Source organism: Clostridium amazonense (assembly GCF_056431285.1).
On sequence record NZ_JBWKMH010000010.1, the window covers coordinates 460,668 to 518,338 of the forward strand.

A 57,671-nucleotide genomic window follows, 5' to 3' on the forward strand; every position below is an offset into this window, starting at 1 on the left:
AATAGTTTATGATTATAAGGAAAATTTCAATGGTGATTTAAGTTTTATAGATTATTTAACAGAAATAATTAAGCACTTCAAATTCAATGTTTCAACTATAGATATAAATGAATATAAAAGCATTGATTTAAATGAATATTCCCACATACTTGCAGTTTTAAATTATGATTCTGATTTAAAACATGAGTTTATACAAAACATTAAGAGTTATTACGGAAAAATTTTTTGGATAGGTAGAAATATAGAACAAGTTATTTCTAATAACCCTAATTACAATTTTAAAATAAATAAAAATATTTATGATTTAAAAGAAATAAATATAAAGGGATATGATAATGAAATTTTTTATATGGATTCAAAAGAAAATATAACATCTATATATAGCAATAAATTAAATATACAGTCAAGTTTTTTTGATGGAAAAGAGTATATACCGTTTATAGTTACTGAAGGTAAATTTTGGTATGAAAGTGTTATTCCTAAAAATAAAATAATGATATATGAAACAATAAATGAGTTAATGAAATTTTTAGAGATAAATTATGACAAAGAAAACTCTATTATTATAAATATATCTGATGTTACAAAAAATACAGATAGTAATAATTTACTTGAATTAGCTAAAGTTTTAGAAGAAGAACAAGTGCCATATATTATATCTGTAAACACTTCAAATATCACAGAAAGTCTAAGAGGTGTTTTAAAATATGCTCAAAGTAAAGGAGCTAGTATATCACTAAGAAATAATAATGAAGATATTAAAGGTGAGGTTGTAGATTGTTTGAATAGTAATATATATCCATTATGTATTATAAATGATTCATTCTATTTAAACGGGAAAATAAAAAATAATTTTTCAACAATTTTTCAATCTGAAAGTGAAACAGACATATTTAGATTACCATATATAATAAAATATGCTGAAGATAAACATATATTTATTCCTAATAATTCACGCAATATAAATGCTGAAAGTAAGTATTGGCAAAAAGATATGGAAAAAGATTTGAGTGAATTAAATATTATAAAGGGATTTAATTACACTATAAATATTGCTTCTGAATTAAATAAGGATGAATTAAAAAAGGTAGTTACATATGCAAAAAATAGAAACTATAAGTTTATTGATATTAAAAAGTATGACAATTGGGTTAATTGGGATGACATAAGTATAAAATCTAAAAATGGAAAACTAGAAGTAAGTTATGATGAAAATATAATTGTAAATAATAATAAAGACTTATCTTATATACAAAAAATAAATAGAGCATTAATAGTTATAGTTGGAATGTTTACATTAATATTTTTGATAGTATTTTTATATTTCAAAAATATAAATAAAAGAAAGTTTTTAAGGTGATTTAAGTTATGAAAGAATTAAATTTTATAGATTATTTATTTTTATATTCATTGATATCTATATGGCTTGTATTATTAATAAATATAGTTTTAGCTACTAGTGGATATATATATTATTTGAAAATGAATAATACAAATATAAAGTTAATTGATGATGAAGAATGTCCTATAGTATCAATAATGGTTCCAGCACATAATGAAGGGAAAGTAATATATAAAACTGTAAGATCATTATTACTATTAAATTATCCTAATGATAAGTATGAGGTTATAGTGATAAATGATAATTCAAGTGATAATACTTATGATGAATTATTAAAAGTAAAAGAGGAATTCAAAGCAGAAAATTTAAAAATATTAAATACAGATAAAATAACTGGAGGTAAAGGAAAATCAAATGCATTAAACTTGGGTTATGAGCTTTCAAAAGGTGAATATATAGCTATATATGATGCTGACAATACTACAGAAAAAAATGCGTTAAGATATTTAATTACAACAATACTTAGTAGTGATAAATTAGGTGCTGTAATAGGAAAGTTTAGAACTAGAAATAGAGATAGGAACTTACTTACTAAATTTATAAATATAGAAACTTTGAGTTTTCAATGGATGTCACAAGCAGGAAGATGGCAACTTTTAAATTTATGTACTATTCCAGGAACAAATTTTGTTATAAAAAAAAGTGTACTAGAAGAACTTGGTGGGTGGGATACTAAGGCTATATCAGAAGATACGGAAATAAGTTTTAGATTGTATAAGCTAGGATATAAAATAGCGTTTATGCCTAAAGCTGTTACTTGGGAGCAAGAGCCTGAAACTGTAAAAGTATGGTTTAAACAAAGAACTAGATGGGCAAAGGGAAATATTTATGTTTTAAATAAATATATAATGAAAATTTTTACAGAAAAGCCTTCTAAGGTTGTATTTGATGTATTATATTTTTTTCTTGTATACATATTATTTTTATCATCTGTATTCATATCAGATTTTATTTTTTTAATAAGCATGTTTACTAATGTGAAAATACAGATAGCAGGAAATTTCAACATATTATGGATAATGGCATACATTCTTTTTATTTTAGAAGTAGCTGTAACATTATCTATGGAAAAGGGGCAAAGTTCAATTAAAAATATTTTGTTAATACCAATAATGTATTTTACTTATTGTCAAATGTGGCTTTTAGTGGCACTAAATAGTATTATTCAGTATTGGAAAGATAAGATTTTAAAAAGAGAAGTTAAATGGTATAAAACCGAGCGATTTTAAAATGAATTAAAGAATATTACATTAGGCGAGGTGAGTGATGTGAAAAAATTTTTAGCAGCCTTTATTATTTTAATAATTATGTTTACTAATATAACTTTAGCATCTAATTATGATGAAAAAATATTAGGAAAAAATTTTACATTTGGAGAAGATACAGAATGCAATGGTGTAATGGCAAGTAAAAGTATATTTTTTAAAATAGATAAAATGTGGAAGGTGGAAAATGGATATTTAAATTTAGTATTTACTCAAAGTGATTTAATAAATGAAGATGAATCAACAGTTACGGTGTATTTAAATAATATACCAATACATTCATTTAGACTTGTAGATGCAAATGAAACAGAACAAACTGTAAAAGTATTTTTAGATAAAAAACTTATAAATCAAGGATTTAATGAAATAAGGGTGAAAAGTTATAGACGAATAGGAGAAAAACCTTGTACAGATGATATGAATACTGCTAATTGGATTGTATTTAGTAAAGATTCTTTTGTTCATATAGATTTTAAAGAAATTGAAGATAATGTAGGTTTAAAGGAGTTTCCATATCCGTACATAAAAGAAAGTAATATAGATCAAAAGGTAACTATACTACTTCCAGATGATTTTAGTGATGAAGAACTTACAGCAGCTATGCTTATGTCTAGTTATGTAGGACAACTAAATAAGAACAATAAGTTTAATAATATAGTGAGTAGATATAGTGAATACAATGCTAAAAATAGTGAAAATTTAATATACATTGGGAATGTTAACAAATTACCTGAGGAAATAAAAAACTCATTAAGTGTTGATGAAATAACTAAAATAAGCAATAAAGCAATATTAAAGGAAGTTACATCACCATTTAATTCTAATAAGAGGTTAATTATAGCAACATCTAGTCAAGATAAATTAATAAATAAATGTATAAAATTTATTACAAATGGAAATTTAACAAAACAAGTTATAGGAAATAGTGTATTTATTGATGAAAATATGGATGTAAACAATATTGTAGAAGAACCTAAATATAATGTTTCATTTAAAGATTTAGGGTATGGTGATATAAAATTAGAAGGTCCTTTTACGCAACAAACAAATTATATGGTTAACCTTCAAAAAGGTAGAGTTATTACTAATGGAGCAAAAATTAATTTAAAAGTTAGATACTCTAAAAATTTAGATTTTGAAAAATCTCTTGTAACTATATATGTAAATGATATTCCAATAAAAAGTAAAAAGTTAACATTAGAAAATGCAGATGAAGATTTTTTACAAGCAGAAATTCCTGATGAGATAAGAGGATATAGTAATTATAATATTAAAGTAAAATTCAATTTAGAAATGAAAGATTTATATTGTAGCTTTTCTGAAAAGGATACACCGTGGGCATATATATTGGATGAAAGTAATATATACCTTCCATATCAAGATAGAGAAGATATTTTATTTGATACATATTCATATCCGTTTATAAAAGAGGGTGTATTTAACAATGTATCAGTGATTGTACCTAATGAAATGAATAATGTTTACTTAGATTTACTATCAAAACTGATATCAAATATTGGAAAAGAGTTAGAGAAAAACTCTGGAGAATTTGAAATTGTACGAAGAAAAAATTTTAAAAATGATTCTACAAAAAATTTAATTGTTTTAGGTACTCCAGATAATAATACATTGATAAAAGAGTATAATGATAAATTACACATAAAATTTAATAATGATTTTAATACTTTTCAATCAAATGATAAAGAACAAATATTAGATGAATATGGCAAGAATTTAGCAATTATTCAATTGCTAAAAAATATTAATGATAATAAAAATAGTGCTATGATTATAACAGGAACAAATGAAAATATAATATACAATATAGTAAATTCATTTATAAAAGTAGAAGACAAAGGACAATTAACTGGTGATGTTTTTTTGTTGGATATAGATGGAAATGTAAAAATGGATAAATATGAAAAAGACATAAAAGAAAATGAAACAAATAAAGTCGAAAAACATATGTCTAGTAATGTGAAAATCTTTATTGCATTTATTGTGATAATAATAATTATGTTAGGAACTGTATCATTATTTATGATTAAAAAATATAGAAAAAAATAGATTAAAACTTAAAATTAAAATTCCCAACTGAGACATGAATAACTTAAAGTATTGTACAAAAATTAACAATTAACGATGAACAATTAATAATGAAGGATAAAACTGAAAGCTCAGTTTTTTAAAATAGATTTTTAAAATAATTTGTAGAACAAATTAATTAACCATCATTGTTAATCGTTAACTGTTAATTGTTAATTGGTTCCAAGCATAATAATAGTAATAAACTGTAAGATTAGTAATATCATTTGATAAATCTATTATTTTAAATTTGAACTTGGAACCCTATATAAGAGGTGATAAAAATTAAAAACAAATACAAATTTTTAATTTTAATTATAGTTGTTTTAACCACTAGTATAATGTGTATAAAATTTCAAAAAAAAGATTTAAAAAGTGGTGTAAGTATTGAAAATACAAAAATTAAAAGTGGAAATTTAGCGGTAGACTATACTATAGAACAGACATTAGAGGATATAGAAAAGTTGGGACTGAATACAGTTAATGTACCAATACAAGTTGATATAGAAAATTTAAAATCTGATAAGTTCAGCATAAACCAAGAAAGCAAAAACAAAGCTATAAATTTAATAAAAAAATTAAAAAGAAAAAATATAAACATAATTTTAGAAGCTTATCCTTGGATAAATAATGGTGAAGATTACGAAACAGAATGGCAACCAGAAAATATAGATATTTTCTTTGAAAATTGGAAAAGTGTATTAAGTGAGATTGTAAATGATGTAGGTAACCATTTTAGTGTGTTTGCTGTTAATGTGGCATCTAATTTTGTTTTTATAGAAAAGTATGAAGATAAGTGGTGTGATGTTGTTGATTATGTAAGGAAAGAATTTGATGGATTTATAACATATAGAACTAGTTGGTGGTATACGGCTAAATGGGATTTGAGTACTTATGAAAAATATAATGAAAAAATTAATAATTTAGTATTTGGGAAAGTAGATTTTATAAGTGTATCAGCCTATTTTGAATTAAGTGATAAAAACATAAATACAAAAGATGACATAGTGGAAGATTTATTGAATACTAAAATACATAATAGAGAACAAAATGTAAAACAAGAATTATGCGATCTTCATAAAAAGTGGAATAAGCCAATATTTTTTGGTGAATTAGGTTTTCCAAGGTTAGATGGAGCATTGAAGGAACCATGGAATGTATTAGTTAGTAATATTCCTAATAATAGAGAACAAAGTGTAGGATTTGAAGCATACAAGGAAGTTTTTGAAAATGAAGATTGGAATATGGGGTTTTCAGTTTTTGCTATAGGCAATAGAGAAGGTGATAAACTTTATTATCCATCAATTGAAAGTGTCAGAATAATAAAGAGTTGGTATGAAGAATAAAAATTTTTTTAATTAATTCATAAAATCATGTATTTTATACAAAGAAATACATGATTTTTTATTAATAATAAATTTTGAAGGTAAAAGTTGAAGTATAAGTACTGATACTTCAATAAATTCAATGATATAGTTAAAAGTAAATATAAAGTATAAAAAAGTTATTTTAAATTGCTAAAGAAAGCAAAAAGTGTAAATTCATTTTTATGACGCAATTTGTTGAAATATAAAGTAATGTTTGTTATAATGAAATGTACAATTTAAATAAATGGAGGGTCATGGAATGACTACTAGAATAGCAATTTTAGGTGGTCCGAGATGTGGAAAAACTACACTTATGCAACATTTGTATGTAGAAATGAAAATCTTGGGTATAAATGTAGGGTGCGCAGCAGAATACAGTACAGACTACTTAAGAGAAAAAGGCATGATAGAAACTATTGCAGAACAATATGGAATATATTTAGGACAGGCAAAGTTAGAAGAAGAACTGGAAGAGTATGAATATGCTATAACAGATTATGCGACTTTTGTTCCATATATATATGCTAGATTTATGTTAGGTGATAAAAAGCGCACTGTAAAAGAAATGGAAATATTAAAAGATTTATATGGCTTAGCAATTAGAGATATAGCTAAGTATGATTACATATTTTATGTAGGTAGAGAATTTGGATATGAAAAAGATGGGGTAAGATGGCAAGATGAGGAAATGGCTAAAAAAGTTGATGAAGCTATAAAAAATTTCCTAGACAATGAGTCAGTGCCATATATAGAATTAACAGGATGCACTAAAGATAGAGCAAAAAATATTTTAAATATCATAGGTATGGATTCTACAGCTAATAGAGAAATAGCATCAGAATAGTGTATTGTGATTTTACATGGGGCGCCAAAGAGTAGCCCCTAATTTTTTTGCTAATAATAAGATATAATGCATATAATAACATTTAGATATAAATATATGACAGAATTTAATGTTAAAAATTTGATTAAGAAGAATATAAATTTTTTTAATATAAATTTTAAATTTTAATAAGAAACATGTGCAAGTTAAGATATAATCTTGTTTACCTAAAGTTAACATGATATTATAAAGAGTAGGCTCAAGATAAATTATGTTATTAGAGAATTATAGAAAGGTTGTAGTTAATTTTTTATAATAGTAATTAGACTATTTCTAATTAAACTAAAAAATAATTATTCTATAATTCTAAGTTTATAAAAATCAATAAAAATAATTTAATAAAGGAGAGATTGTTTTTGAGTGAATATATAAATGAGATAAAGAAAAGAAGAACCTTTGCTATAATTTCTCACCCAGATGCTGGTAAGACAACATTAACTGAAAAGTTGCTTTTATACGGAGGAGCTATAAGAATGGCTGGATCTGTAAAAGCAAGAAAAGCATCTAAGCATGCTGTTTCTGACTGGATGGAAATAGAAAAGAAAAGAGGAATATCTGTTACATCATCAGTAATGCAATTTGGATATAATGGATTTTGTATAAACATATTGGACACTCCAGGACACCAAGACTTTAGTGAAGATACATATAGAACACTTATGGCTGCAGATAGTGCGGTAATGGTATTAGATGGAGCGAAAGGTGTAGAGGATCAAACAAGAAAATTATTCCATGTTTGTAGTATGAGAGAAATACCTATTTTTACATTTGTAAATAAGATGGATAGAGAAACAAGAGATCCATTTGAATTAATGGAAGAATTAGAAAATGAATTAGGAATAAAATCTTATCCAATAAACTGGCCAATAGGTTCAGGTATGCATTTTAAAGGTGTATATGATAGAGAGAAGGAAGAAATAGAATTATTTGATGATGGAGACCATGGTCAAAGAGAAGTTACAACTACAAGAATTTCTATAAAAGATGAAGAAAAAATTATAGAAGAAATAGGCGAAGATTTATACGAAAAATTATTAGAAGATATAGAGCTATTAGACATAGCTGGAGATAAATTTGATTATGAAAAAGTTAAAAAAGGTGAATTAAGTCCAGTGTTCTTTGGTAGTGCATTAACTAATTTTGGTGTAGAACCATTTTTAGAGCATTTCTTAGCTTTGACTACATCACCACTTGGAAGAGAGTCAGATAAAGGATTAATTGATCCATTTAGCGAAGACTTTTCAGCGTTCGTATTTAAGATACAGGCAAATATGAATAAGGCTCATAGAGATAGAATTGCATTTATGAGAATTTGTTCAGGAAAATTCGAAAAAGGTATGGATGTATTTCATATGCAAGGAAATTCAAAAATGAAACTTGCACAGCCTCAACAATTTTTAGCTCAAGACAGAGAAATAATTGAAGATGCATATGCAGGAGATATTATTGGTGTATTTGATCCAGGTATATTTAGTATAGGAGATACTATTTGTACACCAAAAAATAAATTTAAATTTGAAGGTATACCAAGTTTTGCACCAGAACATTTTGCGAGAGTTAGAACAGTTGATACTATGAAAAGAAAGCAATTTATAAAAGGTGTGACACAAATTGCGCAAGAAGGTGCTATTCAAGTATTTAAAGAATTGCACATAGGTATAGAACAATTAATAGTTGGAGTTGTAGGTGTACTTCAGTTTGAAGTTCTAGAATTTAGATTAAAAAATGAATATAATGTAGATATAAAATTAGAAATGTTACCATATAGAAATATAAGATGGATAGAAAGTTCTGAAACAAAAGCAGAAGAATTAAGCTTAACTAGTGATACTAAAGTTGTTAAAGACTTAAAAGATAGAGATTTATTAATATTCCAAAATGATTGGGGTATTAGTTGGGCATTAGAACATAATAAAGGATTAGTTCTATCAGGTATAGCTAAAAACAATTAATATATAGTGATTTAAAGTAGAGAAATTTTACTTTAAATCACTATTTTTTGTACTACTAAATATATTATTTGAAATAAACATTTAGAATTGTATTGTAATAATTGTAATATTGTAGTAATATAATTATGAAATTATATTAAAGATAAAAATTGTAACGATACAATGAGGGGTGTAGATTTATGTTAGATAATGTACAAAATAAAGCAGCTAACAAAACAAGTGTTCTTTCTCTTGTTCAAGTAGCATTGATGGCGGCTATAGTATATGTAGCTACGGCTGTGATTCATGTTCCATCAGCTTTTGGGCAAGGTGTTCTTCATTTAGGTGATAGTGCTGTATTTATAGCGGCAATATTATTAGGTAAAAAGAAGGGCGCTACAGCTGCTGCTATTGGTATGTGTTTATTTGATTTATTATCAGGATATGGTGCTTGGGCTCCATTTACATTTGTAATAAAAGGAGCTATGGGATATATAGCTGCTATGATAGCCTATAGGGGTGAGTGTGAAGGTAAGAAGTTTTTAAATAATTTCTGTGCATTTCTTATAGCGGGAATAGTTATGATAATAGGATATTTTTTTGCTGGATGGATATTATATGACTTCCCTAATGCAGTTGGATCAATATTTAATAATGTGCTTCAGGTAGCACTAGGAATGTTAATAGCATTGCCACTATCAGAACTTTTAAAGAAAAGAATAAAGCTATAAATATTTTAATAGTGTGAGCGGAGGTTTTAGCCTCCGTATTTTTTATTTTATAAAAAGAAGTAGGGATATTATTTAAAGTAATAAGTAAATTGAGTATAGAAAAAATAAAAAAAGAGAGCTTAAATTAGCTCTCTTGTAACTTTCAAATTAATTATCTATTGAAGTTGTTTCTAGCATTTTTTCTAGCTTTTCTGCACTCAGGGCATCTTACTGGATCATTTTCAAATCCTTTTTCTTTGTAAAAAGCTTGCTCTCCTTCAGTAAATATAAATTCTTTTCCGCAATCTTTGCAAACGATAGTCTTATCTGCCATTTCATTTACCTCCTTTAAATCTAAGGACTAATTAAACATGGATTATCTTACTTTCCTCTTCATTAAAGGAGTTAATTTGGATAAAAGCCTTGTTCTAATTAATCTTTTTTAACTAGAGATATAAAAAATCTCTTTAATTTTATTATAACATAATTTGGGTATTATACAATATTGTATAATAAAATTAACGGATAATTCATTGAAATTTTAATAGTTATATAATTGAAAATATAAACTTATATTTAACAATATAAATTTGAGTAAAATAAATGAAGTTGCTAAATACAATAGTAATGAGAGATAATATTAAAATTTTATTATTTAGTTGAGGGAATGAGCAAGATGGATAATAAAAAAGTAAAAACTCTACTAAAAAAAGAAGAAGGGACTAAGTTAGATTTTAAAAGGAAAATTGATATATATACGGAAAGTGGTAAAAAAGAATTAGCAAAAGACGTTTGTGCTATTGCTAATTCTAGAGGTGGAAGAGGATATATAATTATAGGTGTTGAGGACAAAAGTAAAGAAATTGTAGGTATAGATGATGAAAGACTAACAGAAGAAAAGGTTCAACAAATAGTAAGTTCTAGATGTGAGCCACCTATACCAGTTTCTTTAGAATTTATTAATTATAAAAATAAAAAGGTTGGAATAATAACTATATATACATCTGATCAAAGTCCATATCAAATTAGAGAAAATGGGTCTTTTTATATAAGAAGAGGCTCAACAACAGATACCATGAGACGTGATGAAATTATAACTATGTTTAGTAACTCTTTAAGTTTAACTATAGAATCTATACCTATAATGAAGAGCTCAATTATAGCATTAGATATACCTATGATAGATATGTATTTTCAAAAAAAAGGATTCGAAATAGATGATGAAAATAGAGATGAACTTATGGAAAATGCAGGTATAGTGTATTTGGATAAAGAAAGTGGAAAAAAAGTTTTGACATTAGGAAGTGCTTTGATTTTTACAAAGTTCACATCTATTTATTTACCACATAATATGATAAAAATAATAAATAAAGTATCTAATAAGAGAGAAAATACAATAGTGATTAGTGGAAATATATTATATATGTTAGATGAAACAGAAGCTGTTATAAAAGAAATTTTGCCAGAGATGTATCCTAGAGAAGCAGTTATAGAAGCAATTAATAATGCTATTATGTATAGAGATTATAGTATGTACAATAAATTTATTGAAGTTATTATAGGGTATAAAAGTATTGTAATAATTAGTCCAGGATGTTTACTAAAAGCAATAGGATCAAATAAAGAAAATTACATTAGGAGAAATATGTGGATATATGAGAAGATAATAACTATAGATGAAAAGAAAAGATTTTTAAAAAAATTTTCTGGATTTACAATAATAAAGAAAAAGTTTAAGAGAAAAGGAGAAATACATTTTATAAATGATGAAGAAAGAAATATATTTAAAGTAGTTTTACCAGGTGTTAAAAATTTTAATAAATAAACCATTGTTAAAAAATTCTGAATATTATATAATTAATATAATTTAATAGTAATGGAAAATATTCCATAAGGCACAATGAAATCAAAAAAATAAGTTTGGGGGCGTGGAAAATGATAAATATATTCTGTAACGAAAAAGGTTCAGGTAAAACAAAAGCTCTGGTTGACTTAGCAAATGAAAAGGCTTTAAAAGCAAAAGGAAATCTAGTTTATGTAGATGATGATAAAAAAATGCTTTTTCAGCTAAATAAAAGTATAAGATTTATATGTGCAGAAGATTTTAAACTTAGAAATTCAAAAGAAATAGAAGGTTTTTTATGTGGAATAATTTCACAAGATTATGATGTAGAGTATGTAATGATAGACGGTATAATAAAAAACATGAAAAATGAAGAAATGGTAGAATTATTTAATAAAATAGAATACTTAGTTAATAATCACAGTATTGACTTTTATATAAATATAAGTGCAAAATGCAATGAACTTCCTGAAAAAATAAAAAAATATGTAGTATAAACAAAAAACTACTTGTATTTATCATTAATTAATAGTATTATAGATTATAAATTCAATAATACAAAGGCTATGAAGGAAAGAAGTATCTATAAAACTTATAAAGAGAGCTGATGGGTGGTGCAAATCAGTTAAGAATTTTAGAGAAATACATTCTGGAGCTTTAAGCTGAAATTATAAATAGAGTAGGCTGAAACGTAAATCTGACGTTATAAGATTAAAGTGGACTTTTATAATAAATATATTTAGTATTAAAAGTCAATTTGGGTGGTACCACGGAAAGTTTCGTCCCTAGTTTTTAACTAGGGACTTTTTTATATAGTTTTTTATATAAAAGTTCATAAGAATAATTAAGAAAAAATAAGCAAATAAAATAATTTGGCGTATAAGCCTTACAAAAGTGGAGGAGAATTTTATGACTACAAATGTATATGATGTTCTAAAAGAACGTGGATTTTTAAAACAATTAACTCATGAGGATGAAATAAGAGAAATATTAGGAAAAGAAAAGGTAACTTTTTATATAGGGTTTGATCCAACAGCAGAGAGTTTACATGTTGGACACTTTATAGCTATGATGTTTATGGCACATATGCAACAAGCAGGACATAGACCAATAGCTTTAGTTGGTGGTGGAACTGCGATGATAGGAGATCCATCAGGAAGAACTGACATGAGAAAAATGCTTACTAAAGAAGATATAGATAGAAATGTAGCTGGAATAAAAGCTCAATTATCAAGATTAATTGATTTTAGTGAAGGAAAAGCAATACTTGAAAATAATGCAAATTGGTTATTTGACTTAAATTATGTAGAATTTATAAGAGATATAGGTATTCATTTCTCTGTAAATAAAATGTTAACAGCAGAATGTTTTAAACAAAGAATGGAAAAAGGATTATCATTCTTAGAATTTAATTACATGTTAATGCAAGGATATGATTTCTTAGTTTTAAATCAAAAATATAACTGCACAATGGAACTTGGTGGAGATGATCAATGGTCTAATATATTAGCAGGTATGGATCTTATAAGAAGAAAAGAATCAAAATCTGCATATGGAATGACTTGTGCATTATTAACAAACAGTGAAGGTAAGAAAATGGGGAAAACTGCAAATGGAGCATTATGGTTAGATCCAAACAAAGTGTCACCATTTGATTTCTTCCAATATTGGAGAAATATAGATGATGCAGATGTTGAGAAATGCTTATCATTATTAACATTCTTACCAATGGATGAAGTAAGAAGACTTGGTGCATTAGAGGGTGCTGAAATAAATAAAGCAAAAACTATTTTAGCTTATGAAGTTACAAAACTTATTCATGGAGAAGAAGCAGCAAATAAAGCCAAAGAAGCAGCAGAAGCTTTATTTAGTGGCGGAGTTGATATGTCAAATGTTCCAACTGTAACAATAACAAAAGATATGGAAAATGCTAAAATATTAGATATATTAGTGGAAACAAAAATAGTGCCATCTAAAGCAGAGGGAAGAAGACTTATACAACAAGGTGGATTAACTATAAATGAAACTAAAATAGAAGATGTAAATGCAGAATTTGAAAACTCCTTTATAAATGAAGAAGGATACTCATTAATAAAAAGAGGTAAGAAAAAATTCTATAAGTTAGAAATTCAATAAGAATTATATATTTAATTAGCTATTTCAAATAAACTTAGTGTTGATTTGAAATAGCTTTTATATTTATGTTGAATAATTCTGAATAATTATATTTACTTTTTAAAAATAAGGTATATAATAAAGATAGAAATGAATATTTAGTAAATTTTATAAAAAAATGTTCATAGTGCTAGGGGTGCCCAGTGGCTGAGAGGAATATATAATTATATATTCTAACCCTTGAACCTGACATGGATAATACCAGCGTAGGGAAGCAAAAGTTCAGTTTAAATTAATACTTTTAAGTAAGAATTTTCTGATTATTAAGCTCGCTTACGTAGTGAGCTTTTTTTATTGCATAAAAATGAAATTATTCAAATATTAAATGAGAATAGTGTTATTCCAAGAAGCAGTAATTATTTAAAACGTTATTCATAAAAATTTCAAAGAAACTCTAATGAATTTGCTATTTAAAATTTGAATTTGGAATCCTATATGGGGAAACAAATTGAAAAATACAATTATTCTTATTTAAGTTGAGAAAGAGAAATTTAAAGTGTTGTACAAAAATTAACAATGAAGGATAAAACTGAAATCTCAGTTTTTAAAATTAGTTTATATAATAATTTGCAAAGCAAATGATTTAAATAACATATAAAAACTAGTTTTTATGTGTTTCTATTTTTAGATATTAGGAACAAAGTGAGTAATATACACCATAACTATTCACTTTTCACTCTTAGTTCTTAATTGGTTTTAAATGAAAAAATAGGAATAACATGTAATTTTACTAGTATCCTTTGATAAAGCTATTAATTTAAATTTGCAACCCTATAGGAGGTGAGAAAATGAAAGTTAATGGTAAAGTTTATGAATTTAAAGATGAGATTACAATTTTAAAACTTCTAGAACATTTAAATTTAAAACAAGATTTAGTTGTTGTTGAATTAAATTTTAAAATAGTACCTAAAGAAGAGTATAAAGAAATAATTTTAAATAATGATGATAATTTAGAAATAGTGTCTTTTGTTGGAGGTGGCTAAATGAAAATATTTTTAAATGAAGAATATTTAAATTGTGAACCTTGTGTTATAAGTGAGATTGTAAAAAAATATAAAATTGATTGTGATTTAAAAATCATAAATGGATTTGTTGTAAGTGATGATTATAAAATTAAGGAAAATGATAAAATTGTCCTTATAAAAAAAGGAATAATGCCTAGTTTGAATGAACTTGAACATCTTATGATGGCTAGACATAGTCCAGAAGTCTTTGAAAAACTTAAAAATGGTAAAGTTGGAATAATAGGACTTGGAGGATTAGGTTCAAATATTGCAATTTCATTAGTTAGGATGGGCGTAGGACAATTAAAATTACTAGATTATGATGTGGTTGAGCCAAGTAATTTAAATAGACAACAGTACTATTTTAAACAAATAGGAAAACTTAAAACTGAAGCTATGAAGGAAATTTTAGAAAATATAAATCCTTTTACAAAAATTCAAATGGTTAATGAATATTTAAAAGAAGGAAGAATAAAAGATATTTTTGCTGATGTAAATATTTTAATAGAAGCTGTGGATAATCCAAAAACTAAAGCAATAATTGTAAATGAATGTTTAAGTACAATGGAAAATATAAAAATAATAAGTTCATCAGGTATGGCAGGGTACTATTCTAGTAACAGCATAATTACAAAAAAAATTAATTCACGATTTTATATATGTGGTGACTTAGAAAATGAAGCAAAATTAGGGTGTGGGCTTATGGCTCCTAGAGTTAGCATATGTGCAAATCATCAAGCCAATATGGCTGTAAGACTTCTTCTAGGAATAGATGAAGTATAAAAATATAATGTATAAATGGGGGAATAAAAAGATGGAAAGATTTTTATTAGGAGATATGGAATTTAATTCAAGACTTATTATAGGAACAGGAAAGTATAGTAGCAACAAAATAATGCCAGATATAATAAAAGCTGCAGAACCAGCAATGGTGACATTAGCATTAAGAAGAGTAGATTTAGATAACAAGGAAGAAAATGTTTTAGAATATATAGATAAAAGTATAACATTGCTTCCAAATACCTCAGGAGCAAGAAATGCAGAGGAAGCTGTTAGAATAGCAAGAATATCTAGAGCTATGGGTTGTGGTGACTTTATAAAGCTTGAAATTATACCAGAAACAAAGTATTTAATGCCAGATAATTTTGAAAATATAAAGGCAACAGAAATATTAGCAAAAGAAGGCTTTAAGGTTATGCCATATATGAGTCCAGATTTAATTGCAGCTAAAAGAATGGCTGAGGCTGGAGCTGTTGCAATAATGCCATTAGGTGCACCAATAGGATCTAATAGAGGAATTAAAACAAAGGAATTAATAAGAATAATGATAGAGGAATTAAATGTTCCAGTTATAGTTGATGCAGGTATAGGAAGACCATCAGAGGCAGCAGAGGCAATGGAGATGGGAGCAGCAGCAGTTATGTTAAATACTGCAATAGCATCATCTAAAAATCCAATAGAAATGGCCAGAGCATTTAAACTTGCAGTAGAGGCAGGAAGAATTGCTTATGAAGCAAAACTAGGAACAGTTGATATTAAAGCCAATGCATCATCTCCATTAACAGGATTTTTAGGAGAGTGTTAAAATGAGTGTATTAGAAGAAATAAGAAAATATGAAGATTTTAATTATGAAAAGTTTTTTAATGAATTAAGTGATGATGATGTAATAAGAAGCATAAATAAGGAAAATTTAAATGAAATAGATTTATTAACATTATTAAGTCCTAGAGCAGAAAATTTTTTAGAGGTAATGGCTCAGAAAGCTCATATTATTACTAAAAAGCATTTTGGAAATACAATACTTTTATATACTCCAATTTACATAGCAAATCACTGTGTAAATAAATGTGCTTATTGTAGTTTTAATATAGAGAATGATATAAAAAGAAGAAAATTAAATTTAGATGAAATAGATAGGGAAGGAAAAGCTGTAAGTGAAAAAGGATTTAAGCATATTATTCTTTTAACAGGTGAGGATCCTGTAACCACTCCTGTAGAATATATAAAAGATGCTGTTAAGGTACTTAAAAAATATTTTACTTCTATAACTATAGAAATATATCCATTAAAGGAAGATGAATATAAGTATTTAGTTGAAAATGGTGTAGATAGTTTAACTGTATATCAAGAAGTATATAATAAAGAAAAATATAAAAAAGTGCATTTAAAGGGACCAAAAAGAAATTATGAGTTTAGATTAAATTCTCCAGAGAGTGGTTGTAAAGCCGGGATGAGAAGTGTAAACATTGGGGCTTTATTAGGCTTATATAATTGGAGGGAGGAGGCATTTATGACAGGTGTTCATGGAAAATATCTACAAGATAAATATCCATATGTAGATGTATCCTTTTCATTTCCAAGGATAAGACCACATGCAGGAGTGTTTAATGATTTAGTAGATGTAAGTGATAAAAATATAGTACAAGCTATTTTAGCATTTAGATTAATGTTTAGAAGTTCACATATAAATATATCAACTAGGGAATCAAAAGAATTTAGAGAGAATCTATTACCTTTAGGAGTAACTAAAATGTCAGCTTCAAGCTCTACAGAAGTAGGAAGTCACATAGATGAAAATAGTGCAAGTACAGCGCAATTTGAGATATCAGATGATAGAGATGAAATTGAGGTAAAAAAAGATTTATTAGAAAGAGGATATCAGCCAATATTTAAAGATTGGATAGATTTCTAAGATGGTATACTTAATTACAAATAGGAGTCTTTGTGAAGAACATAAATACTTAGAAATAGTAAAGAAATCTATTGAGTATGGAATTGATAGGATAATACTGAGAGAGAAAGATTTAGATGATAAGAGTTTATATAGTATAGGAAAAAAGATAAAAGGTTACATGGATGGTTCAAAGTGTAAGTTAATAGTTAATAGCAATTTTATGGTTGCAAAAGAACTGAATGCATATGGTATTCAATTAAGTTATAGTACATTTAAAGATAGTATGGAGATTATACCTAAGAGTATAAGGACTATTGGAGTGTCAATACATTCAATAGAAGAGGCTATAAGTGCTGAAAAATTAGGTGCAAGTTACTTGTTGTGTAGCAACATTTATGAAACTGAATGTAAAATGGGTTTACAAGGAAAAGGAACAGAATTTATAAGAAACTTGAAGTGTGAAGTAAATATACCTATTGTGGCGCTAGGCGGAATAAATTTAGACAATGTACAAGATGTTTGGAACGCTAAAGCAGATGGCGTAGCAGTAATGTCTTTAATTATGAAAACAAAAGATAAAAGGGAAATAAAAAATATTGTAAATAAGTTAAAAAATACAAGATGAGATTAAATAAAGCAAAGGTGTCAAAAATCCTTTGTTTTATTTTTTTATGAAAAAATATAAAATTAATACGATAATATAAATTATAAAGATATAAATTTATTTAATGATTTAAAGGTTGAAGACGTTATAATATAAAGAATTACACAAAAAATAATTTTAGGGGAGTGAGATGTATGAATACTTCAGATATATCTAGAATTCAAATATTGCAAAATCAAGATACAAGAGAATCTTTCAATAAGATGACCTTTAGAAAAGGGGAATCAGTAACTGCTAGAATACTAAACATAAATAAAGGTAGCGATGAGGTAATTGTAAGATTATTGGATGGAAGACAATTTCCAGCTAGAATAGATAATAGTATTGAAGGTAGTCTTGTAGATAATCAGCTTTTAAAGTTTGTAGTTAGTGATATAAAAGATGGAAAATTAATTTTAATGCTTAAAAATGACAGTGAAAATTCAGGAAAAGGAGAACTTCCAACTTCACAAAAAGATGTATTACTTCAAATAGCAAAGAATTTAGGTTTAAATGTTAGTAAAGGTGATGAAAGTATAATAAAAGAAATGCTTGATTTTAATATTGCATTGACTCAAGAAAATATTGATGAGGTTAAAAATTTATTAGAGTTTAAAGAGAGAATAAACACTAATCCGAAAGAAGAACAAAAATTTATTGATAAGTATTTGAGTGCCAAAAACATACCTCTAGATAGTGAACAAGGTAATAAAATAGAAAACACCTTAAAAAAATTTTTTTCAGAATTAAAAACTATGGATTCAAAAACAATTTTTATGCTCAAAGAAGAGAATATACCCTTAACTAAGGAGAATATTGAGAGTTTTAGCAAACTAAATAATGGAGAGACAAACATATTTAAGGATGTTAAAGATATTGAAAGTTTAATTAAAAAATTAGATGTAAATAATAAAGAAATTAACAGTGAAAATAGTGTCAATAAATTAGAACAAAATAATAAGGCAAAGGAAAATGTTCAAATAGAAGGTAATGAAAAAAAAGCACAAAATCAAGAAGTAAAAACAGAAGAGAATATTAATACTAAAGAAATTTTAAAAGAAAATGGAAAAGAAATAAAAGATAAATTTAAAGCACCACTTGATGAAGTAGTTAAAAATCAAATCAAAGAAAAGACAACAAATTTAAAAGAGAGTATACAAACATTAATAAAAGCTAGTAAGGAAAATCCAGAAACATTTGCAAAAGCAATGCAATTTATGGAAGGTAAAATGCAAGATTTTAAGATGTTTAATACACTTAGTAATGACTATTATTTTTTAAATGTACCAATGAACATTGAAAAACAAGAGTATGATTGCAAATTAGTTATAAAGGATGAGAGAGGAAAAGGAAAGAAATTAGACTCTACAAATATGAAAATTGCAACTAGTATAACAACTATAAATATGGGAGTGGTTGATGCTTATGTATCTGTAAATAATTATTATATAGATATAAATATAGAATCTAATAAAGAGTTTATGGACATCATAGAATTATACAAAGATGATTTAATAAAAGATTTAAATCTAAATTCATATTCTTTTAATGTACAAGTAAATGAAAAAATGGAAGAGTTTAATATGAGTAATTGCAGAGAGTTTTTTAATGATAAAAATTTAGGGATGTTAGACGTAATGGTTTAAAATATAAATTTATAGTATAATAAAATATATTACGTGCAATTTTAGAAAATATAATAAATATAAATATAGTAGGATGTGGTGACATGAAGGAAAAGAAAAAAGCTGCCGCATTACAATATGATTTTGGAAGTACAGCACCTAAAGTTACAGCAGTAGGTATGGGACATGTAGCAGATAAGATATTGGAAAATGCAGAAGAGGCTAATGTACCTATAGTAGAAAACAAAGAACTTGCAAATCTTTTAACAAATGTAGATGTTGGAGAAGAAATACCAACAGAGCTGTATGATGTAGTAGCTAAAATAATTGCATATGTAATGGATGTTGATAATAGAATTAAAAAGTAGGTGAAAATATTGGCATTATATGCTATATCAGATTTACATTTAGCTTTCAATAGTGAAAAACCTATGGATATATTTGGAGACAATTGGGCTAATCATGATGAGAAGATAAAAGAAAATTGGATGAAACTTATAAATGAAAATGATACTGTATTAATAGCTGGAGATATTTCTTGGTCAATGAAAGTTGAAGAAGGTAAGAATGATTTAGATTTTATTAATTCACTTCCAGGTAAAAAAATATTAGTTAGAGGAAATCATGATTATTGGTGGACTAGTATAACGAAGTTAAATGCAATGTATGAAGATATGCATTTCATACAGAATAATTACTTTGTATATGAAGATTATGCTATATGTGGTAGTAGAGGATGGATTACACCAAAGAGTTCAAAGTTTACAACTCATGATAAAAAAATATATGATAGAGAATTAATTAGATTAAGACTTTCCTTAGAAAGTGCAAAAAAGGATGGATATAGCAAAATAATAGTTATGTTACATTATCCACCAGTTAATGATAGTGAAGAGGAAAATGAAATTATAGAAATTATTGAAGAATTTAATGTTGAAAAAGTAATATATGGACATATTCATGGAGCAGGGTTACCATGGGCTTTTGAAGGTTGTAAAAATGATGTTGAGTATGTATTAACATCTTGTGATCATATAGATTTTAAACCTAAATTAATATTAGATAATGAAAAATAAGTTTATACAATGATAAAACTTTTAAAAATATAGTAATAATTATTATGTTTTTAAAAGTTTATTTTATTGCATGTAAATTGAAACTTTTTAAATTTATGGTTCTTTATAATTTAAGAAAAATGCTATAATATAGAAGTAGAAAATATAATAATTAAAATTAAGTAAGAGTTTAAAATTTTTAGTTCTCTATAGTTAATATAAGAAGTATAATATATAAATCAAATAAAAAGATGCAATATTAAAAAAATTAAGTTTAACAATTAGTAAATAATAATTAAATGAAAAACTTGTTTAAATATAATGGTATTTTAATAAACAATGTGTAATTAATTTAAAAAGTTTATATTTATTTGGGGAGTGAAGAGAAATGGCAGAATTAGTTCATTTAGGACTAGATGTTGGTTCTACGACGGTTAAGTTAGTAGCGTTAAATATAAATGGGAAAATAATTTATAGTAAATATATGAGACATTACTCTAATATAAAAGAAAGTATATATAATCTATTATTAGATGGATTAAATAATTTAGACGACAAACTATTCACTATAATGATGACAGGATCTGGGGGACTCACAATTTCTAAGTGGTTAAATATAGGATTTACACAAGAAGTTGTTGCTTGTAGGAAAGCAGTTGAGGAGTTGATTACTGAAACAGATGTAGCAATAGAATTAGGTGGAGAAGATGCAAAAATAACTTATTTTACTGGTGGGGTAGAGCAAAGGATGAATGGAACTTGTGCTGGAGGTACAGGTGCTTTTATAGATCAAATGGCAGCTTTATTAGAAACTGATGGAAATGGGTTAAATGAATTAGCAAAAAATTATAAAGTTATATACCCTATAGCAGCAAGATGCGGGGTATTTGCTAAAAGTGATATTCAACCCTTGTTAAATGAAGGTGCAAGAAAAGAAGATATTGCTGTATCAATTTTTCAATCAGTAGTAAATCAAACAATAAGTGGTCTTGCATGTGGAAGACCGATAAGAGGAAAAGTAGCATTTTTAGGTGGTCCATTATATTATTTATCAGAATTAAGAAAAAGGTTCATAGAAACATTGAAAATTAAAGAGGAAGATGTTATATTTCCAAATAATTCTCAAATTTTTGTTGCAATAGGAGCAGCACTATGTTCTAAATATGAAGAAAAATTAACACCTGAAAAGTTAACAGAGAAAATTAATAGTATAAAAAAATATGAGAATAATGAAATAAATAGGTTAAAACCTCTTTTCAAAAATGAGGAAGAATTAAAGGAATTTAAGAAAAGACATAATAGCAACTCTGTTAAAAGAAGCAATTTAGAAGAATACAAAGGAGGTACATACTTAGGATTAGATGCAGGATCAACAACTACAAAAGCAGTTTTAATAAATGAAGAAGGAGAAATTTTATATTCACATTATGGTAGTAATAATGGGAACCCTATAAAACAAATAAGAAAAATTTTAAATGAAATTTATAATATTATAGATAATGATATAACTATAAAAGGTAGTACTGTTACGGGGTATGGAGAAGGATTAATAAAGAAAGCATTTAAAGTTGATTATGGAGAAGTTGAAACAATTGCACATCAAAAAGCTGCTATGTTTTTTGAACCAAATGTAGACTTTATTTTAGACATAGGTGGTCAAGATATGAAGTGCATAACCATAAGTAATAAAGTTATAAATGAGATTAAATTAAATGAAGCATGTTCATCTGGATGTGGTTCTTTTATTGAATCTTTTAGCAAGTCGTTGGAACTACCTATAGATGATTTTATAAAAGAAGCGATAAATAGCAAAAGTCCTGTAGATTTAGGATCAAGATGTACTGTTTTTATGAATTCAAGGGTTAAAGAAGCGCAAAAAGAAGGAAGTTCAGTTGGGGATATAGCAGCAGGACTTTGTTATTCCGTTATTAAAAATGCACTTCATAAAGTTATAAGAATAAGAAATCCTAAGGAAATGGGAGAAAAAATATTAGTTCAAGGCGGAACTTTTTATAATGATGCTATATTACGAGCTTTTGAATTAATATCACAAAGAGAAGTTATAAGACCAGATATAGCAGGACTTATGGGGGCATTTGGAGCTGCGTTAATAGCAAAGGAAAGAGGTAGTGGAAAAGAAAAAAGTAGTTTAATTTCACAAAAAGAGTTAAATGAATTTAATGTAACTACTAACCTAAGAAGATGTGGAGGATGCAGTAACAATTGTCTTTTAACAATTAATAAATTTTCAAGTGGAGAAAGTTTTATCTCAGGAAATAGATGTGAAAAAGGTGAAGGTGGATTAAAAGAAGAAAAAGGACTACCAAATTTATTTCAATATAAATATGATAGAATATTTGACTATAAACCATTAGAAGATAATGAGGCTTATAGAGGGATAGTTGGAATTCCTAGAGTTTTAAATATGTATGAAAATTATCCATTTTGGCATACATTCTTTACAACACTGGGATTTAAAGTAGAACTATCAAATAGATCTTCAAAGGAAATTTATCAATTAGGTATGGAAACAATACCATCAGAGTCAGCTTGTTATCCAGCTAAAATGGCTCATGGGCATATTATTGATTTAATAGATAAGAAAGTAGACTTTATATTTTATCCTTGTGTTTTTTATGAGCATAAAGAACAAAAAGAAGCTAACAATCAATTTAATTGTCCTATGGTAATTTCATATCCAGAAGTAATAAAAAATAATGTAGATAGATTAATAGAAGGTAATATAAAATTTTTAAATCCATTTATTGCTTTTAAGGATATTAAAAAGTTAAAAGAGGGATTATTTAAATCTTTAAGTAGCTTTGATATACCTTTCAAAGAAATAAGTAATGCTGTAAATTTAGCATGGAGTGAAGATGAAAAATTTAAAGAAGATATAAGAAAAAAAGGTGAAGAAGCCTTAAAATATATAAAAGATTATAATAAAAAAGGAATTGTATTGTGTGGAAGACCATATCATATTGATCCAGAAATCAATCATGGAATTGATAAGCTTATATCGGGATATGGAATTGTAGTTCTTACAGAAGATTCAATTGCTCATTTAGGACAAGTTGAAAGACCTTTAAGAGTTGTAGATCAATGGATGTACCATTCAAGACTATATGCAGCAGCATCTTTTGTAAGCAATGAATCTAAAATTGAATTAGTCCAATTGAATTCTTTTGGCTGTGGATTAGATGCAGTTACTACTGATCAAGTTCAGGAAATATTAAAAAATAATGATAAAATATATACAAGTATAAAAATAGATGAAGTTAATAATTTAGGAGCAGTTCGTATAAGAATTAGATCATTAAAAGCTGCAATGGAAGAGCGAGAATTAAAGTCAATAGGCTGTTGTAAAAAAACAAAAGTAAAATCTAGACCTATATTTACGAAAGAAATGAGGAAAAGACATACACTTATTGCACCACAAATGTCACCAATGCATTTTGAATTATTACAGGTAGCTTTAAGTTCAAGTGGATATAACTTAGAAGTTCTTCCAGCGGTGGATGAAAGAGCTGTAGATGAAGGATTAAAATATGTAAATAATGATGCTTGTTATCCATCTATAATAGTTATAGGTCAAATAATAAATGCATTGAAATCAGGAAAGTATGATATAAACAATACATCAGTAGTAATTACTCAAACTGGAGGGGGATGTAGAGCTACAAATTATATAGGCTTTTTAAGAAAGGCATTAAAAGATTGTGGAATGGAAAATATACCAGTTATATCATTAAATGCTTGTGGACTTGAGAAAAATCCAGGATTTAAATACTCACTAAAAATGGCGAAAAAAGCAGTGATTGCCCTTATATATGGAGATCTGTTTATGAGATGTACTTTAAAAGTAAGACCTTATGAAAAAATAAAAGGAAGTACAAATGAATTATACAAAATGTGGAATAAAAAAATTAAAAAGCAAATAAAAGAGTATGATTTAAATGGATTAAAAGAAAATATAAAAAATGTTATAAAAGATTTTGATATGTTAGAGATAAATAATTATGATAAGCCTAAGGTTGGATTAGTAGGTGAAATTTTAGTAAAGTTTCATCCAACAGCCAATAATAGGGTAATAGAAATAGTAGAAAATGAAGGTGCTGAAGCAGTAATGCCAGACTTAACAGATTTTTTCTTGTATTGTGCATATAACTCTAAAATCAAATATCAAAATTTAATTGGAAATAAACTAAATGATATTTCAGGACAGGTTGTTATAAGCTTTATTGAATATTATAGAAAGATAATGAAGGAAGAGTTAAATAAGAGCAATAGATTTACAGCACCTAAAGACATTGAATATTTGGGAAAACTTGCAAGCAAAGTTTTATCACTTTGTAATCAAACAGGTGAAGGATGGTTTTTAACTGCTGAAATGCTGGAACTTATAGAGAGCGGAGTAAATAATATAATATGCATGCAACCATTTGCTTGCTTACCTAATCATGTTACTGGAAAAGGAATGATAAAAGCTATAAAAAGAAAATACGAGAGTAGTAATATAATTCCAATAGATTATGATCCTGGTGCAAGTGAAGCCAATCAAATTAATAGGATAAAACTGATGTTATCAGTGGCAAAAAGAAATATGAATAACATAGAAAAAATAACATTAGATGAGGTTGCTGCTAATTTAAATGAAACAAAAAGTTAAGGCTATATTTATAGTCTTAACTTTTTACTCACCAAATAATTTGGAAAAGAACCCTTTATTGGATTTAGTAGAATCCTCATTGCTATCTATATCATCTGTAGAGATTTCGGTACTTTCTTCTTTAGCTGCATTTTGCTGCTCTAAAGTTTCTTTTATGAGATCTCTCTGAGTTCTAGTAAGTTCCTTTAAGTTAGTAGATACACCAGGAGTTGTAATAACTCTTGAAAACCAAGAAAGTGCAGTATCATAATTTTCAAGACGACGATTTAATTCACCAATTAAATACATCAAAAGAAAAGTATTCATTTTATATACAGGCATTGATTCTTTTTCTAAAGCAACATTAAACCCCTCAAGGGATGATTTAAGAAAACTTTTTTCAAGTTCAGAACTGTTATTATCCTCAGATAAGCGATACATCCAAGCAATTTTTAAACAAATCATAGCTTTTGTACTAGATTTACTATTTATATAAGTTGCATTCAAAAGAGCTAACTTATATCTTTCAATAGCTATAGATAAATTATATTCTTTTGGATATGTTCTTGATTTGAATTTTGTTGAAATATTACTTATAACCGATTCTTTTTGTTTCTCCGAAATTTTGTTGAAATCTACCTTTAAAGCTGAATAGCCGCAATGCTCACAAACATAGACATCATAAAAGTAAGGATTTATTGTAGCATATCTTATGAAAAAGTCGGAATCTTTAGATATCATTCTATAAGAATTACTTTTTAAAGCTAGTTGTTTAAATGTAGTTTCACACACAGGACAAACAATAGTTTTTTCATATAGTAATGAAGAAGGTGATGTTTTTTTTGCATCTTCTATAGCTTTTTTTTCTTTTTCATAAAGAGATAAATCTTTTAAATCACTATCCTTAAAACCTACATGTTCAAGTCCAGAGAAAATTTTATTATCAGACATAGTCATTTACCACCTTAAAAATATTAAAAATAAATATTTATTTGATATTTTATACTAATAACATTATATTATATATATATGTATTAACTCAAATTAAATTATTTAATATATAAAGCTAAAATAGTAAAGGGTGAATTAGATGGCAGTAGTGGAGTGGAAAAAGTTTTTAATTCCATATGAACAAGCAGTTGAGGAATTAAAAGTTAAATTTAGAAGCATAAGAAGAGAGCTAAGAAGAAAAAACGAATACTCCCCAATAGAGTTTGTAACAGCAAGAGTAAAGGAAGTTTCTAGTATTTTAGAGAAAGCAAATAAATTTGATATCCCACTTGAAAGAATTGCATATGAAATGGAAGATATAGCTGGCGTTAGAATAATGTGTCAGTTTGTTGATGATATAGATACAGTTGTAGAACTTATTAGACAAAGAAAAGATATGCAGATAATATATGAAAAAGATTATATTACAAATGTTAAAAGTAGTGGGTATAGAAGTTATCATATAATAATAAAATATCCTGTAAATATGGTTGATGGACCAACAGAAATATTAGCAGAATTTCAAATAAGAACATTGGCAATGAATTTCTGGGCAACTGTAGAACATTCATTAAACTATAAATATAAACATGATATTCCTATAGATGTAAAAAGTAAGTTAAAGAACGCAGCAGATGCAGCATTTAAGCTAGATGAGCAAATGATGGATATAAAAGATGAAATAAAAGATGCACAAAAATTATTTGAAGTTAAATCTAGTTTAGTAACAGGGATAGTTGAAAACATACTAACATTATCATCATTAGGAAAGATATCTGAGGCATCTAGATTCTCTGAACAATTAAATAAACTATTAGAAGTAGGGGAAGCGTATGAATTAAATAGCTTATTACAAGAAACAAAGAAAGCTTTAGATAAATATAATAAGAATTAATAAAAAAAGATTAATAGAAATCTATTAATCTTTTTTTATTAAAATTAAATTAGTTAGCAACTATATTAACAAGTCTACCTTTTATAACGATAACTTTTCTTACAGTTTTTCCTTCAAGGTTAGATTTTATAGTTTCATTATTTAAAGAAGCTTCTTTAATGCCTTCTTCATCAAGTGATGTAGAAACATTTATTTTAGCTTTAATTTTTCCGTTAACTTGAATAGCAATTTCTACTTCATCTTTAATTAAGGCTTCTGGTGAGAATTCAGGCCATTTTTCATTAAATACTGAGTAGTTCATACCTAAACATTCCCATTGTTCTTCAGCAAAGTGAGGAGCAAATGGTGCAAGAAGCTTAATGTAGTCTACAAGAACTTCTTTCAAGAAATTTACATTTTTAACTTTTTCATTTAAGTACTTAGATAATGCATTAGTAAACTCCATCATTCTAGCGATTGCAGTATTAAATTGCATCTTATCTCCGTCTTCAGTAACATTTTTAATAGCGAAGTGTCTCCAGTAGTTTAATTCTTTTTCTGGTGCTTCTAGAACTTCTTTATTATTATCTTTGTTTTTTAACTCCGCGATACAATGTTCAAGAATTCTTTCAATTCTTTCAACAAATCTACCAATAGATTTTATTCCATCATCGCTCCAAGCACCACCATCAGTGTAACCGAATCCAAACATTAGATACATTCTAAATACGTCAGCACCAAAATCTTTTATATAATCATCAGGAGAAATAGTATTTCCTTTAGATTTACTCATTTTTAAACCATCTGGTCCTAGGATAAGTCCTTGATGAGTTAAAGATTTAAATGGTTCATCAAAGTTTACATATCCCATATCTCTTAAGGCTTTAGTTATAAATCTTGCATATAGTAAGTGCATACAAGCATGTTCTGGACCACCTACATATTTATCTACAGGAAGCATTTTGTTAGCTCTATCACTATCAAAACATATTTCACCATTTTTATTGTCAGTATATCTTAAATAGTAGAATGAAGAACATACAAAAGTATCTAATGTATCAACTTCTCTTTTTGCAGGACCACCACAACAAGGGCAAGTTGTATTTACAAAGCTTTCACATTTAGCTAATGGAGATTTTCCATCAGGTGTAAATTCAACATCATATGGAAGTTGTACTGGTAAATCTTTTTCAGGTACTGGAACTGTTCCACATTTATCACAATAAATTATTGGAATAGGGGCTCCCCAGTATCTTTGTCTAGAAACTAGCCAGTCTCTTAGTCTAAAGTTTACTTTCTTTTCACCTAATTTTAAAGAACTTAATTTATTAACAATTGCTTCTTTAGCTTCTTCTGATGATAAACCACTAAATTCAGCACTATTTATTAAAGTTCCCTTTTCAGTATATGGAAGCTCGCCACCTTCAATAACTCTTTCAATTGGAAGAGAATATTTTGTAGCAAAAGCAAAATCTCTTTCATCATGTGCTGGAACAGCCATAACAGCCCCAGTTCCATAACTGTTTAAAACATAGTCTCCAATCCAAATAGGTACTTTTTTACCGTTTATAGGGTTTATAGCATAAGAACCAGTAAATACACCAGTTTTTTCCCTAGTTATAGATTGTCTTTCTATATCAGATTGCTTTTTAGCAGCTTCTCTATAATCATCAACAGCTCCTTTGAATTCAGCAGTTGTAAGTTCATCTACTAAATCATTTTCTGGAGCTAAAACTACATAAGTAACTCCAAATAAAGTATCTACTCTTGTTGTAAATACATTAAATTCTATATCCTTACCATCAACTTTAAATAATGCTTCTGAACCAGTAGATTTTCCAATCCAGTGTTTTTGCATAGATTTAGTTTTTTCAGGCCAATCTAACTCATCTATTTTTTCAAGTAATTCATCTGCATAGTCAGTAATTTTTAAGAACCATTGAGTTAAGTTCTTTTTAGTAACTTCACTTTCACATCTTTCACAGAAGCCATCAACTACTTGTTCGTTAGCAAGAACTGTATTACAGCTAGGGCACCAATTAACAGGAGCATTTTTTCTGTAAGCAAGTCCTTTTTCATATAGCTTTAGGAATAACCATTGAGTCCATTTATAATAATCTGGTCTACAAGTTACAACTTCATTTTCCCAGTTAAACATAGCACCCATAGCTTTTAATTGCTTTTCCATAGTAACTATATTTTTTTCAGTAGAATCCATAGGATGAATTCCAGTTTTGATTGCAAAGTTTTCAGCAGGAAGTCCAAAGGCATCAAAACCCATTGGTTGGAATACGTTATATCCTTCCATTCTCTTTATTCTAGCCCATGTGTCAATGGGTCCATAGTTAAACCAGTGCCCAGCATGTAATTGGCTTCCAGAAGGGTATGAGAACATCTCTAAAACATAAAGTTTTTTGTCAAGATTATCATTGTCAAATTTATAAATTTGACTTTCTTCCCATTTTTGTTGCCATTTTTTATCAATTTCAGTATTATAATTTCCCATAAATAATCCTCCTTACATATGTATGGTTTCAACTTATATTTTTAACTTATACTTTTATGAATAAATTCAATAGTTATTCTAATGTTTGCTTTCATAATAAGATAACAATTAATAAGTTAAAGATAGTTTTCCCATTAATTATTTTTATTTTGAGAATATAAAAAAACTTTCATCTCTAAATAAAAAGAGACGAAAGTTATATTTCCGCGGTACCACTCTAATTAGGCAAAAGCCTCACTTGTGTATTATAACGATATAAGACCGTACTTGTTTCTAACAAGTAAGCTCATAGGCAAGTTCATACAAATTAGTTACTACATTTCAGCAAACTGTAGCTCTCTAAAAACTAATATAATACTAATACTCCTAATCAAAGCAATAATTATATTCAATTAATAATAAATTATAATATAATTATTGTGATTTTACAATAATTATATTCAATTATTTCAAATTTTTAATTACTTTCTTGCTTAAATAAGTAATTATTTGAGTAAGAGCATAATCATATATGAAAAATGCAACTTCATATACAATTATAGGTGTAATTAAAAGCACTATATTGTTATTATATGTTATAGAGACTTCAGTTGCAAATAGTGTTTTAAGTAAAAATAAATAAATTATAGCAGAAGTATTAAAGAATAAAAACTTAAGTAAAACTTGTAAATTTTTATTTTTCTTTCCTTCTATAAAATATTTTATGAAGCCATATGAACCAAAAAATAGTAAATACATAATACAAATAGATTTAGTTGGAATTATAAAATAAGATATTGAAGAAACTGCAATATAAACTATAATAGTAGGTTTTACACCTATTGTTAAAATAGAAAGTGGAATAATACTAGATGCAAGAAGTAGGATAAACATAGTATTAAAAGGAACTAAAACAGAAGCATATAAGATAACTAAGCTTAAAGCTACATAAATTCCACCTTTAGTTATATAAGTAGTTTTAGAGTTAATATTTAAATTTCCCATAAAATCACCTCCAACAGATGTTGTTATAATATTAAATTAAAATTATTATTTTTAATAATTTAGAAAAAAGATAAACTATTTAATATTAGTTTATCTTTCAATAATAATAGTATTAAGACTAGAAACAACTTATGCAATCTCCACCCATACATTCACAGCAAGTGTCAAGAGCCCATAGTTTACAAAGGGTATCACAACAACTATCGCCACCACGAGTAGTTGTGTTATAATTGCCTGCATATGCTCTTTGACGCATAGATAATTCATTTAATGTACGTCTATATTCAAAGTTGTTAGGGTCCATTCTACAAGCTTGAGAAATTAAATTATATGCATTATCAAACCAATTTTTCTTAACGTTGACCATTCCCATAAGGAAATACCATTCAGCAGTTCTATTACTAATAGAATTTAGCTTACTTTCAGCACCAGAAATATTGCCTATGTTTAAATCATTTCTAACTGATTGATATGTAGAAAAATCATTACCACTATAGTTTGGATTAGAATTAGTATTGCTACTATTATAAGAATTAGTGTTACCTTTAGTTAGGGCATCATAAGCCTCATTAATTTCTCTCATTTTTTCTTCAGCAAGTTCTCTTAAAGGATTATTATCATATTGATCAGGATGATATTGTTTAGCAAGTTTTCTATAAGCACTTTTTATCTCATCTTGAGAAGCACCTTCTTTAACCCCTAATACTTCATACGGATTTCTCATTTTTTTTACACTCCTTAAATTTAATACTTTCTATCTTTTCCATTAAACCTAGCTCTAGTATATTAGTTAAAAGGTCTTTATTCTTACATAAATCTAAAGCCATTAATGAATCATAAGAGCTTTGGGCACTCATAATTAAATTAAATTCAATTCTATCTCTAATTAAATTTATTAATTCTTCATAAGGAAGATTATCATTATTAAAGCATTTATTTATTGGATTAAACTTATTTTCTTCCATATCTTTCTTTAAATCATCATATGCGTCAATTAAATATATAAATCTTCCTAGATTATATCCTAAATTATATAAGTTATTTTTTAATTTGTCATCATCTACATATTCACATATAATGTATGCAGTTAAATCAGCAAATATATGTGAAATTTCATCAATAGAACTTAGGTTTTCATTATTTTCAATTTGATTTAATAAGTCAAGTTTTTCTTCCATATAATTGAGGATTTTTATATTAGTTGTGTCATCAGTTTTAGTGTATTTTTTTAAGAATATAGATAATATTTTATTTAATTTAGATTCATCATCTTGAACATTATCTAATAATTTAAAGTAAGTTAAAGATATATTGCAAAATGCAGCGTAGTTAAGGGCATCACAATTTACAATTTTAGTTCTTTTTTTTACTGGGTGAGCAATACATTTACTAACGACAAAATCTAAATTTTCATTATTTAAGCTATCGAGTAATATAGCTAAAAATGTCATATCATAATTAAGAGCAAATCGTGGAAGGTTACCAAATTCATTTTTTATAGCAAGGCATAGACCACAATAGTAAGCTTTGAATTTTTCATAATCTTTAACTTTAAGTTCCATTTTACATGGCATTACATATCCAAACATTTATAAACCTTTTAAAGATGATTTATCTTTTAATATTTCATATATAGTTTTTGAGGTTGTATCATTCATTGTATATCCAAGCAAGCCAACAACTTCAATAATTTCATCTTCATAAAGTGATTCTATTTCTATATAAGGAAATGGGCAAAAACTTGGATCATTTATATCAATTTCAATTAAAGTGTTTTTATATTGATAACTTTCTCTAAATTTTTTTATAGATTCAACTAATTCCAAGCCTAAAGAGTTAAAAATTTTTTTGCCTTCATCTCCATTACTAATTTCGACTTCACATTCATCCATGATTTTATATTTTTCTTGACTTAAAAGCTTTTTTGTAGTCATATAGTAAATATTTCTATTTGAAATATGATCAAAAACTTCACGTATTCTAGCATAACCTTTAGCATTTAACATACGTCTGTCAGAAAAATCAAAGATATTATTTACTTGACTTTCTTCTTTAACTTTTGATGCATTTAAATTTTTTAATTTATTCCTTATATCATCAACATTTATGTCTATAATTCTTGTTTCAATTTCGTGCATAAAAAAACCTCCTTAAGTTGCAGTAAGCAATATATATTAGTATTTTCCAAAGAAAAGTAGTTTATTATAATATTGCTATTTAAATTATACATTGAAATCTTAAAATTCAATAGTTAATTATAACATAATTTTAAACTTACAATGCATTTGAAATATTTAACTTATTAATATAAACATATATATTTAACATCTAAGGATAGTAAGTTTAGCATTATGTAAAGGTATAAAAAAATTTATCGATAATTATAAAAATAGTGTCTTAGTGGGAGGAAAAATATGGTATCAGTATTTAAAATAAAAAAACAGGTAGGTTTTATTAAGGCCAGTTTTGAAAAAAGGGATTTAGCTGAAATTGAAGGAATGTTTAATAACTCTAGTGAAGAGGATATAAAATTATTTTCAAAACTAGCTAAATTTATATTGAGAATATCATCTAAGGTAGAAAAACTTATAAAGGGTATTTTAGGTTTATCAACTAAAATAAGTAATTTTAATGTTCAATTATTACATTATTCAAGAGAATTAGAAAAGACATCAAATACACTTAAAGATTCATCACATAATCTAGTTTCAGTAATACAAGAAACTGGTGCTGGTGTAAACGAATTATCAAATGCCATTGAAAATAATGCTAAATCTTTAGAAAATATAATAAATAAAACTGATTGTTTAAAAGATATATTAAATTCAAGTAATACTGCTCTTGATGACATATTAAATTTAAACAAGGAAGTGTCTAATAATTCTTCAGTAATGGAGAAAAATATGAATGAGTTAAATGGCATAGTAAATGATATGAGAAGTATTTTAAATGGAATACATGATATAGCAGACAATACTAATTTATTAGCATTAAATGCTAGTATAGAAGCTGCAAGAGCAGGTGAAAATGGAAAAGGGTTTGCTGTAGTTGCTGAAGAGATAAGAAGTTTATCAGAAAATACAACGAATCAATTGGCAGTTATGCAAGAATTTGTTAATAAAATAGAATCATCTTCATTGAAAAACTATGAAAGTGTAAATTCTACTGTAGAGTTTATAAATAAATTAGAGACCCATACCGTGAACATAGCTAATTCATTTAATGAAAGTAATGATGCTGTTAAATCAGTTATAGAAAATGTAGAGGATGTTGCTAATAATATGGAAGAGGTTAGTTCGATAGGTGAACAGATAAATGAAGCGGTGACATCAATTATAAAAGATAGTGAGATTTTAGAGTCAATGTCAGAGAATGTTAGAGAAAAATCTGTAATGATAAAAAATATGGGAAATGAATTAGAAAGTATAGAAGAGTTAGTAGATTCTTTAGCTAAGTTAAGCGGTGAAATAGGTAGTGAAGAATATTTTATGATATCTAATGATGATTTTATATATAACATAGATATGGCTATATCAGCACATGAAGGGTGGACTGAAAAACTTAAAAATATGGGAGCTAACATGACTGTAGAGCCACTTCAAATGGATGGGACTAAATGTGGGTTTGGACATTTTTATAATTCAGTATTACCATCTAATAAGGATATATTAACTATTTGGAAAAATATTGATGGAATTCACAAAGAACTGCATAGTATAGGTCATAGTGTAGAAAAAGCTATAGAGAAAAATGATAAACAATTAGTAAATAGTGAAATATATAGAGCAGAAAATTTATCACATGAAATAATAGGAATGTTGCAAGAAATAAAAAATATAATTATAAATTTAAAAAAAGAAAATCAAACAGTTTTTTAAAAAAATAAAAGTGCTAATTTTTAGCACTTTTATTTTACATAATTAATAAAGTTCAAGACTCCAGTTTTCACCATTTTCTAATGTGCCTTCATCAATTACTTGACCAGTATGGTTTATTTGATTATTTGAAATTTTAAAGGTACCATACTTATCGCCTTTAATATTGATTTCATATGAATTGCAATCATTTTCATTTAAAGGCGTTATAGCAAAATGATTACTTTTTAAAACATCAGAGATTAATCCTTTAACTTCTTCATTATTATGATATTGTCCGTTATCTATAGAATACATTAATAGAACCTCCTTTAAGTATAGTTTTAATATTATGAATATTAATATAATTTAACTTATATACCTTAAAATCCTTTAATTATATATAAAAAACATTATAGTAATTTCTAATAATAACTATAGGGATTTTAATAAATAATTTCATACATGTATAGTTTTATTAAAAATGCTATATTTTATACAGTATAAGTTTAAAATATATAAATTAAAAAACTATGAAGAAAAATAAAAGTTATTTTTCTTCATAGTTCATTATATGTTTTAGAATCATATTGATACTTCCATCACCATTACGTTTAATTTCAAAACGCTCAAAATCATGATAAGCTTCTTCAGAAAGATATAAATCCATATCTTTGTCTATCTTCAATCTAATTCGTTTTAATTTTTTATCTACCCATTCTTTATCTATAGCTACATTATCTACAACACCATGTTCTTTAGCAAAGGTTTTAAAGTTTTCTTTAAGTTCTGTATTATCCTTAAAAACTTCATCAGAAAAAGCATTTATGTCAATGTTTTCTTCATTCTTTAGTGATTTTTTTATATGACTTCTAACTTTTTCTTGTTCAGATGCATTTTCTTTTAAATTGTTCTTAGTCCATTTTTCAGCAGCTTTAACAAAATTTTTAGTCATATCTCTTTCATTATCAATTATTCTACAACCTAGATAATTATCAATAAAATAATTTGAACCATAATCCTCAGCATTCTTATTTTTACTTTGTTTATCAATGACCATTAAATCATAGGCATTATCGCTATTTATTGCTTTTATAAAAGCACATTTTTGAATTCTAGAGCTAGAAGATGGAAGGCCGGTAAGTTGAGGTATTATATCTATACCAATTTTATCATCAACATACTCAATAGTATGCATGTAATTCTTAATATAATCCATTTTAAATATCCCTAAAAACAATCCATATTCAGTTGAAAAGCTTACAGTAAGTAAATCACATGATGGAATATTTCCTTTTGAACGCATTAGTATAAATAGCTGTTTAGCTAATTCTTTAGAAACATTTAAAATATTATTTTCACCACTCAAAAATTCTTGAGAAACTTCTTTAACAATATTTCTATCTTCAGTAAAAAATGCATATTTTAATTCTTCATCTTTTAAACAACGTTGAACATGTTTTGCTACAAATGTGTAAGTTTCTTCGTTTAAATCAAGGGCAAATGCATTTAAGATAGGTTCATCACTATTATTATCTAATACATGTATTACTGCATCTAGAATATTAATTTCCTTTATATATTCCAAAAAAATCACCTCATAAATAAAATATTATTTTAAGTTTAATATGTTTTTAAAATCACTTTTAAATTTTATATTAAAAAATTTAAAATGAATGTTTAATATTGATAATTGACAGTTAAGGTAAAAAGTATAAACTTAAATATTAACCATCACTTTTCACTCTTAGTTTTTAATTGGTTTCAACAATGATATCAGAATAAACTGTAAGATTAGTACTATTATTTGAGAAAGACATTACTTTAAATTTGAACTTGAAACTCTATATATTATATCAATAAAAACAAAACAAAGAAATATAAAAAAAAGTATACATATTACAAGTTATGCAATTAACATTTTTATAAAAATATCATACAAATGAAGTATAGAGTTTAGTTTAGGGGTGTGACATGAAAGAGTTTCTTGTATATGTATTCGGAATAAAGAGATTTATATCAATATTATTAACAATAACATTTTGTATATTAGCTGTAAAAGGAAAAGTAACTGGTGATCAATTTGTTACCATATTTGCAGTAATAATATCTTTTTACTTTGGACAATCCACTGCTCGTCAAGCTATCAATGAAAACAAATCAATGATAGATATAGAAGGTGTGAATAAGTTATCAGGAAATGATAAAGTAAAGAATGATGAAAAACAAGATGAGATAGATGGATAAAATTTAAGGATATAAAAAATAAACTCAAAATAATTTAAATTATTTTGAGTTTATTTTTTATATCTATATTAATTCATAGAGTTAGCAGAACCTAAAACTTCATCTATTTTAGCTTCAACTAAAGTTTCTATATTTTTTCTTGATTCACCAAGATATTTTCTTGGATCAAATTGACTTGGATTTTCAGCTAAGTATTTTCTTATACTTCCAGTCATAGCAAGTCTTATATCTGTATCCATGTTTATTTTACAAACTGCCATAGCAGAAGCTTTTCTTAACATTTCTGCAGGAACACCTTTAGCTCCGTTTATTTCTCCACCATTATCATTGCACATTTTTACAAAATTTTGATCAACTGAAGAAGCACCATGTAAAACTATTGGATAATTATGAAAACCAGCTTCTTCTAATTTTTTCGTAATTGTTTCTAATCTATCAAAGTCAAGTTTTGCTTCACCTTTAAATTTGTAAGCACCATGACTTGTTCCTATAGCTATAGCTAAAGAATCAACTCCAGTTCTTTTTACAAAATCAACTGCTTGATCTGGGTCAGTGTAAGTAGCTTCATGTGCAGCAACTTTTACTTCGTCTTCTACACCAGCAAGTTTTCCAAGTTCAGCTTCTACAACAACACCTCTTGCATGAGCATAATCTACAACTTCTTTAGTAAGTTTTACATTTTCTTCATATTCATAGTGAGAACCATCAAACATTACAGATGTAAAACCAACTTCAATACATTTTTTCACTAAATCTAAAGAATCACCATGATCTAGATGCAATGCTATATCAAGACCACTTTCTTTTGCTGCGGCTTCAGCTAATGCCTTTAAATAATCTGGTCTCATATATTTCATAGCTCCACTAGAAACTTGAAGTATAACTGCAGAGTTTTTAGTCTTACATCCATCAACAATTCCTTGAATTATTTCCATGTTATTAATGTTGAAAGCGCCTATAGCGTATTTTCCTTGAAATGCTTTATCAAACATTTTTTTTGTAGTAACTAATGCCATAATAAATCCACCTTTCACTTTAAAAAATATTTATAATATAATACAATTAAGTAGAATAAATATTCTAAAACATATAAATAGTATAACACATAAGGTTAATGTAGTACATTAAATTCGAATCTAAAATTTTAAAAAATATTTCTTAAAGTTATAGATTCTTCATCCTTCATAGACTTAATCAATCCTTTTATACTATGAACAGATGATAAAGAGTGTGTTTTATCTTTTTCATTAACATATTGAGTTAGTTTTAGTATTTCAACATACACATTGTCTAAATGTTGATGCTCTGAAAATAATGATATAAGCTTTATAGAATCTTCATAATCTGTAAGCAATTTCAAAGAATTGACGTAAGCATCATCCCATTTTTCAAAAGCTATAGTTTCTTCTGTTTCAGTAGTCAAATTTAGAAGATAATCACAAGTTTGTACTGTATAGTTAGTAGCAAAAAATATTCCTATTAGCATTATACCAAAAATTGTGAAAGGTAAAATCATTTTTTTCATATTTTCTTAGCTCCCTGTTAATAAAATTATTATTTATTTTTATTATTATTTTTATTTGAAGAAGAATTTTTAACAAAATTTATTAGACTATCCTTAAGTTCATTAGTGCTATTAGCATTAATAGAAGTAAAGGTGTTGTTCTCTTCATTTTTTAATTGAATAAACATTTCGTTTTTGTCATATACAATAGCGACGACAACATCACTAAAGTTTATAATATTTCTTTTATTTAATTGTGATTTAAGCCATTTTTCATCTTTTTTTAATTCTTTTAAATTATATTTATTTACTATTCCATCACTTATAACAACTAAAGGAAGAGGGTTATCAGCAAGTGTAATATTAAGTTGCTTAGCTGTTAAAGGTGATACAGTTTCCTTAGGCATTACAGAAATATTTCCATTAGTTTCTAAAATGGCGTAGTGAATTTCAGCTAAATTGAAATATCCATTTAGTCGTAATTCTTCCATTAAGTCATCTAAATTAAAACGCTGATTTCTAAGTTCATCCATATCAACTCTACCATCTTTAATTAAAATGCTAGGTTCACCATTGAAAAGTGTTCTAAATTTTTCGCTTTTAAGTTGGATAAAGGATGTTAAAACTTGAAGCATTACAATAGTTATTATCGGTACAATAGAATTAGTTAGTGGTATTCCATTGTTCTCCATAGGTAAAACACCAAGTTCAGAAATCATAAGAGCTGTTACTAAATCAAAAGGTTCAAGTTGACCTAGTTCTCTTTTTCCCATTATTCTCATCATGAATAAAAGAAAAAAATAAAGTATTAAAGTTCTAATTACTGAAATAAGCAAAAAAATCACCTCTTAAAATAAAAATAGAAATATAAAACATGTCTAAAACTTAGTCTGTGAATAAAACAAAAAAATATAACAAAAAGTTATAAATGTTATTAGAATTGCATAAAATTTATATTTAAAAGGTTGTTTTTATAAAATGCATTTTATAAGATACAAAAAATAGAAATTCTTATATAATAATATTAACTCAGAATTAGGGGGATATTTATTATGATTAAAATAAATGTAATATCTAACAATAAAACTATAGATATAGAAAAAAATACTACTGCATATGACCTTATAAAAAACAATGAATTAGAGCAAAATATACCTATCACATTATGTAGAATAAATGGTAAATTGTCAGAATTGGGCACAATAATCGATGAAAATAGTGAATTTGAAGTAGTAGATATAAAAGATAAATTTGGAATGGCAACTTACACAAGAACACTTCAATTTGTGCTTATTAAAGCGACTTTAGAATTATTTAAAGATGCTAAAATAACTATAGAACACTCTTTAAGTAAAGGATTATTTGGAGAGATAACTAAAGAACCTAAACTAGATATTGATGATATATATTTAATAAAGGAAAAGATGAATGAAATAATACAAAAGGATATAAGAATAAATAAGGTTTCAATTGATGTTAAAGAAGCTTTAAAGATATTTGAAAAGTATGGAATGGAGGACAAAATACGTCTTTTAAAATCAAGAAATTTAAGTAAAGTAAGTTTATATGAAATGGATGGTCAATATGACTATTTTTATGGTCCTATGGCATATTCTACAGGAGTTTTAAAAACTTTTGATTTAATATATTATGAACCAGGATTTATATTAAGATTTCCAACAATTGAAGAACCATTTAAAATTCCAAAATTTGAAAATCATAAAAAGCTTGCAAGTATATTTTATGAAGCTGAAAAATGGGGGGAATTGGTAGGCGTCAGTGATGTTGGTGCCTTGAATGAAAATGTAGAAATGGGCGAATTTGTAAACTTAATAAGAATTTGTGAAGCTTTACATGAAAAAAAAATTGCGTCTATAGCAGATGAAATTAGCTCCAATAAAAATGTGAATATTGTGTTAATTGCAGGGCCGTCATCTTCAGGTAAAACAACATTCTCTAAAAGATTAAGTATACAATTACAAGTTAATGGAGTTGTGCCAACACCTATATCGTTAGATGATTATTTTGTAAATCGAGAAAGAACACCACGAGATGAATTTGGAGAATACGACTTTGAATCTATATATGCACTAGATTTAGAACTATTTAATATTCATTTGAAAAAGTTATTAAGTGGAGAAGAAGTAGAAATTCCATCTTATAGTTTTAAATTAGGAAAAAGGGAATGGTTAGGAAGAAAAATGAAACTTCCAAAGAACGGAGTTTTAATTGTAGAAGGTATCCATGGTTTAAATGAAATGTTAACATCTTCAATTGAAAAAGAAAGAAAATTTAAAATTTATATTAGCCCATTGACACAACTTAACTTAGATGACCATAATAGAATAGCAACGACAGATATTAGAATAATAAGAAGAATTGTTAGGGATTATCTTTCAAGAGGATACGATGCGGAAAACACATTAAAAATGTGGCCATCTATAAGACGTGGAGAAGAAAAAAACATCTTTATATTTCAAGAAAATGTAGATGCAATGTTTAACTCAGCGCTTATGTATGAATTATGCATTTTGAAAAAGTTTGCATTAGAAGAACTTTTAAAAATAAATGAAAATAGCAAAGTATATGATGAAGCTAAAAGACTTATAAGTTTTCTAAATTTCTTTAAGGAAGTAGATATGAATTTAGTTCCAAGTAATTCAATAATTAGAGAATTTATAGGTGGAAGTTGTTTTTATGAGTATTAAATTTTAACTAAAAAACTCATAAATATGATAAATTGAATTATTAATCTTCAATTACTATCAATTTCCTTTGTAAAAAATAATTCTACGTATTACAATAGTCATTGCAATAGAGTTGTCTTAAACAAACTAGCATTAATATTTAGAGGCGTCAAAATATTACTAGTTTGATATATAAAACTGCAATTATTATAAAAACGATGTAGGAGGAAACATATGAAAAATTATAGTGCTTTTGATATTTTAGGACCTATAATGATAGGTCCATCTAGTTCACATACAGCAGGAGCAGCAAGACTTGCTAAAATAGCAGCAAAAATAGGTGGAGAAAAAATAAAAAAAGTAAGATTTTTACTACATGGTTCTTTTGCTAAAACTTACAAAGGTCACGGAACAGATAAAGCATTAGTTGCTGGAATTTTAGGTATGGATCCAATGGATGAAAGATTAAGAAATTCAATGGAAATAGCAAAAGAAAAAGGCTTAGAATATACTTTTGAAGAGGCTGATTTAGGTGATGATGTTCACCCAAATACAGTTAAATTTATCATAACACCAGAAAATGGAGAAGAAGTTACCGTAGTAGGTTCATCTATTGGTGGTGGAAATATAGAAATTTTTGAAGTTGAGGGACAAAAGTTAAGATTTACTGGAGAGTACCCAACATTAATTATAAATCATGTAGATGTTCCAGGAATCATCTACAGAGTTACAACAGTACTATACAAATCAGAAATTAATATAGCATCTATGAATGTATATAGAAAAGCTAAAGGTTCTGAGGCGGCTATGGTTGTAGAAGTTGAACAAGTTGTAGATAACGATGTATTAGATCAAATAAGACAACTTGAAAACATAAACAGTGTTGACCAAATAGTACCACCAAAGGAAGGAGAATAAACTATGTTTGCAAATACAGCAGTAGAAGTTATAGAAGTTTGTAAAAGAGAAAATATAAGTATAGCAGAATATACAATAAGAGAAGAGATGGAAACAACTGGACTTAGCCGTGAAGAGTTAATGGAGAAAATGTCTAGAAACTTAGAAGTAATGAAAAAAGCTGCTAAGGAAGCAATGGAAAGAGAAGTTATCTCTGTAAGTGGATTAATCGGTGGAGATGCAGTAAAATTAAAAAAATATTTAGAAGCTGGAAAAACACTATGTGGAGATGTTATGGTTAAAGCAATGGCAAGAGCTTTATCAACTTCAGAAATAAATGCAGCAATGGGAAGAATAGTTGCAGCACCTACAGCAGGTAGCTGTGGAATAGTACCAGGAGTTGTTTTAACTGCAGGTGAAAAATTAGAAAAAACTGATGAAGAATTAATCATGGCTTTATATTCAGCATCAGGAGTTGGAGTTTTAATAGCTAAAAATGCAACTCTTGCTGGTGCTGAAGGTGGATGCCAAGCTGAGTGTGGAAGTGCAGCAGCAATGGCAGCAGCAGCAGTAGTAGAAATGATGGGCGGAACAGCTGAAATGGCTTTTGATGCAGGTGCGATTGTTATAAAAAATGTAGAAGGATTAGTTTGTGATCCAATAGCAGGATTGGTTGAAATACCATGTGCTAAGAGAAATGTTGCAGGAGCAGTAAGTGCATTAACAACTGCTGAACTTGTAATGGCAGGAGTAGGAAGTAAAATTCCTTTCGATGATTGTATAGCAGCAATGTACAAAATAGGAAGAGAAATGCCAGCTGCATTAAGAGAAACTGCTTTAGGCGGACTTGCAGTAACTCCATGCGGATTAAAATTAAGAAAAAAAGCATTAAAAGAAGATTAATACATATTTATAAAATAAATTTTAAAATCCTTATTAGTATTTTACTAATAAGGATTTTTTGTTGTATAAAAACTATTAAATTTGTATGATTATAAATTATTGTCAAGATCTAACTATATATGAATAAAAACTTTAATATAAAGTAATTTGAAATAATGATTTAAATTTATAAAAGAATATTTGTAAATACAAGTTTTTTATAACAAAAAATAAATTTTGTGTCATTTTGTCAAAAATTGAATATTTTATTAATAGACCATGAGATATAGGAGGTAATGATGGAAGCTAAAAATAAAAATGTAGATAGCTACTTTAAAGTTTTAAAATTTAGTATACCTATTATAGTGTCTATAAGTTTGATGTTTATAGAAACAACATCTTTAATTATAAATATAATTTTATATTCATGTTCGATGATACCATTATCTATAATTTTAGGTAATCAAACATCTGATATAACCGAATATATTGGAGAAAAAAAGGGTGGTCTATTAGCGGCAACAGTTGGAAATTTACCAGAATTAATGATGGGGTTGTGGTCAATTAAATATGGAATGATAGCTATGGCACAAGCAGGTCTTATGGGAGCAGTTATAACCAATATGTTACTAGGGCTAGGACTTGCAATATTTTGTGGTGGAGTAAAATATAAGGAGCAAAAATTTAATAAAGCACTTGCTAGAACTAATTTTCAACTTTTGCTTTTGGCAATTGCATCTATAATTATAATAAGCTCTTTAGATGGAAATGTATTATTGGATAATAAAAAAGCAACTACTATAAGTGCAGTAGTATCTATAGTATTAATATTTATATATATATTAGGGCTTATATTTTCATTATACACACATAGAAACTTATTTATAGCATCTAATGATAAAGCAGAACATTATACTAATGAGAAGAAATTAAATAAACAAAGTATAATTATAATTTTAAAAATAATATTTGTATCAATAATATTATATTTTATAAGTGAGAAATTAATATATAATGTAAATAGAGTAGTTGAAACTTATAAAGTATCGGAAGAGTTTATAGGGATAATATTGATACCACTTTTAGGAAGCTTTGGAGAAAATGCTACAAGTATAGTTTGTGCACTGAATAATAAGGTAGATTGTAGTTTAGAAACAGCAATAGGATCAAGTATTCAAATCTCACTTTTTGTTACACCTCTCTTAATAATAATATCATTTTTTATGGGGCTTAATATGACTTTAGTCTTTAGTCATTTTCAGATAATAATGCTTATAATAGCATTAGCTATGTCATATTTTGTATTTCAAGATGGAAAAACCTATTGGCTAGAAGGTGGAATACTAACAGCTACTTATGTAATTATAACTATAGGATATTATTTTATAGGAATGTAATTAAATAAAATGTATAGGATTATAAAAATAATTGTTCTTTTTTTATTACTATATTCATAAAGTTAAGTATATAAGCTTATTTAAAATTAATAGATATCTGAAAAAAAGATAAGATGTCTTATGAAAATAGGGTGATGAGATGAGCCATAGAATAGTAATAGAAGAGTACTATAAGGATATAAATAATTTATCAATGCTGTTAAATGGTACTGTTAATTCATATAAGGTATTAGTTAGTACAGCAAATGATTTTAATAATATGGCATTAGCAAAAAAAAGTGATGTAAAAAATGCTATAAAAAGAGCAAATGAGTTAGGTGAAGTAGTAGATGATATGATAAGTGCTTTTAGTGATAGTATAAAGAGTTATAACAGATATATAAAAACTAAATCAGATGTTATAAATCAAATTTCCAATAGTAATTTTGTTAGGATTGAACTAGATAATGCATTAAAAAGAACTGAGTAATAAAATGCTAACTTAGAAATTTTGAATTAGAAGCATGGTTAAATAAACATGTTTTTAGGCACATGACAAAATGGGTATCTATTAAATGGATATATTATTTTTCTCATGTGCCTTAATTATGTAAATAAACTTGAGAATTGCTAATATAAAAGGTACAATTATAAAATAGATGTTTATGTTAAATTTATAGGAGGAAAGCTATGAAAAAAGTTAAGTTTATCTATAATCCTTATTCAGGGGAGAATTCAATAGTATCAGAACTTGATAAAGTTATACAAATTCATCAACAATATGGATATATAGTTGAACCATATAGAATACAAAGAGATGAATCTATATCAAATGCTTTTGATAGTATAGATAATGATTTTAAATATATATTAATAGCTGGTGGGGATGGAACTATTGACTCAGTAGTTAATGAAATGAAACATAAAAAGATTGATATACCAATAGGTGTATTACCTGTTGGTACAGCAAATGATTTTGCAAAAAACATAGTTGGAATGCCACAAGATATAGAGAAGGCATTAATTCAAATATTAGAAAGTCAAGAAAAATATTTGGATTTAGGTAAAATAAATGAAAAATATTTTGTTAATGTTGCAAGTGCAGGAGTATTTACAGATGTATCTCAAAAAATAGATGTTCATTTGAAAAATACAATGGGGAAAATGGCGTATTATATAAAAGGACTTGAAGAGATACCTAACATAAGAAAGTTAAAAGTAAAAGTAGAATCAAAAGATTTTAAATTTGATGGGAATATGTATCTTATGTTAATATTTAATGGAAAAACGGCTGGTAATTTAAAATTAGCACAATCATCAGAAGCTGATGACGGACTTTTAGATGTTATTATTGTAAAAAGTGATATTGTAAGAAATGCTCTTAATAATTTTATAGTTATGCTAAAGAAAAGAGACATATATGAAATGGATGGAGTTTTATGTTTTAAGACAGATAAAGTAACTATAGAGTGTGATGAAGATATTGTTACAGATATAGATGGAGAAAAAGGACCAGAATTTCCATTGAAAATAAGTTGTGCAAGAAAAGCTTTAAAAGTATTAGGATATTTATATGAAAGTTAATAGTGATATATTTTAAGTTTAAAGGAGGTTTTAACCTCCTTTTTTTATTGTGGAGGAGTTGAAGGTAAATTTAATTTATAACTTTTTACATATTTAGTTTATGATTTATGTGACTATATAATTTTAAATTATGTACTAAAAAAGATTGTTTCATATTTTTTAGTGATATATTAAAGAATATAATAAAATTTAAAACTGATAGGTTAATTTAAGTAGTTTAAGATGAAAATAGGAATTAGATAATGTGCATAACTTGCTTTATTAGTTAATATAATCTAGTGAAGGATAAAATATATATTAAGTAAATTGATGAATAACATTTATAAGTATTTGTTTAAAATTAAATAAAACTTTAAACGGAAATTTCAGTATGTTTAAACTTGGGGGGATAGGTTTGGATTATATATATTTATTAGGAATATTTCTGATGGTATTACTTTTGTATGAAGGAGTAACTACAGCCTTTAGTTATGCACCTAAAAAGATAAAACATATAACAATTGGTACATTAATTTTAGTTCTATTTAGGTACATTTCATTATTTATATTATTTATAAATAAAAAACCTTTGTATTTATATCTTTTAAAACCTATAATTTTTTTAGAAATAGTTTATTTGCCTATAATAGGATTTATAACTATATATATGCTATATAGAAATGAAAAGATAAAGCTGAATTATTTCTATTCTATAGTATTAATATTTAGTTTATTTTATATTTTTGTAACATTAAAGTCGCCTGTTAATACAATGCTGTCAGATATATATGGATATGTCATAATTTTAAGAGAAGATTATGGATTATACTTAATATTAGAAGTTGTAAATACAATATATTTAATATTAGCTATGAAGGCTTTAGGTTATAAGTACTCTAATAAACTAGGATTAGCACTTATGATACTTTCAGCAAGTTTAACAGTATTAACAATTCTAATAAGTTTATTGGGTGTGAATTTATTTGGAGTGAAAATTTTAGGTGAAATATTATGGATTCTAACATTAGTATATTCATTAAGACAATTTAAGAAGAAAAGTATAATCTTAACTAAATAGTTTAAAATTAAATTTAAATAAGAAATGTCATATAAAAGCAGTTGTTAAGCACTACTTTTATATGACTATTTTATTATCTTCTTCTACTATTTTTAGAAAAAGTCTTAGTAGAAGTTTTTTTATTATTTTTATTGTTACTAGATTTAGTTTTTTTAATAGATTCATTTTTAGATGTAGTATCCTTAGAAACATCTTTTACCTTTTTACCTTGATAACCTTTGTGTTTAATTGGTCTAGGTCCAATTAAACAATTTGGTGAAAAACCTATTAAATCTTCTCTTTTAGCACAAATCAGAGCATTTTTTACAAGTGTATGATTATCAGCATTGCTAAATTGTAATAGAGCTCTTTGCATGCTTTTTTCTTTTTGAGATTTAGGAACATAAACTTGTTCATTAGTTATTGGATTTATTCCAGTATAATAAATAGTTGTTGAAAGACTTCCAGGAGTAGGATAAAAATCTTGTACTTGTTCAGGCATATGTCCCATAGTTTTTATGTACTCAGCAAGTTCAACAGCTTCATTTAAACTACTACCAGGATGACTAGACATAAGATATGGAACTACAAATTGATTTTTCCCCAATTTCTTGTTTATATCAGCATATTTTTTCTTGAAATTGTCATAGACTTGTCTTTTAGGTTTTCCCATTTGTGCAAGAACTTTATCACTTACATGTTCAGGGGCTACTTTTAGCTGTCCGCTGATATGATGTTCACAAAGTTCATGGAAAAATTTTGGATTTTTATCTTCCATTAAATAGTCATAACGAATACCAGAACGAATAAATACTTTTTTTACTTTAGGTAAAGTTCTAACCTTTTTTAATAAGCTTAAGTATTCACTATGATCAACTATAAGATTTTTACATGGTGTAGGGAACATACACTGTCTATTTTTACAAACACCATGTTCAATTTGCTTTTTACAAGCTCTATGTCTAAAGTTTGCAGTAGGACCACCTATATCATGTATGTATCCTTTAAAATCTTTATCATTAGTTAAAATTTTAGCTTCTTCTATTATTGAATTTTGACTTCTATTTTGAATAACTCTTCCTTGGTGATAAGTTAATGCACAAAATGAACAACTTCCAAAACAACCTCTGTGGCTTGTAATTGAAAATTTGACTTCATTTATAGCTGGAATTCCGCCAAGTGCTTCGTAAATTGGATGATACGTTCTAGCATATGGTAAGTTATAAACTCTATCCATTTCAGCTTCTGATAATGGTTTTTGTGGTGGATTTTGAACTACATATTTATCGTTGCAAGGTTCTACTATTGTTTTACCCCAAACATAATCTTGTTCCTTTGAATAAAGTTTATAACTCTCAGCATAGGCTTTCTTATCATTTGAAACATCTTCAAATGATGGAAGTATTATGTAATCATTTAATTTAGAAATATCATTAGTAAGATAACAAGTACCTCTAACATGATGAAGTCTATCTATAGAACTGCCATAACTTAAAAATTTAGCAACCTCTATAATTGGATTTTCACCCATACCATAAATTAGAAGATCAGCTTTAGAATCTAATAAAATACTTTTTCTTACTTTGTCATCCCAATAATCGTAGTGAGAAAATCTTCTAAGACTAGCTTCAATACCTCCAATTATTATAGGTACATTTTTATAAGCTTCTCTTGCTCTATTGGAATATACAATTACAGCTCTATTTGGTCTATATCCTGATTTTCCACCAGGTGAGTAAAAATCATCACTTCTTTTTTTCTTAGCTGCAGTATAATGGTTAACCATTGAGTCAATATTTCCTGAGTTAATTAAAAAACCAAGACGAGGTTCACCAAGTTTTCTAAAATCATCGACAGAATGCCAGTTAGGTTGAGCTATAACACCAACAGTATATCCTTCTGATTCTAAAAGTCTACCAATTATGGCAGTACCAAAAGAAGGGTGATCTATATATGCATCTCCAGTTATAATTATAAAATCTAACTGATCTATATCACGTTTTTTCATATCATCTTTACTTATAGGTAAAAATTGATTATTTACTATCATAAAAAACCTCCAAATTTTAAATTTATAGGGTTCTAGGGTAATATTTTATATGCTTATAGGGAAACAAGCTCGAATTCAAAACTATTCTTTTAGCTGTAAATATATTGCTTTCAAAAGAAATGCTTGTTATAAAATGATTCCGAGCTAGTTTCACTCTTAAGGGTATCCAAGTTTTGGAACTAATAATTAATAAATTAATTTCTAATTCTTAAACATAAGACATCTATTCATCTTAACATAATGAAAAAGAAATATAAATAACAATAAATGTAATTATAAACACAAAAATAAAAAATCCATACTATTTAAAGTATGGACTTTTTATAAAAATATATATAGTTAAGGTTTATTTAACTGCTTCTTGAACATACTTGATTATTAAGTCTACAGTTGCTAATACTGAATCAGTATGTGTTCTTTCATATCCGTGAGATGCAAATATTCCAGCTCCAATTAAAGCTGTTTTAACATCGTATCCAGCTCTAAGTGCTGCAGAAGCATCAGAACCATAACTAGGATATGTGTCTATTCTATATTCTATATTATTAGCTTTACAAAGCTCTGTAAGTCTAACTCTTAAATCTAAATCATATGGACCAGAAGAATCTTTAGCTGCTATACAGCAAGCATATTCTGTTGAATTTTGATCAAGTCCAGGACATCCCATATCAACAGCTACAAACTCTTTTGTATTAACAGGAATACCAGAGCATGCACCATGTCCTATTTCTTCATAATTACTTATAAATACATTTATTGTATGAGGAAGTTCTATTTTGTTTTCTACTATATATTTTAGAGAATATAAAAGCATACCAACACTAGCTTTATCATCAAGGTGTCTTGATTTTATGAAACCACTTTCAGTAAATCTAGTTCTAGTATCAAAACAAATAAAATCTCCAACATTAATTCCTAAAGCTTCAACATCTTCTTTAGATGAAACTTTTTCATCTAAAACAACTTCATAATTTTCAGCTGTTCTTTTAAGGTCTCTTGCTTCAGCTCCACTTATGTGAACAGATGGTTTTATTGTTTGAATTGTTCCTTCAAAACTTTTGCCATTAACACATTCAACTATACAATTTTCTCCTTCAACTGAGTTCATCATAAAACCACCAAGTTGAGTAAGGGAAAGTCTACCAGTACCTTTTATTCCAGTTACCATTGCACCTAAAGTATCAACGTGTGCAGATAAAGTTTTTTGATATTCATCATTTTTACCTTTAATTGTAGCAACTAAAGCACCTTTGTTTGTGAAATGATATTCTATTCCTAGTTTATCTAATTCACTAGCAATGTAAGGCATTATTTTCTTTGAATAACCAGTTGGACTTGGTATTGTTAATATATTATTTAAATAGTTTTTTATGCAATCTATGTTATACATAATTCCACCTCTTATATGTAATGATTTTGAAAATACATAATAGAAATAAATTCTAAAATATTCATATATTTTCATCAATTTAAATATTAACATAATAAACAAATAAAATCTAGTAAAAAATTCACTAAATGAAAACAATTTCAATGAAGTTTGTAAAAATTTAATGTTCTATAAAATTTAGTTTTAATATTGAATCCTAAGTAATATAAATATAAAGACAAGCTAGAAGTATTAAGCATAATAATTTAATAAATTTTAAAATGATATATGGGGGAAAAACTTAATGAAAAAATTAAAAAAGATTGGATTTAAAATGTTAATTTTAGCTTTGGGAATTGTAATCATATCAATTACATTAGTTTATAAATATAGTACAAGGATATATCCTAAAATATACATAGAAAATATAAAAGTATCAAATTTAAAAATAGAGGAAGCCAAAGAAAAATTACATCATGAATTTGAAAAAAACATATCAAATAAAAAAATAGAAATAAGAGTTGAAGATAAGTTATTTAAAACAAGTTATGAGGAATTAGGAGTAAAGTTTGATACACAAAGAGCTATTGAAGATGCAATTAATATTGGGAAAAAAGAAAATTTTATAAAAAAACTTTACATGATTTTATTTCCTAAAAAAATAAATATAGAAATTAACTTAACGTATAACAATGAGGCAGTGGATGGAGTTATTTATTATATAGAAGGAGATGTAAATATAAAGCCAATAGAAAGTAAAATGACATTAGAAAGTAATGGATCATTTACAATAACAGATGAAGAAAATGGAGTTAGAATAAATAATGAAAGTTTAAAAAGTCAATTAGAAAAGTCAATAAATAAAAATATTAATGAAGAAATTATTAGAATTCAATGTGAGCTAGAACAATGGATACCAGAAAAAAGGAAGCAAAATTTAAGTAAGATAAATGGAGTAATATGTAGTTTTTCAACTAGTTTACAAAATTCTTCAGAACAAAGAAGAACAAATATAAAATTAGCGACAAAAGCAGTAGATAGTTATGTTGTTATGCCAAATGAAATATTTAGTTTTAATGATGTAGTTGGGGTTAGAACAGAAAGTAAGGGATATAAAAGGGCACATGTAATATTAGGAAATCAATATGTAGATGATGTAGGGGGAGGAATATGTCAAGTATCATCAACATTATATAATGCTATATTAAAGACTGATATAGAGGTTATAGAAAGAAAACCACATAGTAAAAAGATAAATTATGTTCCATTAGGTCAAGATGCTACGGTGAATTATGGTGCTATAGATTTTAAATTTAAAAATACATTAGAGGTACCTATATATATAAGAGGACAGGTTCAGGATAACTATGTAGGATTTCAAATATATTCAGATACATCGATAAATTTAAAAAGATATCAAATAGAAAGTGAAATAGAAGAAATTTTAAAGCCAAAAGATACAATTAAGTATAGTAGAGCTATAAGTAAAGGCCAAAGATTAGTAGAAAAAGAGGGTAAAATTGGATATGTAGTTAATACTTATAGAGTTTTATATAAGGATGGAAAAATGATAGAAAAAAAAATAGTAGCAAAGGATATATATAAAGCTGTAAATAATATTGTAATTGTAGGAATATAATAAAATTTTTTTAGATTATTTGTTAAAAGTTGAAATTATGATATAATTGAAAATATTAATAAAATATTAATAAAGTATTAACAAGATGATTTAAAAAGGAGTATTAGTTTTATGATTATAGTATGGATTGTTTCAGCTATTTTAGCATTATTAATAGGAATCATGATTTGGTGTAAAATATCTATTGAAATGGATAAGAAAAAGGGGATTCAATTTAAAAGTAAAGATTTGTTATATTTAGATGGTTATGAAGATTTAAGTGGGACAGATGATGTAACTATAACAGTATATTTTCATACTTTTTCTTTAGAATTTAAAAATAAAGGTAAAGTTGAAAAAATAAAGTTAAGAAGAATAAAAGATGTAAAGATATATCAGCAAGAAGAGTTATTAAGTGAAGTTAAATATCACAAAATAAAAACTACTCACAATTTTAATGATAAAAATATTGTTTCTAAGAAGTATATTGTAATAAAGGTTATGGAAGAGCAAGGAGATAGAACGTTAATTTTTGCATCAGGATTTCCAGAGTTAATTAAGGGAACTTTAGAAAAAGCTAAAGAAAGTGAAATAAATAATGATACACAAACAGTTGTATCTAAATAAATATATTAATATAGTGTTAATAAAGTTTTAAGATAATAAAAACAAATGTTTTTATTATCTTTTTTTTTTATACAATATGATAAAATTACAATAAATGGGTAAAAAAGGGGGATTACTTATGAATGATCAAAACCACTTAATAAAAGAAATTAATGAAAATGTAAGCAAAGTTATATTTGGAAAAGAAAAAGAAATTTTAAATATAATAAAAGGTGTAATTGCAGGTGGGCATATACTTATAGAGGACATACCAGGTGTAGGGAAAACAATGATTATAAAAGCATTAACTAAAACATTGGGATTATCTTATAGTAGAGTTCAATGTACACCAGATTTGTTACCTTCAGATATAATAGGGGTATCCATATATAATAATAAATTAGAAAAATTTGAATTCAAAAAGGGTTCAGTTTTTTCCAATGTACTTTTAGCAGATGAAATAAATAGAACCACACCTAAAACACAATCAGCATTATTAGAGGCCATGGAGGAAAATCAAGTTTCAGAAAGTGGGACAACTTATGAATTGGATAAACCATTTATAGTTATGGCAACACAGAATCCAATTGAGTATGAAGGGACATTTCAATTGCCAGAAGCACAATTGGATAGATTTATGATAAAAGTCAATATAGGTTATCCAAGTAGTGACTATGAATTTAACATATTAAAAGAATACAGAGAATTCTCACCAATTGATAAAATACAAAGTATATCAACTAAAGAAGAAATATTAGAACTTCAGAATAAAGTAAAAAAAGTAAAAATAAATGATGACTTAATAAAGTACATTATTAGAATAGTGGAAGCAACTAGAAACAATAAAGCATTAGCTTTAGGGGCAAGTGTAAGAGCATCATTGGCATTCCAAAAAATATCTCAAGCCACTGCATTTATAAAGGGTAGAGATTATGTTATTCCAGAAGATATAAAAGAAAATGCAAAGATAGTATTATGTCATAGAATTATATTAACACCTAAAAGTAAAGCGGAAAGATTAACAGAAGCAAATGTAGTTGATGATATATTGAAAATAATACCTGTTCCTAAGGTGAAACAAAATGATTAAGTTCAAATTAATATATATTTTTATGTTAATAGTATCTTTTATATATGCAAAGTTATCAGGTGGAAACTTTCCATACTATATTTTTTATATATTATTTTTAGTAGGAATTGTAGAAGTTATATATTTTTATATATGTACAAAATATGTATATTGTAACTTTAGAATATTAAAAAAAAGTTTTATAGTAGGAGATAATGAAGAAATTAAATTGATAGTTAAAAATGATAGTTTTATACCATTACCATATGTTAAAGTTAAAAGTTCCTTTTTTGAACATATGTGCAATGATTATAAAGGAAATGGATTTTATTTAAAACAAGATGGCAGTTACTTTGTGAGAAAACAAATTAGATTTATAAGAAGAGGAGTATATGGTTTAGGAAAAACAGATATAACAATTAATGATATTTTCAATATTAGTACAATAAGCATTAAGGGTGAACATGATGAAAATATAATGGTTTATCCCAAAATATATGAATTAGATGAAATAGATAAAAGTTATAGTAATATGTTAGAAGAAGTTATAGTTAAAAAAAAGTTTTTAAATAATAATAGTGATGTAAGAGATGTTAGAGAATATACAAATGGGGATAGCATAAAGAAAATTCATTGGAAGATAAGTGCTAAAGAAAATAAATTATATGTAAAAAATTATGAAAAATTATCAGGGGGAGATACTAATATTTTCCTTAACATGGAAAGTTTAGAAAAAATAAAAGATTATACTGCAAAAGAAGAAGAGTTAATGATAGATTTTACATTATCCTTTTTAAATCAAATATTAAAAAGAGAAATAAAAAGTAATATATATATAAATAATGATTATGAAAAGGTATTTAAAATAGAAAATCATGAAGATTTTCAAATTCTGGGAGAGTATTTCCTAAGAAATTATAGTAATAGTAATGAAAGTTTTTCAAAATTTATATTAAAGAAAATTAAAAATTTAAATAATTCATCAGATGTTGTAATAATAACTTTAACATTAATGAAAGAGGATATAAATAACATAATTTATTTAAGAAATATAGGATATAATTTAAAAATATTTTATTATGATAAAAATATTTATGAAAGTCAAATATTAAATGAATTAAAAGATATGAATATAGAAATTTATGAATTTAATAAGATAATTAAATTTTAAAAGCAGGTGTAGATCTTGAAAAAGTATATTTTAAATAATGATTATAAAGAGCAATTTAAAAATAAAATAGTGACTATAATTTTAGTATTTTTAAATATAATAGTTCCCTTAGAGATTATCATTAAAGCATACAATGTGGAAAAAATTAGTTGCAATTATAGTATTATATTTTCTAGTATTTTTAAATGGGTTATCTTAGCATTTTTTGTATATTTTTTAAACGAAATTGCAAAAAAAATTAAATGTAAATTAGGTATAATTTTAGCTATGCTAATAGCAGGTGCAATATATAGTTATAGAAACTATGAAGTTGTAATAGCTTTTATAACAAATGAAATAGTTAAAAAAACACCTAGGCTTTTCAACTTGATTTATAAAAATAAACCTATAGATTATATTGAATACAAAATAGTAATAGCAATATTTATAGTTGGTATAGTGTTAATATTATTATATTTAACAAATAAAATTAAAAAAATAATATTAGTTTTAAGTTTTTCTTTTATAATAGCATTTTGGTATCTATATACTAAAACAGTTATAATGTATTTAGATTTATATTTTTTCTTCTTTATTATATCCATATGTTTGATCAATTATATGGATATGGCTAAGAAATATAAAAAGGAAAAAATAGATATAAATTTAAGTATAAAAAATACTATGATTTTTACTACTGTAATATCAGTTGTGATGATATATTCAATATCAACATTACCTAAAGAATATGAAGCAATAAATACTGATATATATATTAGTAAAGTTAAAAATAAATTTGGAGTTAATAATATTGAAAATATCAAGGAAAATGCATTAAATGGAACATATAGTATAAAAAGTTCGGGATACACAAATTCAGATAAAGAGCTAGGTGGGCCGATACAGTTAAAAAATGATGATGTATTTAATGTGGATACGGATATTCCTTGCTATTTAAAGGGCAATATAAAATACACTTATGATGGAAAGCGATGGTTAAAATCAAAGAATATAGATGAATTAATTAGTATAAATGAAAATAAACAGTATGAAAATAATAGTTTGAACAAAGGTGATTATTTATCAGATTATAAGAATATCAAAAACATTAAAATATCACATAATAATAGTTTCAAAACAAATACTTTTTTTGTTCCAGAAAAAGCTATAAATATATTAGGAGCTACTGGAGATGTTTATCATAGCGAAGGTGACACTTATTTAAGTAATGAAAATATAAAAAAGCAATATACAATTATGTATAATGTACCAGAAAATATAAGAAATACAATAAAAACAGAGGGGTATGAAGGCTTATATAGTTATATAAAAAACAATAATAAAGGAAATGCATATAACTTTATAACAAGAAAGAGTAGTGATGAAGAAATAATTGCTTATGATGAAAAAGATGAAAATAAGATTAGATGTAATGCAATTGTACTAAGAGATTACGAAAAATATCTTCAGTTGCCAATTATTTTATCAGAAAATGTTTATGAGTTAGTAAATGATATTACACAATTTGAAAATACAACTATTGGAAAAGCTACTGCCATAAGTAAGTATTTAAAAAACAATTATCCGTATAGTTTAGATGTTTCCAAAATTCCAGAAGATGATGAATTCCTAAATTATTTTTTATTTAAAGAAAAAAAAGGGTATTGTACGTATTTTGCAACGGCTACATCAGTGATGTGTAGAATAGCGGGAATACCTTCAAGATATGTAGAAGGATTTAAAATTTCAAAAGATAAAAAAGATGGTATTGATCATTATACTGTTACAAATGGAGAAGCACATGCATGGTGTGAGATTTTAATAAACCCAGAAAAGGATATATGGATTCCACTAGATCCATCACCAACGCCGACTGAATGGAAAAAGGAAAATAAAATAGAAGAAGAAAAAAAGGAAGAAAGTAAGTACGAAGAAAACAATATTATATCACCAAGAAAAAATCATCAAAATATTAACCAATTTGAAGAAGATGATGATGACAGTTATTTTTATAATTTAAATTATGAGAAAATCTTTAAAAGAGTATCAATTATATTTACAATAGTTTTATATATAATAATCAAAGTGGTTTTATATTATGTAAGAAAAAATAAGATGTTAAAATCAGATAGTATAATACCGTTATATAATTATTATATAAATAGATTAGAAACATTAGGAATAACTAAAAATAGAAGTTCAACTGATTTGGAATTTTTAGATGAAATAAGGAATTCAGAACTTAAGAAAAGGCTTAAAGAATTAATAGAGCTAAGTTACAAAGAATATTATGGCCAAATAAACATAGGTAATATTGATAAAAAAAGTTATATAATATTTATAGAAAACTATGTAAGACAAAGACAGTCAATATTTAAGTATTTAATGAAAAAGTATTTAGTGACTTTATAATTATAGAAAATATTAAAAAGTGTTAAAAATGGCATTGATATTTTTCAATGCCATTTTTGTGAAGTTGGAGGTAAATATGAAATATAAATTAATATGCACAGATATGGATGGAACTTTATTAAATAATGAAAAAAAGGTAAGTAAAGCAACTTTAGAAAGTATAAAAAAAGCACATGAGAAAGGTGTTAAAATAGCTATAACAACTGGAAGAATTTTCGTTTCAGCTAAATATTACGGAGAACTTTTGAAAATACAAGCGCCAATAATAGCATCAAATGGTGCTTATATAAGAGAAGGTGACAATTTAATTTATAAATGTATATTAGGGATAGAAAATTGTAGAGAACTCTTAAAAATATTCAATTATTATGAGTTAGTACCACATTTTTATACAGCGGAAGGTATATTTGCAGGAAATTCGATGTATACATCTAAGTTTTATGAAAAGTCAAATAGGGTTGTTCCAGAACAATTTAAAATAAAAATAAAAACAGTAGAAAATTGGGAGGAAGTATTTGAAAATCATCAGATGGATATATTAAAAGCTGTAGCTATTGATGATGATATAAATAAAATAAAAAAAGCAAAAGAAGATATAAAAAAATTAGGAATGTATGAAGTTGTGAGTTCATTTAGTAATAACTTTGAAGTTATGAACAAAAATG

At 26.2% G+C, this 57,671-nt stretch carries 49 protein-coding genes, 1 riboswitch and 2 other annotated features (2 of these 52 cut by a window edge); of the genes, 35 read left to right on the top strand and 14 right to left on the bottom strand.

The annotated features are described in order from the left end of the window. The 7 genes from AC07E4_RS06455 to AC07E4_RS06485 form a co-directional block, all read left to right on the top strand. Positions 1-1,360 carry the 3' portion of a hypothetical protein gene (locus tag AC07E4_RS06455; protein WP_478215979.1) on the top strand. 101 nt of this gene lie to the left of the window's left edge, so only the last 1,360 of its 1,461 coding nucleotides appear in the window; its start codon lies beyond the left edge, outside the window; it ends in the stop codon at positions 1,358-1,360. A gap of 8 nt (positions 1,361-1,368) precedes the next feature. After that, positions 1,369-2,631 (top strand): glycosyltransferase family 2 protein, encoded by a 1,263-nt coding sequence (locus tag AC07E4_RS06460; RefSeq protein WP_478215980.1) that lies wholly within the window; start codon positions 1,369-1,371, stop codon positions 2,629-2,631. A 39-nt stretch (positions 2,632-2,670) separates the two neighbouring features. Continuing rightward, complete coding sequence (locus tag AC07E4_RS06465) at positions 2,671-4,734, top strand: cellulose biosynthesis cyclic di-GMP-binding regulatory protein BcsB (RefSeq protein WP_478215981.1); 2,064 nt, start codon at positions 2,671-2,673, stop codon at positions 4,732-4,734. A gap of 359 nt (positions 4,735-5,093) precedes the next feature. Further along, positions 5,094-6,098 carry a glycoside hydrolase family 113 gene (locus AC07E4_RS06470; RefSeq protein ID WP_074432669.1) on the top strand — a complete coding sequence of 335 codons (1,005 nt, stop codon included), beginning with the start codon at positions 5,094-5,096 and terminating at the stop codon, positions 6,096-6,098. 280 nt (positions 6,099-6,378) lie between these two features. Further along, the gene (locus AC07E4_RS06475) at positions 6,379-6,963 is read left to right on the top strand and encodes an ATP/GTP-binding protein (protein WP_034439295.1); all 585 of its coding nucleotides are present in this window, start codon (positions 6,379-6,381) and stop codon (positions 6,961-6,963) included. Between the two features lie 395 nt (positions 6,964-7,358). Beyond that, positions 7,359-8,954, top strand: a complete 1,596-nt coding sequence (locus AC07E4_RS06480) for a peptide chain release factor 3 (RefSeq protein ID WP_034439294.1) — start codon at positions 7,359-7,361, stop codon at positions 8,952-8,954. Positions 8,955-9,133: 179 nt separating this feature from the next. Next, entirely contained in the window at positions 9,134-9,664 is a 531-nt protein-coding gene (locus AC07E4_RS06485; RefSeq protein ID WP_478215982.1) for an ECF transporter S component, read from the top strand. 151 nt (positions 9,665-9,815) lie between these two features. Here AC07E4_RS06485 and AC07E4_RS06490 read toward each other — a convergent pair whose 3' ends face one another. Next, positions 9,816-9,977 carry a zinc-ribbon domain-containing protein gene (locus tag AC07E4_RS06490; RefSeq protein WP_034439289.1) on the bottom strand — a complete coding sequence of 54 codons (162 nt, stop codon included), beginning with the start codon at positions 9,975-9,977 and terminating at the stop codon, positions 9,816-9,818. Positions 9,978-10,319: 342 nt separating this feature from the next. Between AC07E4_RS06490 and AC07E4_RS06495 the strand changes: the two genes are divergently transcribed. From AC07E4_RS06495 to AC07E4_RS06550, 12 genes are all read left to right on the top strand, one after another. Next, on the top strand, positions 10,320-11,468 hold the full coding sequence (locus AC07E4_RS06495) for an AlbA family DNA-binding domain-containing protein (RefSeq protein ID WP_478215983.1): 1,149 nt from the start codon (positions 10,320-10,322) through the stop codon (positions 11,466-11,468). Between the two features lie 110 nt (positions 11,469-11,578). Further along, positions 11,579-11,983: a hypothetical protein gene (locus tag AC07E4_RS06500; RefSeq protein ID WP_478215984.1), complete on the top strand. Its 405-nt coding sequence runs from the start codon at positions 11,579-11,581 to the stop codon at positions 11,981-11,983. Positions 11,984-12,043: 60 nt separating this feature from the next. Next, positions 12,044-12,276, top strand: a binding site (T-box leader). A 119-nt stretch (positions 12,277-12,395) separates the two neighbouring features. Beyond that, positions 12,396-13,622, top strand: coding sequence for a tyrosine--tRNA ligase (gene tyrS / locus AC07E4_RS06505; protein WP_430828871.1), 1,227 nt, complete (start codon positions 12,396-12,398; stop codon positions 13,620-13,622). Between the two features lie 161 nt (positions 13,623-13,783). After that, a riboswitch (TPP riboswitch) is annotated at positions 13,784-13,891 on the top strand. Positions 13,892-14,449: 558 nt separating this feature from the next. Next, positions 14,450-14,644, top strand: a complete 195-nt coding sequence (gene thiS / locus AC07E4_RS06510) for a sulfur carrier protein ThiS (RefSeq protein ID WP_478215985.1) — start codon at positions 14,450-14,452, stop codon at positions 14,642-14,644. Then, positions 14,645-15,448 (top strand): sulfur carrier protein ThiS adenylyltransferase ThiF, encoded by an 804-nt coding sequence (thiF, locus tag AC07E4_RS06515; RefSeq protein ID WP_478215986.1) that lies wholly within the window; start codon positions 14,645-14,647, stop codon positions 15,446-15,448. It begins immediately after the preceding gene. Between the two features lie 31 nt (positions 15,449-15,479). After that, positions 15,480-16,250: a HisA/HisF-related TIM barrel protein gene (locus AC07E4_RS06520; protein WP_478215987.1), complete on the top strand. Its 771-nt coding sequence runs from the start codon at positions 15,480-15,482 to the stop codon at positions 16,248-16,250. Position 16,251: 1 nt separating this feature from the next. After that, positions 16,252-17,358: a 2-iminoacetate synthase ThiH gene (thiH, locus tag AC07E4_RS06525; protein WP_478215988.1), complete on the top strand. Its 1,107-nt coding sequence runs from the start codon at positions 16,252-16,254 to the stop codon at positions 17,356-17,358. Position 17,359: 1 nt separating this feature from the next. Beyond that, positions 17,360-17,965 (top strand): thiamine phosphate synthase, encoded by a 606-nt coding sequence (locus tag AC07E4_RS06530; protein ID WP_478215989.1) that lies wholly within the window; start codon positions 17,360-17,362, stop codon positions 17,963-17,965. 173 nt (positions 17,966-18,138) lie between these two features. Further along, positions 18,139-19,629, top strand: coding sequence for a hypothetical protein (locus AC07E4_RS06535; RefSeq protein WP_034439269.1), 1,491 nt, complete (start codon positions 18,139-18,141; stop codon positions 19,627-19,629). A gap of 83 nt (positions 19,630-19,712) precedes the next feature. Further along, positions 19,713-19,976, top strand: coding sequence for an EscU/YscU/HrcU family type III secretion system export apparatus switch protein (locus AC07E4_RS06540; RefSeq protein ID WP_034439266.1), 264 nt, complete (start codon positions 19,713-19,715; stop codon positions 19,974-19,976). 9 nt (positions 19,977-19,985) lie between these two features. Next, positions 19,986-20,684: a metallophosphoesterase gene (locus AC07E4_RS06545; RefSeq protein ID WP_034439263.1), complete on the top strand. Its 699-nt coding sequence runs from the start codon at positions 19,986-19,988 to the stop codon at positions 20,682-20,684. Between the two features lie 367 nt (positions 20,685-21,051). Continuing rightward, positions 21,052-25,332: an acyl-CoA dehydratase activase-related protein gene (locus tag AC07E4_RS06550; RefSeq protein WP_478215990.1), complete on the top strand. Its 4,281-nt coding sequence runs from the start codon at positions 21,052-21,054 to the stop codon at positions 25,330-25,332. A 24-nt stretch (positions 25,333-25,356) separates the two neighbouring features. Here AC07E4_RS06550 and AC07E4_RS06555 read toward each other — a convergent pair whose 3' ends face one another. Next, a complete protein-coding gene (locus tag AC07E4_RS06555; RefSeq protein WP_081770901.1) occupies positions 25,357-26,262 on the bottom strand; it encodes a DUF2225 domain-containing protein in 906 nt (301 codons plus the stop codon). A 139-nt stretch (positions 26,263-26,401) separates the two neighbouring features. Between AC07E4_RS06555 and yjbM the strand changes: the two genes are divergently transcribed. After that, a complete protein-coding gene (gene yjbM, locus AC07E4_RS06560) occupies positions 26,402-27,196 on the top strand; it encodes a GTP diphosphokinase (RefSeq protein ID WP_034439258.1) in 795 nt (264 codons plus the stop codon). Between the two features lie 49 nt (positions 27,197-27,245). Here the strand turns inward: yjbM and leuS are convergent, their stop codons facing one another. The 5 genes from leuS to AC07E4_RS06585 form a co-directional block, all read right to left on the bottom strand. Then, positions 27,246-29,681, bottom strand: a complete 2,436-nt coding sequence (leuS, locus tag AC07E4_RS06565; RefSeq protein WP_478215991.1) for a leucine--tRNA ligase — start codon at positions 29,679-29,681, stop codon at positions 27,246-27,248. A gap of 182 nt (positions 29,682-29,863) precedes the next feature. After that, positions 29,864-30,064 (bottom strand) — a binding site (T-box leader). A gap of 61 nt (positions 30,065-30,125) precedes the next feature. Next, the gene (locus AC07E4_RS06570; protein WP_034439252.1) at positions 30,126-30,665 is read right to left on the bottom strand and encodes a hypothetical protein; all 540 of its coding nucleotides are present in this window, start codon (positions 30,663-30,665) and stop codon (positions 30,126-30,128) included. 118 nt (positions 30,666-30,783) lie between these two features. After that, positions 30,784-31,389 carry a J domain-containing protein gene (locus AC07E4_RS06575; protein WP_034439249.1) on the bottom strand — a complete coding sequence of 202 codons (606 nt, stop codon included), beginning with the start codon at positions 31,387-31,389 and terminating at the stop codon, positions 30,784-30,786. Further along, entirely contained in the window at positions 31,373-32,254 is an 882-nt protein-coding gene (locus tag AC07E4_RS06580) for a DUF5685 family protein (protein ID WP_478215992.1), read from the bottom strand. The genes AC07E4_RS06575 and AC07E4_RS06580 overlap by 17 nt, the downstream gene beginning before the upstream one ends. Beyond that, entirely contained in the window at positions 32,255-32,803 is a 549-nt protein-coding gene (locus AC07E4_RS06585) for a class IV adenylate cyclase (RefSeq protein WP_034439243.1), read from the bottom strand. It lies immediately after the preceding gene. Positions 32,804-33,079: 276 nt separating this feature from the next. On the opposite strand from AC07E4_RS06585, the gene AC07E4_RS06590 reads away from it, so the two are divergent. Next, positions 33,080-34,543, top strand: a complete 1,464-nt coding sequence (locus tag AC07E4_RS06590; RefSeq protein WP_034439238.1) for a methyl-accepting chemotaxis protein — start codon at positions 33,080-33,082, stop codon at positions 34,541-34,543. Between the two features lie 42 nt (positions 34,544-34,585). On the opposite strand, the gene AC07E4_RS06595 is transcribed toward AC07E4_RS06590, so the two are convergent. Continuing rightward, the gene (locus AC07E4_RS06595; protein WP_034439235.1) at positions 34,586-34,837 is read right to left on the bottom strand and encodes a hypothetical protein; all 252 of its coding nucleotides are present in this window, start codon (positions 34,835-34,837) and stop codon (positions 34,586-34,588) included. 232 nt (positions 34,838-35,069) lie between these two features. Then, complete coding sequence (locus AC07E4_RS06600; RefSeq protein WP_034439231.1) at positions 35,070-36,107, bottom strand: nucleoid-associated protein; 1,038 nt, start codon at positions 36,105-36,107, stop codon at positions 35,070-35,072. Between the two features lie 386 nt (positions 36,108-36,493). Here AC07E4_RS06600 and AC07E4_RS06605 point away from each other — a divergent pair, with 386 nt between their 5' ends. Beyond that, the gene (locus AC07E4_RS06605; RefSeq protein ID WP_034439228.1) at positions 36,494-36,766 is read left to right on the top strand and encodes a hypothetical protein; all 273 of its coding nucleotides are present in this window, start codon (positions 36,494-36,496) and stop codon (positions 36,764-36,766) included. 68 nt (positions 36,767-36,834) lie between these two features. Here the strand turns inward: AC07E4_RS06605 and fba are convergent, their stop codons facing one another. From fba to AC07E4_RS06620, 3 genes are all read right to left on the bottom strand, one after another. Then, positions 36,835-37,782, bottom strand: a complete 948-nt coding sequence (gene fba, locus AC07E4_RS06610) for a class II fructose-1,6-bisphosphate aldolase (protein WP_034439226.1) — start codon at positions 37,780-37,782, stop codon at positions 36,835-36,837. Between the two features lie 128 nt (positions 37,783-37,910). After that, positions 37,911-38,291, bottom strand: coding sequence for a DUF4363 family protein (locus AC07E4_RS06615; protein WP_034439223.1), 381 nt, complete (start codon positions 38,289-38,291; stop codon positions 37,911-37,913). 29 nt (positions 38,292-38,320) lie between these two features. Continuing rightward, a complete protein-coding gene (locus AC07E4_RS06620; protein WP_478215993.1) occupies positions 38,321-39,106 on the bottom strand; it encodes a DUF421 domain-containing protein in 786 nt (261 codons plus the stop codon). A gap of 216 nt (positions 39,107-39,322) precedes the next feature. On the opposite strand from AC07E4_RS06620, the gene AC07E4_RS06625 reads away from it, so the two are divergent. From AC07E4_RS06625 to AC07E4_RS06655, 7 genes are all read left to right on the top strand, one after another. Next, complete coding sequence (locus AC07E4_RS06625) at positions 39,323-40,978, top strand: nucleoside kinase (protein ID WP_430828866.1); 1,656 nt, start codon at positions 39,323-39,325, stop codon at positions 40,976-40,978. Positions 40,979-41,191: 213 nt separating this feature from the next. Beyond that, on the top strand, positions 41,192-41,875 hold the full coding sequence (sdaAB, locus tag AC07E4_RS06630; RefSeq protein WP_034439218.1) for an L-serine ammonia-lyase, iron-sulfur-dependent subunit beta: 684 nt from the start codon (positions 41,192-41,194) through the stop codon (positions 41,873-41,875). Positions 41,876-41,878: 3 nt separating this feature from the next. Next, positions 41,879-42,757, top strand: coding sequence for an L-serine ammonia-lyase, iron-sulfur-dependent, subunit alpha (sdaAA, locus tag AC07E4_RS06635; protein WP_034439216.1), 879 nt, complete (start codon positions 41,879-41,881; stop codon positions 42,755-42,757). Positions 42,758-43,035: 278 nt separating this feature from the next. Further along, positions 43,036-44,133, top strand: a complete 1,098-nt coding sequence (cax, locus tag AC07E4_RS06640) for a calcium/proton exchanger (protein WP_034439214.1) — start codon at positions 43,036-43,038, stop codon at positions 44,131-44,133. A 139-nt stretch (positions 44,134-44,272) separates the two neighbouring features. Next, complete coding sequence (locus tag AC07E4_RS06645; protein ID WP_034439211.1) at positions 44,273-44,602, top strand: methyl-accepting chemotaxis domain-containing protein; 330 nt, start codon at positions 44,273-44,275, stop codon at positions 44,600-44,602. 200 nt (positions 44,603-44,802) lie between these two features. Next, the gene (locus AC07E4_RS06650) at positions 44,803-45,696 is read left to right on the top strand and encodes a YegS/Rv2252/BmrU family lipid kinase (protein ID WP_034439210.1); all 894 of its coding nucleotides are present in this window, start codon (positions 44,803-44,805) and stop codon (positions 45,694-45,696) included. A gap of 394 nt (positions 45,697-46,090) precedes the next feature. After that, positions 46,091-46,753, top strand: coding sequence for a hypothetical protein (locus AC07E4_RS06655; RefSeq protein ID WP_034439209.1), 663 nt, complete (start codon positions 46,091-46,093; stop codon positions 46,751-46,753). Positions 46,754-46,826: 73 nt separating this feature from the next. On the opposite strand, the gene AC07E4_RS06660 is transcribed toward AC07E4_RS06655, so the two are convergent. Together AC07E4_RS06660 and AC07E4_RS06665 are read right to left on the bottom strand one after the other, a co-directional pair. Further along, a complete protein-coding gene (locus AC07E4_RS06660) occupies positions 46,827-48,779 on the bottom strand; it encodes a YgiQ family radical SAM protein (protein WP_101541669.1) in 1,953 nt (650 codons plus the stop codon). 349 nt (positions 48,780-49,128) lie between these two features. After that, on the bottom strand, positions 49,129-50,172 hold the full coding sequence (locus AC07E4_RS06665) for a M42 family metallopeptidase (RefSeq protein ID WP_101541668.1): 1,044 nt from the start codon (positions 50,170-50,172) through the stop codon (positions 49,129-49,131). A gap of 283 nt (positions 50,173-50,455) precedes the next feature. On the opposite strand from AC07E4_RS06665, the gene AC07E4_RS06670 reads away from it, so the two are divergent. The 6 genes from AC07E4_RS06670 to AC07E4_RS06695 all read left to right on the top strand — a co-directional run. Then, positions 50,456-51,790: a VanW family protein gene (locus AC07E4_RS06670; protein WP_430828865.1), complete on the top strand. Its 1,335-nt coding sequence runs from the start codon at positions 50,456-50,458 to the stop codon at positions 51,788-51,790. Between the two features lie 111 nt (positions 51,791-51,901). After that, positions 51,902-52,396 (top strand): hypothetical protein, encoded by a 495-nt coding sequence (locus AC07E4_RS06675; RefSeq protein ID WP_478215994.1) that lies wholly within the window; start codon positions 51,902-51,904, stop codon positions 52,394-52,396. A gap of 118 nt (positions 52,397-52,514) precedes the next feature. Then, positions 52,515-53,465 carry an AAA family ATPase gene (locus tag AC07E4_RS06680; protein WP_034439204.1) on the top strand — a complete coding sequence of 317 codons (951 nt, stop codon included), beginning with the start codon at positions 52,515-52,517 and terminating at the stop codon, positions 53,463-53,465. Then, positions 53,458-54,615 carry a DUF58 domain-containing protein gene (locus AC07E4_RS06685; RefSeq protein WP_034439203.1) on the top strand — a complete coding sequence of 386 codons (1,158 nt, stop codon included), beginning with the start codon at positions 53,458-53,460 and terminating at the stop codon, positions 54,613-54,615. Before AC07E4_RS06680 ends, AC07E4_RS06685 begins: the two co-directional genes overlap by 8 nt. A gap of 15 nt (positions 54,616-54,630) precedes the next feature. Beyond that, positions 54,631-57,006, top strand: a complete 2,376-nt coding sequence (locus tag AC07E4_RS06690; protein WP_478215995.1) for a transglutaminase domain-containing protein — start codon at positions 54,631-54,633, stop codon at positions 57,004-57,006. Positions 57,007-57,082: 76 nt separating this feature from the next. After that, positions 57,083-57,671, top strand: partial view of a Cof-type HAD-IIB family hydrolase gene (locus AC07E4_RS06695; protein WP_034439201.1) — the 5' portion only. It continues 233 nt past the right edge of the window; 589 of the gene's 822 nt are visible here — the first part of the coding sequence; its start codon is at positions 57,083-57,085; its stop codon lies beyond the right edge, outside the window.

What these genes read in the sequence shown, in the direction of transcription:
- AC07E4_RS06685 (WP_034439203.1), top strand. Translation starts at nt 53,458, where the DNA reads ATGATTAAGTTCAAATTAATATATATTTTTATGTTAATAGTATCTTTT.
- AC07E4_RS06570 (WP_034439252.1), bottom strand. Translation starts at nt 30,665, where the DNA reads ATGGGAAATTTAAATATTAACTCTAAAACTACTTATATAACTAAAGGT.
- AC07E4_RS06625 (WP_430828866.1), top strand. Translation starts at nt 39,323, where the DNA reads ATGATTAAAATAAATGTAATATCTAACAATAAAACTATAGATATAGAA.
- fba (WP_034439226.1), bottom strand. Translation starts at nt 37,782, where the DNA reads ATGGCATTAGTTACTACAAAAAAAATGTTTGATAAAGCATTTCAAGGA.
- sdaAB (WP_034439218.1), top strand. Translation starts at nt 41,192, where the DNA reads ATGAAAAATTATAGTGCTTTTGATATTTTAGGACCTATAATGATAGGT.
- AC07E4_RS06485 (WP_478215982.1), top strand. Translation starts at nt 9,134, where the DNA reads ATGTTAGATAATGTACAAAATAAAGCAGCTAACAAAACAAGTGTTCTT.
- leuS (WP_478215991.1), bottom strand. Translation starts at nt 29,681, where the DNA reads ATGGGAAATTATAATACTGAAATTGATAAAAAATGGCAACAAAAATGG.
- AC07E4_RS06595 (WP_034439235.1), bottom strand. Translation starts at nt 34,837, where the DNA reads ATGTATTCTATAGATAACGGACAATATCATAATAATGAAGAAGTTAAA.
- AC07E4_RS06585 (WP_034439243.1), bottom strand. Translation starts at nt 32,803, where the DNA reads ATGCACGAAATTGAAACAAGAATTATAGACATAAATGTTGATGATATA.
- AC07E4_RS06580 (WP_478215992.1), bottom strand. Translation starts at nt 32,254, where the DNA reads ATGTTTGGATATGTAATGCCATGTAAAATGGAACTTAAAGTTAAAGAT.
- AC07E4_RS06460 (WP_478215980.1), top strand. Translation starts at nt 1,369, where the DNA reads ATGAAAGAATTAAATTTTATAGATTATTTATTTTTATATTCATTGATA.
- cax (WP_034439214.1), top strand. Translation starts at nt 43,036, where the DNA reads ATGGAAGCTAAAAATAAAAATGTAGATAGCTACTTTAAAGTTTTAAAA.
- AC07E4_RS06500 (WP_478215984.1), top strand. Translation starts at nt 11,579, where the DNA reads ATGATAAATATATTCTGTAACGAAAAAGGTTCAGGTAAAACAAAAGCT.
- AC07E4_RS06490 (WP_034439289.1), bottom strand. Translation starts at nt 9,977, where the DNA reads ATGGCAGATAAGACTATCGTTTGCAAAGATTGCGGAAAAGAATTTATA.
- AC07E4_RS06535 (WP_034439269.1), top strand. Translation starts at nt 18,139, where the DNA reads ATGAATACTTCAGATATATCTAGAATTCAAATATTGCAAAATCAAGAT.
- AC07E4_RS06475 (WP_034439295.1), top strand. Translation starts at nt 6,379, where the DNA reads ATGACTACTAGAATAGCAATTTTAGGTGGTCCGAGATGTGGAAAAACT.
- AC07E4_RS06555 (WP_081770901.1), bottom strand. Translation starts at nt 26,262, where the DNA reads ATGTCTGATAATAAAATTTTCTCTGGACTTGAACATGTAGGTTTTAAG.
- AC07E4_RS06670 (WP_430828865.1), top strand. Translation starts at nt 50,456, where the DNA reads ATGAAAAAATTAAAAAAGATTGGATTTAAAATGTTAATTTTAGCTTTG.
- AC07E4_RS06575 (WP_034439249.1), bottom strand. Translation starts at nt 31,389, where the DNA reads ATGAGAAATCCGTATGAAGTATTAGGGGTTAAAGAAGGTGCTTCTCAA.
- AC07E4_RS06495 (WP_478215983.1), top strand. Translation starts at nt 10,320, where the DNA reads ATGGATAATAAAAAAGTAAAAACTCTACTAAAAAAAGAAGAAGGGACT.
- thiF (WP_478215986.1), top strand. Translation starts at nt 14,645, where the DNA reads ATGAAAATATTTTTAAATGAAGAATATTTAAATTGTGAACCTTGTGTT.
- AC07E4_RS06665 (WP_101541668.1), bottom strand. Translation starts at nt 50,172, where the DNA reads ATGTATAACATAGATTGCATAAAAAACTATTTAAATAATATATTAACA.
- AC07E4_RS06650 (WP_034439210.1), top strand. Translation starts at nt 44,803, where the DNA reads ATGAAAAAAGTTAAGTTTATCTATAATCCTTATTCAGGGGAGAATTCA.
- AC07E4_RS06520 (WP_478215987.1), top strand. Translation starts at nt 15,480, where the DNA reads ATGGAAAGATTTTTATTAGGAGATATGGAATTTAATTCAAGACTTATT.
- AC07E4_RS06550 (WP_478215990.1), top strand. Translation starts at nt 21,052, where the DNA reads ATGGCAGAATTAGTTCATTTAGGACTAGATGTTGGTTCTACGACGGTT.
- AC07E4_RS06615 (WP_034439223.1), bottom strand. Translation starts at nt 38,291, where the DNA reads ATGAAAAAAATGATTTTACCTTTCACAATTTTTGGTATAATGCTAATA.
- AC07E4_RS06470 (WP_074432669.1), top strand. Translation starts at nt 5,094, where the DNA reads ATGTGTATAAAATTTCAAAAAAAAGATTTAAAAAGTGGTGTAAGTATT.
- AC07E4_RS06540 (WP_034439266.1), top strand. Translation starts at nt 19,713, where the DNA reads ATGAAGGAAAAGAAAAAAGCTGCCGCATTACAATATGATTTTGGAAGT.
- AC07E4_RS06680 (WP_034439204.1), top strand. Translation starts at nt 52,515, where the DNA reads ATGAATGATCAAAACCACTTAATAAAAGAAATTAATGAAAATGTAAGC.
- AC07E4_RS06530 (WP_478215989.1), top strand. Translation starts at nt 17,360, where the DNA reads ATGGTATACTTAATTACAAATAGGAGTCTTTGTGAAGAACATAAATAC.
- thiH (WP_478215988.1), top strand. Translation starts at nt 16,252, where the DNA reads ATGAGTGTATTAGAAGAAATAAGAAAATATGAAGATTTTAATTATGAA.
- AC07E4_RS06590 (WP_034439238.1), top strand. Translation starts at nt 33,080, where the DNA reads ATGGTATCAGTATTTAAAATAAAAAAACAGGTAGGTTTTATTAAGGCC.
- tyrS (WP_430828871.1), top strand. Translation starts at nt 12,396, where the DNA reads ATGACTACAAATGTATATGATGTTCTAAAAGAACGTGGATTTTTAAAA.
- AC07E4_RS06645 (WP_034439211.1), top strand. Translation starts at nt 44,273, where the DNA reads ATGAGCCATAGAATAGTAATAGAAGAGTACTATAAGGATATAAATAAT.
- thiS (WP_478215985.1), top strand. Translation starts at nt 14,450, where the DNA reads ATGAAAGTTAATGGTAAAGTTTATGAATTTAAAGATGAGATTACAATT.
- sdaAA (WP_034439216.1), top strand. Translation starts at nt 41,879, where the DNA reads ATGTTTGCAAATACAGCAGTAGAAGTTATAGAAGTTTGTAAAAGAGAA.
- AC07E4_RS06675 (WP_478215994.1), top strand. Translation starts at nt 51,902, where the DNA reads ATGATTATAGTATGGATTGTTTCAGCTATTTTAGCATTATTAATAGGA.
- AC07E4_RS06605 (WP_034439228.1), top strand. Translation starts at nt 36,494, where the DNA reads ATGAAAGAGTTTCTTGTATATGTATTCGGAATAAAGAGATTTATATCA.
- yjbM (WP_034439258.1), top strand. Translation starts at nt 26,402, where the DNA reads ATGGCAGTAGTGGAGTGGAAAAAGTTTTTAATTCCATATGAACAAGCA.